Raw genomic sequence first — 57,671 nt, forward strand, 5'->3', positions numbered from 1 at the left:
ATTACCAATTACCAATTACCAATTACCAATTACCAATCCCCAATTCCCTATTTCCTATTCGTAAAATATGGCAACTACTGAGCGCAAACCACTTCTGTTGGATTTTGAAAAACCTTTGGCAGAATTAGCAAACCGGATTGAGCAGATCCGTCAACTTGCGGAAGAAAATGGCGTCGATGTTTCTAGTCAAATTCGTCAACTAGAAGCTCGTGCTATGCAATTACGTGAGGAAATTTTTACTAGTCTATCACCATCACAGCGATTACAAGTCGCTCGTCACCCTCGTCGTCCTAGTACTCTTGATTACATTCAGGCTATTACTGACGAATGGATGGAGTTGCATGGCGATCGCTGTGGTTCTGATGATCCAGCTTTAATTGGTGGTGTTGCTCGTTTGGGAGGACAACCTGTGGTAATGTTGGGTCATCAAAAAGGGCGTGACACAAAAGATAATATTGCCCGGAATTTTGGTATGGCTACTCCTGGCGGCTATCGTAAGGCAATGCGGTTAATGAAACACGCCAATAAGTTCGGAATGCCTATTTTAACTTTTATTGATACGCCGGGGGCCTTGCCCACTGTGGTAGCTGAACGACAAGGGGCAGGAGAAGCGATCGCTTATAACTTGCGGGAGATGTTTAGCTTGGATGTGCCAATCATCTGCACGGTGATTGGTGAAGGTGGTTCTGGCGGTGCGCTGGGTATTGGTGTAGGCGATCGCCTCCTCATGTTTGAACACTCGGTTTATACGGTGATCACCCCAGAAGCTTGCGCTGCTATTCTCTGGAAAGATGCTAGCAAGGCTCCCCAAGCAGCAGCAGTTCTCAAAATGACTTCTCAGGATCTCAAAAACTTAGGAATTATTGACCAAATCCTGCCAGAACCTGTAGGTGGCGCTCATTCTGACCCCATCAAGACTGCTCAAACTCTCAAAGGTGCTTTGTTGGACAATTTAGATGAATTGGGTCGTCTCACTGCTGCTGAACGTCGTCAACTACGTTATGAAAAATTCCGCAAAATTGGTGTTTTTACTGAAGTTTCCCACTGAGGATACTGAAATTCTTGATTAGCATAAGAGCAATGCTATAATTGCCTATGGTTCTTAAAGATTTTTAACAATCTTTTTAACCATAGGCATTGGCGTTATTGGCAAATTAACTCGCCTGGAGGAATGATTTGTATATTTGTTCTGTGCCAATAACAAAACCAAAAGGGTACTACCTTGCCTCCAAGGCAAACATCTCAGTTTTGTCTGGGAAAATTAACTAAAGTATATGCCCGTACTGGCAATGAATATTAGCATTTGTCAAGCATGACTAGTCGAATCTTTAGATTTACTTAATCTCAGCAGTAAATTTAAGAATTTTAATAAAGTGAGTGGCAATGCAATTTTATCTGCCAAAGAATTTGGAATTCACAGCATGAGTTTTGAGCAAAAACAACGCGCTCTGATTACCGGGGCAAGTAGCGGTATTGGTAAAGCAACTGCTTTGGCTTTTGCAAAAGCAGGAGTTGATGTTGCCTTAGTAAGCCGTTCTGTTGAGAAGTTAGCAGTAGTAGCACAAGCAGCTCAGCATGTAGGAGTCAATGCGAAAGCATATTCTGTGGATTTGGCTTGTGTAGAGCAAGTACAAAAACAAATACAGGCGATCGCTTATGACTTTGGTGACATAGATATTTTGGTCAACAATGCTGGCATAGGTTATGTTGCTAGTCTAAGCGAAACTTCCCTATCTGACTGGCAAAAGGTACTAAATTTAAATCTTACCAGTGTGTTTCAGTGTATTATGGGAATTTTGCCGGGAATGCGCGATCGCAAGAAAGGCACAATCATCAACGTTGTATCAATTGCCGGCAAACAAGCATTTCCCAATTGGGGAGCATACTGCGCCAGCAAAGCTGGTCTTCTGGCTCTTTCTCAAACTTTGGCACAAGAAGAGCGCCCCCACGGCATCCGTGTTAGTGCTATATGTCCTGGTGCAGTCAATACCGAACTCTGGGATGCAGTCGGTGCTGACTTTGACCGCTCAAAAATGCTATCTCCAGAAATTGTTGCTCAGTCGATTCTACACACTGCATTGTTACCACAGCAGGCAGTGATTGATGAGTTGACCCTGATGCCTAGTGTTGGCGTCCTTTAACAGTTATCAGTTATCAGTAAATACTGATGATTATTCGCTGTTAACTGTTTTCATCGCTCAGTCATCTATAAATTCCAAAACTATTCAAGACTCATACCATGACTATTGTTAGCTCCAACGGTTCCAATCGTTTTCAGTCTCCTTTGGTTCCCGATTTGACAGAAGCCATCACCACTAGACCTGATCGCAATACTCACGACGGGCGAAAACCCGACTTACACCCACCACAAGAAGAACAAATAGATGAGATGGTGGAAGCCGTGCGGACTCTACTGTTGGGTATAGGAGAAGATCCAGAACGTGAAGGACTACTGAAAACTCCTAAGCGGGTAGCAGAAGCCTTGCGGTTTTTAACCAGTGGTTACAACCAGTCCTTAGAAGAACTGGTGAATGGAGCGATTTTTGATGAGGGACATAGCGAGATGGTGCTAGTCCGAGATATTAATGTTTTTAGCTTATGTGAACACCATATGTTGCCATTTATGGGCAAAGCTCACGTCGCTTATATCCCCAATCAAAAAGTCGTAGGATTGAGTAAGCTTGCTCGTATTGTGGAGATGTATTCTCGTCGCTTGCAGGTACAAGAAAGATTAACTCGCCAAATAGCCGAAGCAGTCCAGACAATCTTAGAACCCCAAGGTGTGGCTGTTGTCATTGAAGCCACCCATATGTGCATGGTGATGCGGGGTGTGCAAAAACCAGGTTCGTGGACCGTCACCAGTGCAATGGTTGGCGTATTTCAGGAAGAACACAAAACCCGCGAAGAATTCTTTAATTTGATTCGTCACCAGGCAGCGATATTTTAAGAAATTGTTGATAGTTGGTAGTTGATTGTTGATTGTTATTCCAAACAACAATCAACAAGCAACAATTAACGACTATCTATTTCCTAACTTTTCAAACAACTGAGCTACTTTCTGTAAATCTTTATCCCCAGGCGCACGTTCTACTCCACTAGATAAGTCAATGCCTGTGGGTTTTACTTGACTTAAAGCTTCTAAAATGTTATCGGGTGTAAGTCCTCCAGCTAAAAACCAAGGGCGACTGGGCTGGAAATTTTGTAGTAGTTGCCAATCTAAAGTTTTACCAGTACCACCTAACTGCTGCGGATGATAGGCATCAAGTAACAGTGTATCTACAAAGAGATTATAGACAGCTGCTTTGTCAAAATCTGTGGCTGTGCGTATTCTCAACGCTTTAATAATTTCTACCTCAGGCAGAGACTCACGCAACTGCTGACAAAATTCTGGTGATTCATCTCCATGCAACTGCACTCCGGTTAAACCACCATCAACAACAGCCTGCTTGATTTTTTCAGGAGGCGTGTTAGCAAATACACCTATGCTGTCAACTTTGCTGGGCAGTTTTTCTACTACAGCCTGAATTTGTTTGATAGTAACATAACGCGGGGAAGTAGTAACACAAATAAATCCCAATGCTGTTGCACCCAAATCAGCGATCGCTTTTCCCTGTTGTGGTTGCGTGATACCGCAAATTTTAATCCGCATAAAAATTTTCGAGATTTTTCCTAATACAAAAAGTTAATTTTTCCCTAGCAATCTTATAATTTGTGTGGTCTACACCAAAATTTTTCTATAGGAGACAAAAGCCTGATGTCATCAATCTTACTAGCAGCCGCAGCCACAGTTCCTCCTACACCCGAGTGGAGTCCCAAAGTGGCGCTGATTATTAGCATCAGCTGTTTGGTGGCTGTTTTGCTAAGTTTCAGGATTGAAAAGCCCAAAGTCGGTCCAAAAATGCCTGGACTACCTTTAAGCATTCCTACCTTTGTCGCTGCGATGGCTTTTGGTCATGTCATTGGCGTTGCCATTGTTTTGGGATTGACAAATATCGGTAAGATTTAGCTAGATCTAAATTCGGAATTTCCAATTCCAAATACACAATTGTTTCGGTCATCCTAACCAAGGAAAGAGGATTTAACCTCTCCAGGGAAAGAGGATACCCCACTTAATTGGATAGAGCATGGACATGGCTGTAGAGATGCGGGGTTTCATAGGGGATTTCGCCTTTCTACAGCTAAATAATTTATTCATGTAGGAGAAACAATTGTGATGTCATCAATTTTATTTGCAGTTCAAAGCACTGTTCCCAATACCTACACTTCATGGGGCTTGTCGGAATTTTTGTACATTACTGGTGCTTGTCTGTTGTGTCTTTTGATTATTCCCCGCGTTGTTTGGTATCCTCACGTCGGTCCAGAAATGCCCTTACCTTTCCCTTCAGTTTTCAATAATCCTAGTGTTGCTACATTCCTGGCTGCGATGGCTGCTGGTCACATCCTTGGTGTTGGTGCAGTTTTGGGGTTGACTAACTTGGGTATCCTGTAGGTTTTGGTTATACTACAAGCAATACATCAAGCAGCAGATGTTTGAGCTTTGGGAAAGGCTTTGTCTGCTGTTTTTGTTTGTGTGTTTATGTGCTTGACTGGAATTGTCTATTCTAGAAATTGGGTAAGTCAATAACATAGATGTATTTTCGTGGTGGCTGTTAGTCGATAGTGGTTAGTAGTCAGTGGTATGAAAGGGAACAGGGAACAGAAGGTTTGGGATGGGGTTTTAAATCCCTATAGAAGAAAGATAACCAACAACTAAAAACTAACAACTAACCAATGTACAGACGTGCCATGGCACGTCTGTACAACTACTAACAAATCTTAATAATCTAGGAAATAAAAATGCAAACAAATACAAATTGGCGAATAGGATCTTTATTCGGGATTCCTTTATTTTTAGACCCCTTGTGGTTTTTGATTCTAGGGTTGGCAACCCTGAACTTTGGTGTAGCTTATCAGGAATTAGGAACAGTTTGGGCTTGGAGTGCAGGAGTAGTCATGGCACTACTGTTATTTACTTCGGTATTGTTACACGAGTTGGGCCACAGCTTGGTGGCGCGATCGCAAGGCATTAAAGTAAATTCCATTACTTTGTTTTTATTTGGCGGGATTGCTGCTATTGAAGAAGAATCTAAAACACCTGGTAAAGCCTTTCAAGTAGCGATCGCTGGGCCAGCAGTTAGCATTGCCTTATTTGTGCTGCTACATCTAGGGACTGATGTATTACCTGAAACAAGTGCGCTACGAATGATGATAGGAGATTTAGCGAGAATAAATTTAGTATTAGCCTTATTTAATCTGATTCCTGGCTTACCTTTAGATGGAGGACAGGTGTTAAAAGCAGCTGTATGGAAAGCTACAGGCGATCGCTTTCAAGCTGTACATTGGGCAGCAAAAACAGGACAAATTTTAGGTTATGCTGCGATCGCCCTGGGCTTGGCAGTAGACTATTTTACAGGCGAGTTAGTTACAGGTTTATGGATCGCCCTGTTGGGTTGGTTTGGTATCCGCAACGCCACTACTTATGATCGGGTCACCATTTTGCAAGAAACCTTGCTGAAGTTGAAAGCAACTGATGCTATGACTCGTGATTTTCGCATAGTCGATGCGAACCAAACCTTACGTTCCTTTGCCGACTTATACTTATTAGAAACGAATCCTACACAGATTTATTTTGCTGAGTCTGATGGACGTTATCGGGGTATGGTAGCCATTGATGACTTGCGAACAGTAGAAAGAAGCGAGTGGGAAACCAGGACTGTTGATGCGATCGTGCATCCCTTGACAGAAATTCCTAGTGTTGAGGAATCAACTAGTATCGCTGAAATCATTAACAAACTGGAAAAGGAACAGTTACCCTGCGTTACCGTGCTTTCGCCTGCGGGTGCTGTTGCGGGTATCATTGATCGAGGGGATATTGTCCGAACAGTAGCGCAAAATCTGGGTTTGCGGATCACTGATGCTGAAATTAAGCGAATTAAAGACGAAGGAAGTTATCCCCAGGGGTTGCAATTGCAGCTGATAGCCAAGTCAACGATAAATTAATGGTGATCAGTGATCAGTTAGATAACTATTTACGCTTAATGTGAATTAAAATTTTGATAATCGAACACAGATGAACACCGATGAACACAGATATATTATCGGTATGCATCGTTGAACCCCTGCCTTAAGCCGCCCTTGGAGGCGTCTGCGTTAATTAAATCAAACTCTGGACAATTACCAAAAAACCTTGCTTGTTTCCTCTTAACAATTAGCCGCTTTTTGAGTTAGCCACTCATACCAATTTTCTAGCCCAGTTCCGGTCAATGCTGAAACTTGAAAAATCTGAATTTGAGGATTGACCTGCTGGGCATATTCTATACATTTTTGCACATCAAATTGGATGTAAGGCAGCAAGTCAATTTTAGTGAGAAGCATAACTTCACTAGCGCGGAACATGTGAGGATATTTGATAGGTTTGTCTTCTCCTTCTGTGATAGAGAGAATTACGACTTTGAGGTTTTCTCCTAAATCAAATAATGCTGGACAAACTAAATTACCAACATTCTCAATCATCACAACTGAATTTAGTGGTGGATTGAGTTGTTGTAATCCCTTTTCGATCATGGCTGCATCAAGATGACAGCCTGTACCTGTGTTAATTTGGATAACTTTGCAGCCTGTAGCTTGAATTTTTTTGGCATCGTTGACAGTTTCTTGATCGCCTTCTATAACGCTAATATTTAACTGTTTTTTTAAATCATTGATAGTACGAGTTAAGAGGGTGGTTTTCCCCGCACCTGGAGAACTCATGAGATTTAATGCAAGAATGTTTCTGCCTTTAAACCAGCCGCGATTTTGGGCTGCTATTAAGTTATTTTTAGCTAAAATATCTTGTTCTAAAGATATTGTTGTGCCATGTATTTTAGCATGAATATGAGATGTGGTTTCGTGAGTATGGTCGTGACTGTGAGAATGAGTGATGACAGTACCATCTGCTAAAGTGTGGGTGTGAGTATGATGACTATGCCCATTAGTATCTATTGCCATAACTTGACTTGTTTCTAAATTAGAGATTTTGGCTTCATTATCATTGGAACAACCGCAATTTACACACATATTTCCTCTATTTCTATTTCTTTAATTTTCAATTCTTGACCAGCAATTAAGTGTATTTGCTGACTACCACATTGACACTGGCCAAAGGGTTGTGTGAGAGGAATTTCTGAACCACATTGGCAGCATTTTCCCAAACCTGATATTTCTAAAATTTCTAATTTCGCTCCTTCTAAAACTGTTCCTTGAGAACAAATATCAAAACAAAATCGGATTGCATCGGGCATGATGGCTGAAAGCTGACCTATTTCTAATAGTACCCGTTGCACTTTTAAACCGTGGGCATGTTCGACTATAATTGCTACGATATTTTGGGTAATGCTAAGTTCATGCATAAATTTTTTAATTTATTAATTAGCCCAAAGTTTCAATTTTTCGACCACCGTGCAAGGCGATGCACACAGATAATTTATCTGTGTTTATCTGTGTTCATCTGTGTTCGTTTTTTAAAATGTCTATATAACATAGCATTATTAACAAATGCGTGGTAATTGATCGCCAACAAGCATATCTACAATCCGTTCTGTACCAAAAATAGTTTTTAATAAAACGATACCTGGGGGGGAAGGAATAACTTCCCCGATAATGCAAGCATTTTTTCCAGCAGGGTGGGATTTCATTGCTGATAAAACTGTATCAGCATGTTCGTGTTTTACTACTACGACGAGTTTACCTTCATTAGCTAAATACAGCGGATCTAAACCTAAAATTTCGCAAACCCCTTGCACTTCTTCCCGAATTGGAATTGATTGTTCATGAAGGCGAATTGCAACATTAGAACTGAGGGCAAATTCATTTAATACGGTAGCTAAACCACCCCGTGTTGCATCCCGCATAGCATGAATTTCGGGACAAACATCAAGAATATTTTGGACTAAATCATGTAATGGTTGACAATCACTTTCTATATTCGTTTCTAATGCTAATTCTCCACGGGCGATGAGAATAGCTGTACCATGATTGCCTAATTCACCATTAATAATGATTACATCTCCGGGTTGAATATAATGGGCAGAAATAGAAACACCTGCACGAATGACGCCAATACCAGTTGTGTTAATAAACAGCTTATCGGCTGCACCACGATGTACAACTTTTGTGTCACCAGTGACAATTTGTACACCAGCTTGATTGGCTGCAATTTGCATACTGGTAACAACACGCCTTAATGTTTCTATTGATAAACCTTCTTCTAAAATAACGCTACAACTAAGATATAAAGGCTTAGCACCACTCACAGCCAAATCATTTATCGTACCATTAACAGCTAATTCTCCAATATCACCACCAGGAAAAAATAAAGGATCTACAACATAAGAATCAGTTGTAAAAGCCAGTCTATCTCCTTGTTGGAGAAGACTCGCTAAATCAAAAGTTGCTTGGTCTTCTAATTCTGCAAGAATTGGATTATCAAACCTACTAACAAAAACATCATCAATTAAATCGCGCATAGCTTTACCACCGCTACCATGGGCGAGAGTGATGTTTTGATCATGTATTTTTCCTCTGTGACGGCGGATTTTTTCAATTTTTTGAAACAGAGAAATTTGGGAGGAATTAGCAGACGAAAAATTCATATAATTAGTTGTGAGTTGGTGGTTGGTTTTTGGTTGTTAGTGGTCACTTATCTTCACCTTCAAGCAGCAGTGTATCCACCATCAAAAAATAAAATAGCACCAGTAACATAAAAACCTGCATCAGAAGCTAAAAAAACCAATGGACTAATTAATTCCTCTGGCTTACCACAACGTGCCATTGGTGTAAAATTGACAATTTGTTTTTGCTTTGTCAAAATTGCGATCGCCAACAATCACCTTCACACCAAGATCAGCCAAACCCACAGACAGCCCTATTTTCCCTTCCTTCTTTGTGTACTTCGCGTCTTCGCGGTTCGTCCAAAAAAGATATTCTGCAATTCGCTAAACCCCCACCCCCTCTCTCCCAACCATAGAAAAACGACCATATTTGTAATAAGCTGCACACGCACCCTCCGAAGACACCATACAAGTACCAATTGGTGTTTCCGGCGTACAAGCAGTACCAAACACCTTGCACTCCCAAGGCTTCATCACACCCTTGAGAATTTCTCCACACTTACAAGCCTTATGATCTGCTACTTTCAAATTAGGAATAATAAACTTTAACTCAGCATCAAACTGAGCATATTCAGAACGAATTTTTAACCCAGAATAAGGTATATCACCCAAGCCACGCCACTCAAAAAATTCTCTTATTTCAAACACCGTATTCATAGCAGTTAATGCCAATTGATTACCCCGATTTTCTACCAATCGGCGATATTGATTTTCAACTTCGCAGCGCTTTTCTACTAACTGTCGTAATAGCATCCAAACTGATTGGAGAATATCTAAAGGTTCAAACCCGGAAATGACGACTGGCTTGTGATATTGTTGAGAAATAAATTGATAAGGTTCAGTACCAATTACCATACTGACATGTCCAGGCCCGACAAATCCATCGAGTTGTAGATCAGGATTATCTAACAGTGCTTGTAAAGCAGGAATCACAAGAACGTGATTACAAAATAAGCTGAAGTTGTGAATATTTTCTGCGGATGCTTGGAGGATGGTAAAAGCAGTGCTAGGGGCTGTAGTTTCAAAACCTAAGGCAAAAAATACAACTTCTTTGTTAGGGTTTTCTTTGGCAATTTTTAGGCTATCTAAGGGCGAGTAAACCATGCGGATATCTGCACCTGTTGCTTTCGCTTGCAGCAGACTCGTTTGAGAACCAGGAACCCGCATTGCGTCACCAAAGGTAGCAAAGATGACACTAGGATGTTGGGCGATCGCGATCGCATCATCTAACCTACCCTTGGGCATAACGCACACCGGACAACCAGGCCCATGAATCAATTCTATTGACTTGGGTAGGACTGCTTCGATGCCATACTTAAATATAGAATGGGTATGACCGCCGCATACTTCCATAATTTTAATTTGTTTACCTAACTGGCAAGATAATTTTTCTATTTGCCAAGCTAGTGCTTTAGCTTTATTAGAATCACGAAACTCATCTACATATTTCATATGAATATTGGTTGGTGGATGGTAGTTGTTTGTTGGTTGTTCCAAACAACAACCAACAATCAACAATCAACAATTTGCGATTTCTTGCAGCATCTGCAAGGTTTCTAATGCTTCTTTTTCATTAATCCGATTCATAGCAAAGCCAACATGAACTAATACCCAGTCACCAATGCAAGATTCGGGAGGATGTTGTTCATCAACTATACAAGCAATGTTAATTTGGCGTTTGACACCAACGATGTTGACTATGGCTAGTTTATGATTTTGGTCTGTGATTTCGATGATTTGACCGGGAATGCCTAAGCACATTGTTGATTTTCCTGTTTAATGAACCGCGAAGAACGCAAAGAACGCAAAGAAGAAAGAGTAAGATGATATAATATAGTTATTTGTTAACAGTTTTAGCGGCTACAATTATTGCTTGCCCTAGTGATAATCCGCCGTCATTGCAGGGAGTTAGGCTGTGAGTTAGTGTGTTGATGCCTGAATTTTTGAGATATTTAGTCAGTTGTTCTAATAAGATAAGATTTTGGAATACTCCTCCGCTTAAGACGACTGTTTTAATGTGACGATGTTGACACAATGAAGTAGCTAATTTCCCAATGGCTTGAGCTAAACCGATGTGAAACTTTGCAGCTATGACTCCTGGAGAAGTTTGCTGCTGTAAGTCCTTTAATAAGGCTTGCCACATCGGTTTTGGGTCTATACAGTAAATATTATCTAAAATGTTAATTTCAAAAGGATAGTTTTGTTTTTCTTTATATTTATTTAAGATATTCTTATCAACTAAAGCTTCCATTTCCATTGCTGCTTGTCCTTCATAGTTACATTCTTCTCGGCATATACGGATGCTAGCAGCTACAGCATCAAATAAACGTCCTGCGGAGGAAGCTAAGGGGGAATTGATTTTTTTTGATATTAGTTGATTGAGGAGTGTGAGTGGTTTATGGTTGAGAAATTTAATTATTTCTAAATTACCATATTTTCTTATGATTTCTTCCCAAGAAAATGCTGATATTAATTGAGCATAAGTGTTACGCCAAGGTTGGTAAATAGCTTGTTCTCCACCAATCATGGCTACTGGTTTAAATGTTGCTAATCGCTGAAACTGGTGATAATCTGCTAAGAGAAATTCACCTCCCCAAATTGTGTTATCTTCACCATAACCTAAACCATCTAAGGCGATACCTAATACAGGTGGTGAATCTAGAGGAAGATGATTTTCGGCCATGCAAGCGGCAATATGGGCGTGATGATGTTGGGTAGAATAAATAGGAATTTGATGAGTAAATCCTAGTTCTTGACCGAGTTTTGTAGATAGATATTCAGGATGTTTGTCAATGGCGATCGCTTCTGGTTGATGCTCGAACAAGTTTAAGTATAAATTGAGGGTGTTTTGATAGGCTGTAAAGGTGGCTGCATTTTCTAAATCTCCCAAATGTTGAGATAAAATTGCTTGTCCATCCTTTAATAAACAAAAGGTATTTTTTAACTCGCCACCCATTGCTAAAATTGCAGGAGAATGCTCAAATCCAGGTGGTAATTTAATCGGTGCTGGTGCGTAGCCTCTGGCGCGACGAATGGTTTGTAATTGCTCACCAACTAAGCGCACTACTGAATCATCTACGCGGTTAACAATCTCTCGGTTATGTAACAGGAAATAATCAGCTATTTGGCTTAGTTTCTCTCGCGCTTCATCATTATCAATACATTGTGGTTCATCAGAAATATTGCCACTTGTTAAAACAATTGGGCGGTTCATGCGCTTGAGAATTAAGTGATGTAAAGGCGTGTAAGGTAGCATGAAGCCAAGGGTATTTTGTCCTAGGGCGACGTAGGGGGAGATGGGGGTGTGGGGGGAGTGTGAGGTATGAGGAGTATGAGGAGTATGAGGAGTGTTTGGTTCTTTTTTCTGCAACAAGACAATCGGTGCGGCGGAACTTTGTAATAATTCTCTTTCTTTGTCGCTGACAATGCAGTATTTCTCTATGATTTCTAAATCCCGCGCCATTAAAGCGAAGGGTTTGTGATATCGTTGTTTACGCTGGCGGAGTTTTTGCACAGCTGTTTCATTTGTAGCATCGCAAGCTAGATGAATTCCACCGATACCTTTGATGGCGACAATTTCGCCTCTCTGCAATAAAGTACACACAGCATCGACATCATCCAACATGGAAAACATTGAAGCTGTAATTGGTTTACCATCAGCACGTTCTAATGTTGCTTTTGGGCCACAGACATGACAAGCTACAGGTTGGGCATGAAAGCGACGGTTTTCGACATCGTTATATTCTTTCATACACTCTGCACACATGGCGAAAGTTGCCATGCTGGTATTAATGCGATCATAAGGAATAGCACGAATAATACTCAACCGGGGACCGCAATAAGTACAATTTGTGAAGGGATAGCGATACCAGCGACTATAAAAATCAAATATTTCTGATCGACATTGGGAACAAGTAGCAGCATCAGGGGAAATTTCCGTTTTGACAGCACTACTGATACTATGAGCAATCACAAAATCATGGAAGAAAAATTCTTTTTCATAACGCTTGCGTGTGAGTTGATTAATTCTTGCTAATGGTGGGCATTCTTGCTGTAATCTTTTGATAAATTCTTCTATAGATTCATCAGTTCCAGAAGCACGAATTAAAACACCTTCACCATCATTACAAACATCACCACGCAACCCACAAGCCTTTGCGAGTCGATATACAGTCGGGCGAAATCCTACCCCTTGAACAGTACCGCGAACCCTAATTTCTTCAGTAGTCATTTTGCATAATTCAAAGATATAGATAAACACAGATGCACACGATAAATCATCTGTGTTTATCTGTGTGCATCCGTGTTCGTTGTTGTAAAGGTAGTGTTGGTGATTTTACTAGTTCATGATAAAGCAATACCCCGTAAACCACTTCATCTTGAACAGCATTACGCAAAGCTGATAATGACTCTTGTTTAACACTTTTAATTAAACGAGTTAAAGCTTCTTTATGTAAATCTTCAATAGCACGTTTTAAGCCTATAGCTACGCACCTTTGACTCTCTTCCCACTCAGATATTATTGCTTCAAAACGGCTAATTTCTTCTACTAACTCTTCTAGTGAAATCATTATACATTGGTTAATTATTGATTGTTAGCTAGAGTGCAATACAGTTTAGTGAAGCAATATTCCCTTCTCCTTCTTCTTTCTCTGTGTCCTCTGCACCTGGTGCAGTTCATTAGAAAAAATAACTTTGACAAAGAGTGCTAGCCTTAACCGAACTGTATTGATTTATAGTGCATGATAGCAAAGCCGTAACTTGGTGACTTTGTGCCTTGGTGGTAAAAAATCTTAAACCACCAAGACACCAAGACACAAAGAGTTTCTATATGTTCTGGTGTACGCAGTTCATGTTAGCTACTCACAATCAAAAACTCATTTCATTTTGAAATCTTGCAGCAAGAAAGGCATAATAGTACCCGTCGTGACGCTAGATAATATTACTGTTAGCCATAAGGGAAAATGCAAGAATAACGGTATTATTAGTAACAATAAACCTATGGCAGCACCAATAGCCGTTTGCTGCCAAAAATACCGCGGATCACGTATGAGTTTACCCTTGAGAAATAATTTAGCAGAAAACCAGCCGATCTCTAACATAAAACCTCCTAAAACTTAGGACAAAAATTCAAAAGTAACAATCCTAATACCATAGCTGGAATGACACCCGCAGGGGCAAATAATCCACCGATGGTAGCAGCAAATTTATAACCTAATTCTTCTCCGGCTAAAAGTATGCCACCAATTGCACCACCTACTACAGATAATCCAGTTGCTGTGATTAACCAGATCAATCCTGTAAGTAGGTTAATATCACCTGATGCTAAGGTTGTAAGTAAATTTGTCATAGTTTATTCTCCTGATAATTCATAGTTCTGCCAATACTTGGGCTACTGCTTGTGCTTTCTCTATTTGTCCATACTGAGTAAAAATTTCCCAAGCTTGTTGATAGTAATTACGCGCTTGTCTGAAGTTTTGTCGATTACCTGTTTCTGGTTTACTCAAGTCGTCGGGTAAATTAAGTAAAGCGTTGGCTTTGTTAGCAATGGTGTTAGCGTATTCTATTGGTGTATCTTGGAGATTACGCACTTTTAATGCTTGATCATAAGCTGCGATCGCTCGCACTAAATTATCCAAGGGATGAGATGATGGTAAGTATTGCAGGGCATTGCCTAAATTATTCTGCAACATCCCATATTCCCTGGGATGATCAATGATATTAATGTGTTTGAGTGCAGCCTCAAAAGTTTGTACCGCTAAGCCTTCAAATAAATATTGTTGCTGCAAACCTCCTGACATCGAAAGGTAGGCGATCGCAATATTGTTATGTAAAATTGCATATTCCTGTGGATAATTTTCCCAGGTGAATACTCCCAAAGCCGCTTGATATACCTGGATGCTATCTTCGATTTTTGCCATGTTGAATGGTACTAAAGATTGTAGCACTAAGCCGTAATTCATTTGGGCTTCTGCCACTTCTTCAGATGAGGCAAATTCTTGTAAAATTGGTAATGCTTCCGTGTATAATACTTGTGCTTGTAATAACAATTCTTCTGTGTCTTGGGGTATTGACTGTAACGCCCCAGCCCTTCCTACTTTTGCCCGCGCTTTTAGTAAAAAGTAATCTTCACCACATAAATTTTCTGCTTCTTGATATAGGGCGATCGCATTCCACAAATCTTGAGCAGTTTTTGTTTTTTTGACAAAACCATGTGCCATCTGAATTAGCATCTCAATTTTATCTTTTGTTGATGCTGACTCAGAAGCAATAGCAGCGATCGCTGCTTTGGTGGCAGTATCTGTAATAGTTTGTTTCATGGCAGATGTAAAGTTGGCAAAAGCAAGAAAACTCTTTTATCCTTGCGTCTTTGTGCTTTGGTGGTTCAAGATGATTTTTAACCACTAAGACACTAAGACACTAAGTGTTTTCATGTTAGCTAGGTGCAATCAATAATAATGATCAAAGTTTTTGATTGTTGATAACTTGTTTATGGACATCGCATTTGGGTTAAAATATCCGACTTGATGGAAAAATCTCTTGGTTAATGCTTTGTCCCTACTATTAATTGTTTAATTTTTTTTGATTTTGTCAAGTGCAAAATTTATAAAATAGACTTGCTGTCTATACGTAAATATTATGTTAGTTTTACTGCTTATCTAAAGCTTAAGATGTTATTAATATGATAATTTAATCACTGATTTGAGTATCCCTCTTCAGTTATAATCTCTTGTTTGTAATTATAAAATTTAGAGTTTGGCATTTTTAATATAGTGAATTTTACTGAATTAAATGATATTTAAAGCAACTGGATATTCTGTATTTTTTCTTACTAAAGAGCTAGATTATAAGTTCTAATTGGTTTTGTTTAATACTTTAATTTTTTTTAAATATAATATTATTGGAAAGAAAAGTATTTGATATTGGAAGATAAACGAGATTTCACAGGTAAAACTCTACAAATCTCGCTATAGCCTTTTGGATAGGGGAAAGGTTAAGGAATTAATAGGTAAAAGTTCTTCTGTTCCTGATTCCTCAACTTCTGCAACAAGTCTATTGTCAACAATACAAACACGCGGCCAATGACTAACGTATTATGGCTACAAGGTGGCGCCTGTTCAGGTAACACCATGTCATTTTTAAATGCAGAAGAACCAACTGTCTGCGATTTAATTTCTGACTTTGGTATCAACCTACTGTGGCATCCTTCTTTGGGGCTAGAATTAGGAGAAAATTTGCAAGGGATGTTGTGGAATTGTGTGTTAGGTAAAATCCCTGTAGATATTTTGGTATTTGAAGGTACGGTAGTTAATGCCCCTAATGGTACGGGAGAATGGAACCGCTTTGCCCATCGTCCGATGAAAAATTGGGTTAGTGATTTAGCAAAAGTAGCTAAGTATGTGGTTGCAGTCGGCGACTGTGCTACTTGGGGAGGAATTCCTGCTATGGACCCTAATCCTAGCCAATCCCAAGGTTTACAATTTCTCAAACGGCAAAAGGGTGGGTTTTTAGGGGTAGATTACCGTTCCAAAGCTGGATTACCTGTAATTAATATACCTGGATGTCCTGCTCATCCCGACTGGATAACGCAGATATTAGTTGCGATCGCCACAGGTCGCATTGGCGATATTACCCTTGACGAATTCCATCGTCCCCAAACTTTCTTCAAAACCTTTACCCAAACTGGTTGTACTCGCAACATTCATTTTGCCTATAAAGCTACAACTGCCGAATTTGGTCAACGTAAAGGTTGTCTATTCTACGACTTGGGTTGTCGTGGTCCGATGACTCATTCTTCCTGTAACCGGATTTTGTGGAACCGCGTTTCTTCCAAAACTCGTGCTGGAATGCCTTGTTTGGGTTGCACCGAACCAGAATTTCCCTTCTTTGACCTTAAACCGGGAACGGTATTTAAAACCCAAACTGTTATGGGAGTTCCCAAAGAACTACCGCCAGGGGTGAAGCAGAAAGACTATGCCTTACTCACCGTAGTGGCAAAAGACACCGCCCCAACTTGGGCAGATGAAGACTTTTTCTTAGTTTAGGTAATGGGTAATGGGTAATAGGTAATGGGAAAGAAAACCATCAATTACCCTTACGGGTTCGCCAGTCGCTCATGGGGAAGTGGGGATTGGGGGCTAGGGGTCCCCTTTGGGGTTGGGGGAGGAAGCCCCTGTTCTGCGCGCTGACTCACCAATTACCAATTACCGATTAGCAATTACCAAAAGGATAAATTATGGGAACTCAAACATTAGACATCTCACCCGTCGGGAGGGTCGAAGGCGATTTAGATGTGCGGGTGGAAATCGAAGATGGTTATGTAGTCAACGCTTGGACTCATGCCGAACTTTTTCGAGGCTTTGAAGTGATTCTACGCGGTAAAGACCCCCAAGCTGGCTTAATTGTTACACCTCGTATCTGTGGAATATGCGGTGGTTCTCACCTCACTTGTGCATCTTGGGCATTGGATACGGCCTGGGAAACCGAAGTGCCGCGCAATGCAATTTTAGCTAGAAACCTCGGTCAAATCGTCGAAACAATTCAAAGTATACCCCGCTATTTTTACGGTCTATTTGCCATTGACCTCACTAACAAAAAATACCAAAATAGCCGCTACTATAACGAAGCTGTCCGCCGCTTTGCTGCCTTTACTGGCAAGCATTACGAAATTGGCGTGACTATTTCTGCCAAACCTGTAGAAATTTATGCCCTTTTGGGTGGTCAATGGCCCCATTCTAGTTACATGGTTCCTGGTGGCGTCATGTGCGCCCCCACCCTCACAGATATTACCCGCGCCTGGTCAATCCTAGAATACTTCCGCACTAATTGGTTAGAACCTGTGTGGTTAGGCTGTTCTTTAGAACGCTACGAAGAAATCCAGACCTATGATGACTTTATGGCTTGGTTGCATGAAAACCGTAACCATCGTCAGTCAGACTTGGGTTTCTACTGGCGCATGGGTTTAGATATTGGTTTAGATAAATTTGGTGGTGGTGTAGGTAAATACGTCACTTGGGGGTATCTACCCCATGAAGATAAATACCAAAAACCAACTATTGAAAACCGCAACGCTGCCATGATCATGAAGAGTGGGGTGTACGACAGTTACAGCGACACTCACACTTTGATGGATCATACCTTTACTCGAGAGAATACTACTCACGCCTGGTACGACGAAGGTACGGCAGATGTTCATCCCTTCGACCGCACCACCAACCCCACCACCAAAAATCACAAAGACTTCAACGGTGCTTATTCCTGGTCAAGTGCAGTACGCCACATCGAATATGGACGTTTAGAAGCTGGCCCCTTAGCACGACAATTGGTCGCAGGTGGCACACATGGCGAATCTTGGCAACATTATGATGGATTTATCCTTGATGTTTTCAAGCGTATGGGCGGCCCCAGCGTCCATGTCCGTCAGTTAGCACGGGTTCATGAAATTGTCAAGTTGTATCGTCAAGCCGAACGCTGTCTGCGGGAGTTTAAATTAAATGAACCTTGGTATATCAAACCCAAACAAAAAGATGGGCGCGGTTGGGGTGCAACAGAAGCAGCGCGCGGTTCCCTGTGTCACTGGGTAGAACTAGAAGATGGCAAAATCAAGAACTACCAGGTTATTGCACCGACAACATGGAACGTCGGGCCCCGGGACGCCGAACAAAAGCGTGGCCCCATTGAAGAAGCCTTGGTGGGTATACCCGTTGCTGATCCAGCTGACCCTATAGAAGTAGGTCATGTCGCCCGATCCTTTGATTCTTGCTTGGTGTGTACAGTTCACGCCCACGATGCCAAAACAGGTGAAGAGTTGGCGCGCTTCCGCACTGCTTAGAGAGGGTATGAGGGGTGTCAGGGGTATGAGGGGTATGAGAAGTATGAGGAGTATGAGAAGAAAAGACTTTTTATATTTCTCACACTCCCCACCTCCCCACCTCCCCATCACCCCACCTCCCTCCCACTCCCTACATCTATACAAAAGGAAAATTAGTGTCTAATTCAGAATTACATAATTATCTTCCTGGTCTTCCCGAGGCAGCGCTGCAAGAGTTCACACAATGGTGTGTGCTCGAACAAGCAACAGCAGCAGGATACGAATTCACCCCAGATCTAGTGAAGTTAGAAAACCTGGAAAGTGTAGATTATATTCAAGAATTGGTTGGTCAATTTGCTGATGCTACCAGGAAATCAATTGAAGGAAGTATGGCTATCTTAGTGGCAGGAAAACAAGCTGATACTCATGCTTTGCCTGGTATAGCAGCGATCGTTGATTTTATTTCTCTGTATGTCAAGTACTTAGTTCCGAAAGGTTCAAAAAATGAATTGCCACCTGATGAGAAGCTAGATTTAGCATCAAAAGAACAGTTTGAGCAGCTGTGTCAAATTGCCAAAAAATATAGTGTAGAAATCTAGGGAATACCAACAAATAAAAATCAATAGATCTCTTGCGAAAGTCTAATTAACCTCTCAGTCTCCCCGCTTCAATTACGGTGTACACACAAGTCTGAAATAGCTTATGAATGGTGGTTTTAGCCACTTTAACACTCCCCAATCTTGACTACGGTGTACACACAAGTGATTGAATTACTGCCAAATCCAGTACTGTAGAGTGTGTTGTTGCACAGCGCAGCGCACCATTTAGTGGTTTTCGGTGCGTGAGGACGTTCTGTCCATAACGCACCTTTCTATCTTATACCGTTTCACAAAAATCTTGATACAAATCCTCCACGCCAGGTGACGCCACGTGCAAAATACCTCTCAAACTCTCATTTCTTTATGATCTCCGTGTCTTTGTGGTTCGATGTTTGAGAACTGGTGCTTAAGTTCAACAGCAAAATCTTCTTAACCCGAACTGAGGTTAACCAACAAAAAGCTCTAAAGGTTCGATTTCAACCGCATATTCCTAAACCCGTAGAACCGGATGCGCTAGTGAACGCGATCGCCACTCTGGTAAATCACCAAGTGAGGCAGCACTTTTCGGAAGAAGCTAGCAAGAGTTTTCTTTGCTATAGGGTGAGTAATGCCCGGTGTGTTACACTCTTGTTTATTTACGTGAGCCGATTTTTTCTGCCTATTACCTATATCACCGCTAGAGGCGAAGCCTCGTAGTGTCGTGTACCCAAACTTTAACCAAGTTACAAAACAACAACTATCAACCAACAAATAAAAAAAGGGATAGGCGGTGTGCCTACCCCAAGGCAATAGCCTTAGAAAACCTAGCTATAGCTTAAGCTTTTCTTTGATGACTTTTGGTAAATTATCGGTAAAGATTAGGTTCCAGAAGTCCAAGAATTGATGTACTCGATTTGTTCTGGTGTTAGGGTGTCGATTTTAATTCCCATTGCCTGTAATTTCAACCGGGCAATTTCTTGGTCTACTTCGGTAGGAATGGCGTGAATACCGGGTTCTAGCTTGCCTTTATTCTTCACCAGGTATTCGCAACCAAGAGCTTGGTTAGCAAAACTCATGTCCATTACTGCACTGGGATGTCCTTCGGCAGCAGCAAGGTTAATCAAGCGTCCTTCACCCAAAACTACAACTGACTTGCCGTTTTGTAAGCGATATTCTTCGGTGAAAGGGCGGACTGTCTTGATTTCTGTGGCTTTAGCGCCCAAAGCTTTCAGGTCAATTTCAATATCAAAGTGACCAGAGTTACAGACGATCGCACCATCTTTCATTACGTCGAAATGTTCGCCGCGAATCACGTGCTTGTTACCAGTAACGGTAATAAACAAGTCGCCTAGCGGTGCTGCTTCTGCCATTGGCAGGACACGGAAACCATCCATTACAGCTTCAATCGCTTTGATGGGGTCAATTTCAGTGACAATTACGTTTGCACCAAGTCCCCGGGCGCGTAGGGCTGTACCTTTCCCACACCAGCCGTAACCAGCAACAACCAAAGTTTTACCAGCTAGCAGGATGTTTGTAGCGCGGATGATCCCATCCAGGGTTGATTGTCCTGTGCCGTAGCGGTTGTCAAAGAAGTGCTTGGTGTCGGCGTCGTTCACATTCACAGCTGGAAAACTGAGAACGCCATCTTTGAACATAGCACGCAACCGCACAATGCCTGTGGTGGTTTCTTCTGTTGTACCAATGATGTCTGCCAGTTGCTCTTGGCGTTCTTTTACGAGAGTGGCAACCACATCACAACCGTCATCAATAATAATGTTGGGACGGTGGTCTAAAGCGATTTGAACGTGGCGATTATAAGTTTCGTTGTCTTCGCCTTTAATAGCAAAGACGGGAATTTCGTAATCAGTGACGAGACAAGCAGCTACGTCATCTTGGGTGGAGAGGGGGTTGCTGGCAATCAACACAGCATCTGCACCACCAGCTTTCAGGGCAATTGCCAAATTTGCTGTCTCAGTTGTGACATGGCAGCAAGCTACAAGGCGAATGCCTGCAAAGGGCTTTTCTTGAGCAAAGCGATCGCGAATCTGCCGTAAAACTGGCATCTCACGTCCTGCCCATTCAATGCGCTGTCTTCCCAAGGGAGCGAGGGCGAGGTCTTTAACCTCGTGCTTTAATCGGGGAGATGTTGCGGTCATCAAATAGTTCCTCTATTCAAAGTAATAAAGTTACGTAAATTTTTACGCACTCTACTAGATTATTCCAAGACTACCGAATTCAACCAGAATTTTTGTGAAAATAGGCAACAGCGATGGGGAGGTGGGGAGTGGCGTGGAGTGTGTAGACGGGCTTTGCGCGGCTTAAGGTAAGGGTGGAGTGTGAGGAGAATAATATAGTAACTAGTAACTAATTCCCTTTGTCCTCATTACCTTTCCCTGTTCCTTTTCAGCCGTTGAGCTTGCGTAGAACAAAAATAATTTTGAAAAAAGAATAAACTTCCTCTAAAGTAAATAGGGGTAAATACTCAACTGTAGACAGGTATAATCACTGAAATAGATTTGGCAGTATGGATTTAATCAGTGATCAGTTATCAGCTATCAGTTATCAGTTATCAAATTAAATTACTCACTGATTACTGATTACTGTTTACTGTACCCTACGGGAAGCCTATGAGCGCGTCTACACTGTTCACTGTTTACTGATAAAGGAGGTATCCATTGCGCTCTCGATTCGTAGCGACGATCGCTTTCTCTTCAATAGTCGTTACTGTTGGAGTAATGCCACAAGCTACAGCGCAGATTCCCTTTATACCCAACCTGCAACCCCCGAATTTGCGGACTAGTGAATCGGATAGCAGAACAGTTACAGGCTGGGTTTATTTGGATGGTAAGCGTTTATTTCAGATCACTGCACCAAGAGCGAACTTTACGGAGCGTTTAGAGAATATCCAGGAAAATATCAATCAAATTAGTCAAGAATACTTTCAAAATCCACATGCAAAACTGGATGTGCAAGTTAAGACCGAAAACGGATTGCCAGTAATTTATGTCAACAACCGACAGTTAATGACTATTACTGACCAAGATGCAAGACTACGACAAGTAGATGCTTGGACATTAGCAAATCAAATCTCCCAAAGCTTACGAGAACAACTAGAACAGGCAAAACAAGAGCGAGAACCAGAGTTTTTAGTCCGTCAGGGTGCAATTGCTGTTGGATGTGGACTAAGTATCCTTGCCATTAGTTGGGGACTGACTCGTTGGAAAAACCGCTCACAAAGGACTTTTATCCAACAGCAACTAGCTTCTACCGCTTCACCAACAGCTAGACCAATTACAACACAGCTAAATCAACAGCAACAACGCCATATCCAAGAAGTCACAAAACGGTTGTATCAGATCGGCCAAGTAGGTATTTGGGCAGGCGGAGCATTATTTATCCTGGGTTTGTTTCCCCATACGCGATCGCTCCAGTTAGGAATTTTCCTCGGTTTACAGTTTCCTGTGATCTTAGGTGCTGTAGCAATTGGAACTTATGTATCGGTGCGTTTGAGCTATTTACTTATTGATCGTTTCACCTCTGCTTTTGTTAGTAGTAGTGCTTTACTGACTCCAGAAACTTCTGAACGTCTACAACTACGAGTTTCTACGATTTCTGGTGTAACAAAAAGTATAGTTACTATTGTCTGCGTGGGGGTGGGTATTCTATGTGCGCTGCTGGCTTTAGGTATAGACGTTGTTCCTTTGTTAGCCGGTGCTGGTTTAGTTGGTGTGGCTGTATCTCTTGCTTCCCAAAACTTGATTAAAGATGCGATTAACGGCTTTTTGATCATCCTAGAAGACCAGTACGCTTTAGGTGATGTCATTTCTGTGGGGACTGTAGGAGGTTTAGTAGAAAATCTGAATCTGCGGATGACTCAAGTTCGAGATGCAGAAGGACGCTTGATCACCATTCCTAACAGTGAAATTAAAATCGTCGCTAACCTCTCGAGTCGTTGGTCACGCGCTGATTTAACTGTTCCGGTTGACTACAAAACTGATATTGATGAGGCTTTGAATTTAATTAAGAAAGTCGCCATAGAAATGGATGAAGACCCCAAATGGCAACATCAAATTGTCGAAACACCCCAGGTTTTGGGGATAGATAACTTTGGCGATCGCGGTTTATTAATTCGTGTCTGGATCAAAACTCAGCCACTCAAGCAATGGGATGTCGCGCGAGAGTTTCGCCGCCGTCTCAAAATCGCCTTTGATCATGCCGGAATTTTTATTCCTGTCCCCCAACAAGCCATCTGGGTAAATGATGCTCAACTGTTAGTTAGTCCAGATTCAAGAGTCAGAGATCAACAGTCAAAAGTCAATGGTCATCAGTAGTAGTGGTTGATTGTTGGTTGTTGGTGGTTGGTTGCTAATGGTTAGAAATCATTTAACAGTGAGTCATAGAATTTGATAACTGATAACCAATTTATAGTACTTATGTACTATAATAGAAAAGGATTCACTCAGTCAAATGTGGAAAGGACAAAGGGGGAAGGATTTTAAATCCCCTTACCTTTTCCCTTTCCCGTTTTCTCCAACTAGACAGACTTCTGGAGATGGATCAAGGATTTGCCATATGATTAAGCACTATATTCTCAGCCTCAATCCAACAGCTAAACATGACTGGGATCGATGTATTCTACGTGATCCACTGACAGCCAAGCGTCCAGATCTTGCCAAACTAGTGGCTGAAGCTGTTGGCGCTGACACAGGTAGCTATTTGGTGAGTGTAAATATCGAAGTAAAAGTTTTAGAACAAGCTACTGTAGTTCAGACCGAACAATTATCCTTGAATGTTTCAGACGTCAACGAAAAGCCACAACTAAGGGAAGTAGCATAGTCATAATTGAACTACACTACCTATACTTAACTTATACTGTCCCGTAGCCTGGTAATGGGTAATGGGTAATTAAGATACTGATAATTTTCCAATGCCGGATGATCAACAGCGAAGCATAATATTGTAAGCAATTAGCCGAATTTGATATTACTTGAGCTCAATACTCTGGAAATTTATTTGTTGGTGGAGGAAAAAGTAGGTGCAAGATCTAAGTATGCTGAGAGTTAGGTAGGGATTGTATCTAGAATACTAAGGATACGAGGATTTTCTTGTTACTGTGAGCAGCCTGCTTTTGAGTTTTTCGGCTTATGACTCTGGGCAGGTTCAATATCAAGCAAGTATTGTTAATATATATAAAATAATTAAAATTTATCGTTTCATTTAAAATGCCGACTGCTTTAATTACAGGAGCCTCCAGTGGTATTGGCAGAGCCTTTGCTGAGGAGTTAGCCGCACAAAATCATAATCTTGTTCTTGTTGCTCGTTCAGAAGATAAATTAAACGAACTAGCCAACCAATTAAACCAAAAATATCAAATTCAAGTTGATGTAATAGCTAAAGATCTGACAGAACCAGGTGCTACTAATACTGTCTTTGAGTTTACCAAAGAAAAAGCATTGACAATTGATTTACTAATTAACAATGCCGGTTTTGGAGATTACGGAGACTTTGCCGAAACAGATGAAGAACGGCAAATTAAAATGGTAGAATTAAATGTTTTGACATTAGTAGATTTAACCCATAAATTTTTACCACTGATGCGACAACGACGTTCAGGTAGCATCATTAATATTTCTTCTATAGCTGCATTTCAACCGATACCATATCTTTCTGTTTATTCTGCTAGTAAAGCTTTTGTGCGTCATTTTAGTGAAGCATTGTGGGCAGAAAATCGTCAATATGGCATTCGCATTTTAGTTTGTTGTCCAGGCCCGACGGAAACAAACTTTTTTACAGAAGCAAAATTTCCGCCAGCAATTGTAAGTAAAAATACTCAATTATCAAGTTCAGAAGAAGTGGTAAAGGAAACTCTTAAGGCTTTGGAAAAAGGAGATTCTACTGTTGTAATTGGCGGATTTTCGACTCACTTGATTACCAAAGTAGCTAGTGTAGTTCCACGTGAGACTTTGCTAAATATTTTGGAAAAGCAGTTTAAAGCTTAAAAGTTTAAAAGTGTTGGTAGTTGATTGTTGATTCTTCCAAACAACAACCAACTACAAACCAACAACTACATATAACGAGTCAATTGCACGCGATATCTGTCTTTTTTTGTAACAGCAATGTCTCCAACTTCTAAACGTCCTTTACCGCGAATGGCAATTAAATCCCCTGTTTTGACTTGAGAATTAGCTTGAGTGATTTCTTTCCAATTGACGCGTACATCACCACCATCAATTAACTCCACCATTTTACTGCGGGACATGCCAAACCCAGCTGAGGCGATCGCATCTAATCTTAAAGAAGCTTCGACAGTAGTTAATTCTTTTTTCTTCGGTTCTCGTACTTTTAACTCGCTTAAATCAATGCGTTGAGTTTTGACAGGAACTGAACGTACCTGCTTGAGGTTCATTTCCAAAAATTCTACCAATTCCGGTACAACAATCGCCTGCGCTCCCCGTTCACCTAAAACAATAATATCCCCCGTCTTTTCGCGGATAATACCAGTTCCCAACATTGCGCCTAAAAAGTCGCGGTGAGTCGCAGTATCAAACAGAAAATTTCCAGCAATATCTAACGCTGCGATCGCAACTTGAGATAAATCTAAAGGAAATTCCGAGCGTGCGATCGCCATTCTTTGACGTTCTGCTTGCGGGTATCCTCCCCACGCTAATAACTGCACCTCAGTTAACCGACTAAATAACCGTTGAATTTCTGCCAACTCTGGGGGAGAAAGAAAATCAGTCAAAACTACTTCCCAAGTTTTAATCGCTTGCTCAGCTTGATCAATTACACGAGCAACAGTATCTCTATTTTCAATACCTTTTAAAAGTTCTTCCCTTGGTAGCATTATTTCATTCTTTTGGTGGTTGGTCGTTGGTGGTTGATAGTTGGTAGTTGATAGTTGGTTATTTTTCTAAACAACAAACAACTAAAACTACTCTTTATAACCTTGAATATTTTCAGGCTCAAACTGACGTAAAATCCCAGTTGCTTGACGGTGAACACTATCTGAACCTTGCACCACTATCAAGTATTTACCTTCATTCAAGCGATTGCGGTAAGGTAAAGCGTCGCCACTACCAGCAATTAGACCTATTCCTCCACCAACAAATACACTCCCTAAAGCCCCACTCGCAGCTCCCAGCAACCCTGCAACAACATGATTGCCGATTTCACCCGCCCAGGCAAAGGTATCTAACCCTGTAATAATGTTAAAAGTAGCTCCTGCAAAAAATCCAAAAGGTATTAGCCAAAAAGCCATCAGTCTTGCTTGCTTTTGAGCAACTTCTTTGGGGTCAATTAAGCCAAATTCATCGGCGCTTTTGTAACCCTTACCGAGAATAGTACCTTTTATGCCTTCTTTTTCTAAGGCTAAGTAAGCTGCTTCGGCTTGAATACGGTCTGCTAATACGGCAATCAGGTAATTCATTGATATAACAACAGTTGTCTCAAGTAAAATTTGCCCTAATTAACAGGGTATCAGTACTGATTAGTTAGTGCTTAGCAGTCGGTGGTTGATTGGAACAAACAACAAATAACAAACAACAATGACCCTTACTCTAACACTTCATCTAGTGGTTCACAAAAAGTATTAACACCTTGTTTGAGGACATACATCAAAACTGGTGTTGCTAAAATTTGCGGAAACGTGGATATTGTTTTTAACTGTGTCATCATCCCTTGGACTGAACCTTGAAGCAAGTCCTCACGAAATTCTTGTTCGCAAATTACAGCACGCCACTTTTTCGCCAAAGCGTCCAACCACTCTGAGTTACCTGTTTCTGGCTGTTGTCCGGCTCGAATGGCTAGTGTCATTGTTGCATCTTCCAAATCACCATCACAATCCTCAATGACATCTAATGCTTCCATCACCGTGGAGTTTTCTGCTAACTGAGAGCGAAACTGTGCTATTTCTTGCGCTGTGACTTTTGTCATAATTATACTTTGTTCTTAGCCGAGGGACTGAACGACCACTCAGTTATGTCATACTGCTAGCACCATCTATTCCTAAAACATAAACTCATATTATTTTGAATCTGAGATTGTAAAACAATATGGAACGAAGAATGCGATCGCTTCCCACACCTAAAATACTATACTATTTTTTCTTCCTTTGAATAAATAAATAGCACAGAAATCATACCAGGAACAGTTAATACTACAGATTAACACCCAACCGGACACCAATAGGCGATATTATCTGTAATTTCTCCCTCAGAAACGCGCATTCCTAAACCACCAGCGATAAACTTGTCATAGCCATTGTTATATAACCAAGCACCCCAAACAGCAGTCATAGATTGTCCAACAATTTCTACCTTGGGAAACTCTAATAACTCTTGATAAACATAAGCTTGTTCCGTGTACCATGGATTATTACTGGTACTTTTTGCAGTTATTCTTCCAGAATTGACAGCAAATCCACCCTCACCTTCCCTACCTAAAATTGGTTTAGCAAAATAGGAATCCCTGATATCATTTTTATTCAATGACGTCTTAGGGAAATATTCAAAAATTGTCTCTGCATCTTTACCACTAAAAAAATCCAATCCCAAATCATAAATTAAAGCAAATACACTCTTTGGTTGCAGTGCAAAAGCCGAACCAAAATTCACAATCACAACCTTTCTTTCCAAAATCAACTTTTCCAAAGCCGGCCATAATCTTTCGCCATTTTCATCAGTATCATGGATTGCCCATTCTAGCGGATACCACATAAATAATATATCTATAGATTTGCCAGTTCTTTGGTCAAATAAACATTTACCATCTTGAATCCGCAAAAATTCCAGCGGCATAATAGTACTTCGATGCACATGGCTACTTAACCATTGCATCGTTCCTAAATCCTCCGCATTATTTAAAGTAGTAAAAACAACTTCACATTCCTCCAACGGTTTATCTAAAAATACTGCTGCCCTTTTTATATGCTGATTGAGTGTAAACTTGAGCGTATCGTGAGCATTTACATCAGGCGATCGCAAGCCAAAATGTTCCGCAACTCTATGATTCCCCACCGTACATTCAAACCAGAAACTCGGCGTTTGGGGATTAGTTTCCACAACCTTCTTCACACCAGTTTGTTCATTCCAGCACCAATCAAGACGCATACAAAAAGGTGCAAGCGCATCATACTTCACCAACCTGATACTTTCTTGGGGAAAACCATAATAAAGTAACGCTTCCTCATCAAGATTGCGAATCACCGACCAAGCTTGCATCAGTACACAACCAACAACTTCCGAAGCTTGCTTAATTTCCCTAATAGTTTGCGGCGAAACTTGCTGACAATGGTAAAGAGCATAAGGACTTGCTTGCTCAGTCAACAGCATACCTGTTGTTTCATCAATTGGGCAAACATTATACCAACCCATTTTCATCGAGCCAAACAAGCGATCGCGTTGGGGACAATCAAAAATATTCATCGCACTACTCACTTTATCCACTCACCCGACTACCACTACCGAAACTACCAAAACCACCACGCCCTACTTTAGAACTGCTAGAATTGCTCTTTCTCGTGGAAGTACCAGACTTACTTCTGTAAGTGCTAGAACGATGGCGACTGCTGCTATAGCCACCAGAGTCATCATCACAGTCATCAGCTTGCTGTGCAGATTGTTGCGGATTGTTGCAGTATGACTGATTTGTATTTGAGCTTGTGGTACAGGAAGCCAGTAGTGATACCGTCATTAAGACAATGATGAGTTGGAATAAGCTAGGTTTCAGTTTCATGGTCTGAATAGAAATTGATCAATAAATAAATACAAGGGTTGGGGGTAGATTTCGCTTTATGGTGTTATTTTTTAATGAACCGCGAAGGCGCAAAGTGCGCGAAGGAAGAGTTAAGAAGAAATGATGATGCGTTTTATACCTTCTTTCAGGAGGGGAACGTTAAAGTTGATGAGTAGACCGAGAGGGTGTTTAGTCATTTTTAAGTAAGAGATGACTTGTGCTTCGTGAATGGGGGCTAACCTTTCCACAGCTTTCAGTTCAACGATGAGGAGATCACCAACGAGAAAATCTAATTCGCCCTCGCCAACTTGATGATTTTTATATTTAACTGCTACAGGGTGCTTAAACTTGTGAGGTATCCCCCGCATCTCAAACTCAAACCTTAAAGCTTGGTGATACACCGACTCCAAAAACCCCGGTCCTAATAACCGATGCACCTCAATCGCTGCACCAATTACTGCATAAGCTAAACGTTCTATCTCATCACCCAACTCCTTCATCCTTCTTTCTTCTTCCTTCGCGTACTTCGCGCCTTCGCGGTTCATTTCCATAAAACACACTCCAACCCTGTGGCAAAATTTATTAAAGTCGTTCCGCACTTAGTTTTCCCAGCATGACCGCAACAATTACTAATCTCCCTGATCGATACGATCCCTTTACCACCGAAGCCAAATGGCAAAAATTTTGGGAAGAAAATCAAACCTACAAAGCCGATCCCCACGCAGGCGGTGAACCTTACTGCATCGTCATCCCACCGCCCAACGTCACCGGTAGCCTGCATATGGGTCACGCTTTTGACAATAGTTTGATTGATACCCTCGTGCGCTATCACCGCATGAAAGGAGATAATGCTCTCTATCTGCCCGGAACTGACCACGCTAGTATCGCCGTCCATACAATGCTGGAAAAGCAACTCAAGGTAGAGGGCAAAACTCGCTATGAATTAGGACGCGAGCAGTTTCTAGAACGGGCTTGGCAGTGGAAGAGGCAATCTGGGGGGACAATTGTCAACCAACTGCGACGTTTGGGTGTATCTGTAGATTGGTCGCGGGAACGCTTTACCCTGGATGCAGGTTTAACCAAAGCTGTTTTGGAAGCTTTTAACCGTCTCTACGAAGAAGGGCTTATTTATCGTGGTAAGTATTTAGTTAACTGGTGTCCAGAGTCACAATCAGCTGTTTCTGATTTGGAAGTAGATGCGAAAGAGGTTGATGGTCATCTTTGGCACTTGCGTTATCCGTTGAGTGATGGTTCTGGTTATGTGGAGGTGGCGACGACTCGACCAGAAACCATGCTGGGTGATACGGCGGTGGCGGTGAATCCCAATGATGAACGTTATCAGCATTTGATTGGGAAGACTATCACGCTGCCAATTATGAATCGGGAAATTCCGATTATTGGCGATGAGTTGGTTGACCCGACTTTCGGAACTGGTTGTGTGAAGGTGACTCCTGCCCATGATCCGAATGATTTTGAAATGGGCAAGCGTCACAGTCTGCCGTTTATCAATATTATGAATAAGGACGGCTCTCTGAATGAGAATGCCGGCGAGTTTCAAGGACAAGACCGCTTTGTTGCCAGAAAGAATGTGGTTGCTCGTCTAGAAGCAGATGGTTTTCTGGTGAAGGTGGAAGATTATAAGCATTCGGTTCCTTATAGTGAGCGTGGTAAAGTGCCTGTGGAACCTTTGCTGTCAACCCAGTGGTTTGTCAAAATTCGCCCACTGGCAGACCGGGCGCTGGAATTCCTGGATGAGAAAAATTCCCCCCGGTTTGTACCTCAACGCTGGACGAAGGTTTATCGTGATTGGTTGGTGAAGTTGAAGGATTGGTGTATTTCACGGCAATTGTGGTGGGGACACCAAATTCCGGCTTGGTACGCTGTGAGTGAAACGGGCGGTGAGATTACTGAGAACACGCCGTTTGTGGTGGCACGGAATGAGGCAGAAGCACGGGAAAATTTATTAGCACAATTTGGAGAGGATGTCAAGATAGAACAGGATCCAGATGTACTGGATACTTGGTTTTCTTCTGGACTTTGGCCGTTTTCCACTTTGGGATGGCCGGAACAAACACCGGATTTAGCGACTTATTACCCTACTAGTACTTTGGTGACCGGCTTCGACATTATCTTTTTCTGGGTTGCCAGAATGACGATGATGGCAGGACATTTTACTGGGCAAATGCCGTTTAAGGATGTTTACATCCACGGGTTGGTGTTGGATGAAAATGGTCAAAAGCAGTCTAAGACTAAGGGTAATGGTATTGACCCGTTGATTTTGATTGAGAAGTACGGTACGGATGCCCTGCGCTACACGCTGATTAAGGAAGTAGCTGGCGCGGGTCAAGATATCCGCATGGACTACAACCGTAAGACCGATGAGTCGCCGTCGGTGGAAGCGTCCCGCAATTTTGCCAATAAGCTGTGGAACGCGGCGCGGTTTGTGATGATGAATTTGGATGGACAGACGCCGCAGCAGTTAGGAGAACCAAATCCCACAGAGTTAAGCGATCGCTGGATTCTTTCGCGTTACCATCGTGTTGTGCAGCAAACCCGCAATTATCTGGATAATTACGGGCTGGGTGAAGCTGCTAAGAGTTTGTATGAGTTCATCTGGGGTGATTTTTGCGACTGGTATATTGAACTCGTCAAATCTCGCCTGCAAAAGAATGCTGATGCGATATCACGACGGGTAGCACAACAAACTTTGGCATACGTGCTGGAAGGGATTTTGAAACTGCTTAGTCCTTTTATGCCTCATATTACAGAAGAAATTTGGCACACTCTCACTCAACAAGGAGCAGAGACTAAGCAAAGTTTATCTCGGCAATTGTATCCAGAAGCACAGACAATTTTCATTGATTCTGAATTAGAAGAACAGTTTGAACTGTTGATTGCTACAATCCGCACAATCCGCAACTTGCGCGCCGAAGCAGATGTAAAACCAGGAGCAAGGGTAAATGTCAACTTGCAAACTGACAGTAAGAAGGAAAGGCAAATTCTCACCGCCGGACAATCTTATATTCAAGATTTGGCGAAGGTTGAGAATTTAACAATTACTGGTGGTGAAAGTCAGCAACCAACAGAAAAACCCCGGATTGGTTGGGAGAATATTGCTGTAACTATTGCGTTAATCTACTTTTTCCGACTTGGTTTAGCGATCGCTGATGCAGTTGATGATATTCCTTTGCTGGGAAGTTTGTTTGAAGTGATAGGTTTTGGTTATGCTACGTGGTTTGTTGGCCAAAATATACTATCTGCTGAGGCTCGACAAAAGTTCTGGCAACAATTGTTCAAACCAAGTGCTGAGCAAATGGCATCATCGGAAGTATCACCACAACCACAAGCACCAGAAAAAGCGATCGCAGGTGTGGTTGGTACGGTACAAGTTCTACTACCCCTCGCTGGCGTGGTAGATATAGATGCTTATGTCGCCAAACTGCAAAAGCGCCTAACAAAGTTGGAAGGAGAGATTAAATCCCTCAGTGGTAGATTAAGTAATCCTAAGTTTGTAGAACAAGCCCCGCCAAATGTGGTAAGGGAAACACGAGACGCCTTAGCAGAAGCCCAAAAACAAGCTGAAATTTTGCGCGATCGCTTGCGTCAGCTAGCATAACAATAAAGAATTATGAATTATAAATTATGAAATTTCTGATCATTCATAATTCATAATTCATAATTCATAATTTTTCTAAAGTCATGTTATATCTAGCCCAAGTACACAAAAACGAATTTTTAGACCAGTTCCAGTTACATTTATTAGCACGTCAGGAAGCTCAAAATATATGGGTGAGAATCCCAGAAGAAGCTTTTATTCTCCTGGGAAAGGGAAAAACTCTGACGGAAAAATTGCTGGTTTTAGTTGAGCTTTCCCCCACAGGCGATATAGAAAGAATAGAAGAAGCTACTAACTGGGTACTGGATTTGATAGGTACTTACCTCACCACTGGTATTACTCCAGATTTCTTGCGCCAAGAAGCAGAACGCGCTGAACAGTGGCGACAAAGTCTTACTTTGCAAAACCAAGACTTAGCACGGCGTACTCTAGAATTAGAAGCACGTCGAGAACAAATTCAAGCCCTCGAAGAAAGTCTCAAACGAGAAAAAAACCTGGTCAACAAAGGTGATAATCCAGGAGAATAGGGATTGGGGATGGGAGATGGGGGGAGTAGGGGAAGTGTGGGGAGTGGGGGGAGTAAGGAATAACCACTAACTACTAAAAAATGACAATTGACAATTGACCATTGACAAATGACTACAGAATTTGAAAAAACAAGTTTAGGTTGGCAGAGTTCTCAATTTCAGCAACAAATTGGAGAGTGGCTGGAATACCAGTGGTCTCGTCTTCATCCTACACTACCAGAATTGCCTTCTGGTTGGTCGATAGATTCTTGGTTTATCTCGTTATTAAAGTTTTTGTTGTGGTTGGGAGTCGGTGTATTTGTGGTTTGGCTAGTTTGGTGGTTGTGGCGAGAATTTAGTCCTTACTTATATTCGAGACTAGCTGGGGTTAAAGGTTCTGACTCTGCTTCCCAAACAGCAAATATTGAATTGTCAGCAGCAAAATTATTGATGCGATCGCAGGAATTTTACCGTCAGGGTAACTATCGTGACGCTTGTCGCTATCTTTACTTAGCGATGTTACAGCACTTGCACGAAAAAGGTATTCTACCCCATAAAAAAAGCCGTACCGATGGCGAGTATTTACAACTTTTGCGCTTGTCATGTCCCCAAATCCAGCCCTATGAAACTCTCATTACCACTCATGAGCAGTTATGCTTTAGTGATGCTGAGATGCTTGCTGAAAATTACGAGCATTGTCAGCAAGCATATCGGGAAATCTTTCAAGAATAGTATTAGATGAAACCTTCAAATCGCCTAATCTGGCTGGGTACGATCGCTATTGCAGTATTAATTTTACTAACCATCATTGCTGCTCCCAGTAATAGCAAAATTAACAGTGGCTCTACTTATGGTCTTGCTCCCGATGGCTACGGAGCCTGGTATGCTTTTATGCAAGACCGTGGAATCACAATCCAGCGCTGGCAAAAGCCTTTTGATGAATTAAAGAAAGAAAAACGTCCTGTAACACTGTTGCAAATTTACAGCCAACTAAACCACCCGGTTCTATTATCCCAAGAAAGAGAATGGGTGGAAGCTGGTAATACTCTAGTAGTTTTAGGTGTGCGCCAACGGGTAACAGCAGCCAACTTTAGCACCATGCAAAATTCGCCCTTTGGCGATATCAAAATTGAAACACGACGACGATTGGCATCTATATCTGATCAGGAAAAAATATCTTTAGGCGATCGCTTTGGTGCTGTTGTTTGGGAACAAAGGCGCGGTAAAGGCAAAATAATTTTTTCTACTACTCCCTATTTAGCCGCCAATGCCTACCAAGATTATCTCAGTAATTTCCAGTATTTAGCAAGCTTAGTCAGTCAAAAAAACAACTTATTGTTTGTGGATGAGTATATTCACGGTTATAAAGATCCCGAAGTTAGAAAAAGTCAAGGGGAAGGGGATTTGTTTAGTTATTTAGCTAAAACCCCATTACTGGCAGCATTTATTCAGGTATGTATCTTATTATTCGTGTTAATTTGGGCGCAAAATCGCCGCTTTGGTAAGCCTGTAGCTTTGGAGACACCAGAACTAGATAATAGCGAAGCTTATATTCAAGCACTAGCAGGAGTACTGCATAAGACTCAATCCACCGATTTTTTGGTACAAATGATCGGCAAAGAAGAGCAGTTACAACTGCAAAAAAATTTAGGTTTAGGCTCAGAGATACTCGATAGACAAACTTTAGTCAAGACTTGGCAGCAACAAATCGGTACTGCAACGACGGAACTTGATGCTGCTTTGCAAAAATCTCAAAAGCGTCGCATGAGTGAACGAGAGTTGATTAGTTGGTTAGGAAAGTGGCAAACCCTAAGGAGAGTTAAAAACAATACTTAATTATGAATTACGTCTGATGAATTAATCGTTAGTTTCTAGAGCAGCGATACAAATAATCTATCGGTGTTCATCTGTGTTCATCTGTGTTCGTTAATCAAATCAAACTCTGGACAATTGCCAAACAACCTTAATGTTGCTTCTTCAATTCACATTAGAAGTAAATTGAGGTTTAGAGACATCGAACACCGATGCACACGGATGCAGACGCCCCCAAGGGCGGCTTCCCGTAGGGTACACAGATAGACACTGATAGATTACCCGTAGGTATTTATGTTATGTGTTGGTCTTTGTTTGCTTAACAATAGGGTATACTGCTTGATCGGTGTGTATCTGTGTGCATCGGTGGTCGCTTTTCCCACCTAATTGCAAACCGCTATATAATTTGTTGCTTAAATTCGATAACTGTGGATTAACTAAAAAAATGACTATAAAGGTTGGTTAATAGTTTTGGTTGGTAGTTGGTTAGTCTATATTACCACTAACCAATGTAGAGACGTACCATGACGTGTCTAGTACAACCACTAACTACTAACCACTAACAACTAACAATTCAAAAAATGAGCGAAACCCATTCTGTATTTCATCGCCTAAGTCAAGCTTTAAACCGAGTTATTGTCGGACAATCTAGTATTGTACAACAGCTACTCATCGCACTGCTAGCAGGTGGACACGTAATTTTGGAAGGTGTACCAGGAACTGGTAAAACACTTGTGGTAAAAGTTTTAGCACAGATCATCCAAGCAGAGTTCCGTCGTATCCAACTGACGCCGGATGTTTTACCCGCAGATATTACTGGTACTAATATTTTTGACTTAAATAGTCGCAGTTTTACCCTGAAAAAGGGACCAGTATTTACTGAAGTGCTGTTAGCAGACGAAATTAACCGCACTCCCCCCAAAACCCAGGCGGCGCTACTAGAAGCAATGGAAGAAATGCAGGTAACGCTGGATGGTGAAAGTTTACCACTCCCAGATTTATTTTGGGTAATTGCTACACAAAACCCTTTGGAGTTTGAGGGTACGTATCCTTTACCAGAAGCACAACTAGACAGATTTTTATTCAAGCTGGTAGTAGATTACCCTGATGAAGTAGCAGAAAAACAAATTTTACTAAATCGACAGGCGGGGTTTGCAGCACGACGCTTGGATATTGCTAGCCTCAAACCAGTGGCGAATGTGGCAGAAATTTTACAGGCGCGACAAGAAGTCAAACAAGTGCAAGTGTCTGAGGCAATCATAGATTATCTCTTAGCAGTGGTAAGAACCTCGCGACAGCACCCAGATTTAGCTTTGGGTGCATCACCCCGCGCTGCTACTTCTTGGTTTGTGACAGCACAAGCAACGGCGTATTTAGCAGGTAGGGATTTTGTTACTCCCGATGATGTCAAAACGGTTGCAACTCCACTGTTGCGTCATCGTTTGCTTTTGAAACCAGAAGCACTATTAGATGGTTTGCAAATTGATGCTGCGATCGCTTCAATTTTAAATAAAGTACCAGTACCAAGATGAAGGATGAAGAAAAATTTCACCCTTCATCCTTCATCCTTCACCCTTGAAAATATGATTCCCTCAAAACGAGTTTATTTACTTTTAATTTTAGGAATTGCGATCGCTTCTAGTTTAGCGATCTTTTTTGGTATTCGTGCCAGCATCACCATAACTTTGCTATATGATGCCGTAGTTTTGGCATCTATGGTTGTGGATGGTTTGTTAGTTCGTCGTCAGCGAGTGCAGGTGTCACGGGAATTACTACCGCGCTTGTCTGTAGGACGGGATAATTTGGTAGTATTGCGAGTTACTTCGGGAAAAGCTAAAGCAATCATTCAAATTCGCGACTATTACCCAAGTGAGTTTGGCGTATCTACACCAACATTGCAGGCTGCGATTCCGAGTCAAACTACTGAGGAATTAACTTATACAGCCCACCCAACCCAACGCGGGGAATTTTCTTGGGGAGATATCCAAGTCAGACAACTCGGTGCTTGGGGTTTAGCCTGGGATGATCGCAAGATTCCCCAAAGTCTGAAAGTTTGGGTTTATCCAGATTTAGTCGGATTGCGATCGCTTTCTATTCGCTTGACATTGCAATCTTCTGGTGCTATGCGTCAGTTTCGCCAGTTGGGAATTGGCACGGAGTTTGCAGAATTGCGAAACTATCGTACGGGTGATGATTTGCGGTTGATTGACTGGAAAGCAACGGCGCGGCGGGTTGGTTATGGAAATACACCGCCATTAGTCAGGGTATTAGAACCAGAACAAGAGCAAACTTTGTTGATTTTGCTGGATCGGGGAAGATTGATGACAGCAAAAGTCCAGCGTTTGCGACGGTTTGACTGGGGTTTAAATGCGACTTTATCTTTAGCTTTAGCAGGATTACATCGAGGCGATCGCGTCGGAGTAGGTGTATTTGATCGCCAGATACATACATGGATTGCACCAGAGAGGGGACAAAATCATTTAGGAGCTCTCATTGATCGCTTGACTCCAATTCAACCAGTGCTACTAGAGTCAGATTACATGGGTGCGGTAACTCATGTTGTCCAACAACAAACTCGTAGAGCCTTAATTGTAGTCATCACCGATATAGTTGATAATACAGCCTCTGCGGAACTGTTGGCTGCCCTTTCCAGACTTACACCCCGCTATCTATCCTTTGCTGTCACTTTACGCGATCCCCAAGTAGATCGTCTGGCGCATATTTTCCCGACAGCAGACTTTGAAGGAGTAAAAAATGCTTACACCCGCGCAGTTGCTCTAGACTTATTAGCACAGCGCCAAGTAGCATTTGCCCAACTCAAGCAAAAAGGTGTGTTAGTACTCGACGCACCCGCCAATCAAATTACAGAACAACTAGTAGATAGATATTTGCAACTCAAAGCGCGGAATTTACTTTAAAACCCGATTTAATTTGCCACTGCTATAACCTTCTAAATCTAGAGTTACGTAAATAAAACCAAACTCTTGAAATTTGGTGACAACTGTGTTTAAATCTGTGCTTAAGACAAAATCTTTGATTTTTTCTGGCGGTAATTCAATCCTAGCAGTATCGCCTTCCGAACGAACGCGTAAATTCTGCCATCCTAACTTACGCAGAAAAATTTCTGCCCTACCTACACGTTGTAATTTCGCTACAGTAATTTCTTCGCCATAAGGAAAACGAGAACTTAAACAAGGTTGGGCGGGTTTATCCCACCAAGGTAAACCAAGTTGTTGGGAAATTTGCCGCACTTCGGCTTTGGTAATCCCAACTTCTGCTAGAGGCGATCGCGCACCTCTCTCTTTAGCCGCCTGAATTCCTGGGCGATAATCATGCAAATCATCAGCATTCACCCCATCTACTACGTAGGAATAACCCATTTCTCCAGCTAAAGGTTTGAGGGTATCATGCAATTCACTTTTGCAGAAATAACAACGGTTAACTGGGTTAGAAGTGTAATTAGGATTTTCCATCTCGTGTGTAGCGATGATTTGATGGGGAATCCCAATCGTTGCTGCTTGAATTTTAGCATCTTCCAATTCTTCAGGTAACAGACTCGGCGAAACAGCTGTCACTGCCAAAGCGCGATCGCCCAAGACATCATAAGCAACCTTAGCAACCAAAGTACTATCAACACCACCAGAGTAAGCAATTAACGCTTGGTTCATCTGGGCGAATATAGCTTTAAGTTGCTCAAGTTTTTCCACCAGCATCATTTTCTAACCTAGCCAAAACCCCATAATTTACATTGTAGTTAGTGGATAGTGGTTATTGGTTAGTGGTTAATTACCCATTAGCCATTACCCATTCCATTACCAACCCCAAAATAAAATATCCCCACAACTGGTTGGTAACTTGACAGAGATTTCGCCAGAGCCACTAGCAAGTGTGGGGAGTATGATGGTATTAAGAAATAATGATCAATTTCAAGTGCTATTTTGCACTTAGACAAGCTCAAGTGAAACTACACCTTGAGACAGTGTGGGTACTGACTTATGATTAAGACATCGCTTGAATGATGTAATCAAAGTAAGGTGCTGCTTCAGCAGAATCGTCTGCATTGAGTAAATCAAGGGACGCTTTTTTCAAGCAGTTGATGGCTTCTACCATTCCAGGTACAGGAACACCCAAAGAATTGTACATTTCTCGCACACCAATCAAACCAATTTTTTCGATTGGTTCTTTGTCGCCAGCAAGTACGCCATAAGTAATTAGGCGTAAATACCAGCCAAAATCACGGATACATAAAGCACGTTGACGTTCTCCGTAGGCATTACCTCCTGGCGAGATAAAATCAGGACGCTTTTGCCAAAGCTGTTTGGTAGCTTCCTGAACAATCTTTTTTTCATTTTCAGCTAGGGTACTAGCAATGCGTACCCGCTGTTCGCCAGTTTGCAAAAACTCTTTGATACTTTTGAGTTCACCACTGCTGGGATAACGCAGTTCGTCGTCGGCTTTGAGAATAACTTGGCTTACTACAGTCATGATATTGAATCACGAGATTTATTATTTGCTAGTTTAACGAGTCTTGTGGACACAAGTGAAGGGGGACTGGGAGATGGGGGGAGTATGAGGAGTATGAGGAGTATGAGGAGTATGAGGAGTATGAGGAGTATGAGGAGTAGAGGAATTACCACTAACTACTAACTACTAACTACTAAACTACTAACTACCAACAATCAACAACTTATTGACAAATGACAAATTCTTTTTGGAAACAAGGTGAATTAATAGAAGTTCAGATCACAGACACAACTGATACAGGCTATGGTGTAGGACGATCGCATGAACGGGTGGTGTTTGTACCAGATACTGTACCAGGCGATCGCGCTATTGTCCGTCTAGTACACGTCAAGCCTAATTATGCTCACGCCAAGCTTAAACAAGTATTACAACCCTCAACTCACCGCATTCGACCAAGCTGCATAGTTGCTGATAAATGTGGTGGTTGTCAGTGGCAACATATAGATTATGAATATCAACTAGAAGCGAAACGCAATCAAGTTCTTCAAGCTTTAGAACGTATTGGTGGTTTTGTCCAACCACCTGTAGATTTGGTTTTAAGGGCTGCTTCACCTCTAGGTTATCGCAATAAAGCCACTTATCCTATGGGTGTATCTGCAACTGGAAATGTCCAAGCAGGCTACTACCAAAAAGGTAGCCATCAATTAATTAATTTAAATCAATGTCCAGTCCAAGATCCACGATTAAATTCTTTATTGGCAGAAATTAAACAAGATATTCAAAAGCGAAATTGGGCAATTTATAACGAAAAAGACCACACAGGAACAATACGTCATCTTGGGTTACGCATCGGTCGGCGGACAGGAGAAATATTATTGACTTTAGTTGTGAAAGATTGGAATTTACCAGGCATAAAAGAGCAAGCACAGGAATGGTTAAATCGCTATCCTACTTTAGTAGGAGTTTGTTTAAACTATAACCCTAAACGCACAAATACTATTTTTGGCAGTGAAACTCTTTGTATCGTTGGTGCTGATTATCTGCGAGAAGAATTTGCTGGGTTAGAATTTCAGGTGCGTCCAGACACATTTTTCCAGGTTTCCACGGAGACAACGGAGACATTGTTACAGGTTATTCAATCAGAACTGGATTTAAGAGGAACAGAGGTGCTACTTGATGCCTATTGCGGTATCGGTACGTTAACCTTACCCCTAGCAAAACAAGTTCACCAAGCGATTGGGTTGGAAATACAACCAGAGGCAGTAGAACAGGCGATTTGCAATGCTCAAAACAATCAAATTCATAATGTGACTTTTATGACGGGTGCAGTGGAAAAATTACTGCCCCAACTGGAAATTAAACCGGATATTGTTTTGCTAGATCCACCGCGCAAAGGATGCGATCGCCAAGTAATCGAAACTCTATTAACATTTCAACCAGAACGTATCGTTTATGTCAGCTGTAAAGTAGCAACTCTGGCACGCGATTTGAAACTACTTTGCGAAAAAGGTGTATACACTCTTACACGTGTACAACCAGCAGATTTTTTCCCTCAAACTGCCCATGTAGAAGCAGCAGCCTTTCTTGTGCGATCACAGTTGCGTTAAACAAAAATATATGGTTCTTTTAAAAAACTCAAATTGAAAATTTGTAGTCTAACTGATAGTAAAAATGCTAAACTTGAATTAAGCTAAAAATATAATTCTAATTGTGCAAAAAATAGAAGTTGCATGGGCTACTCTCAGATATGAATTGGGTCGTCTAAACTAAAATTCGGTAAATAAAAGAGTATGTTTATACTCTATTTGTGAAAGCAAAGCTTTTTTTTGAATTGCTATTTGCTTGGGTAAGTTTACATCAGCCGTTTTATGTGAGAACAGCCCAAAATCATTAGGAGAGCCAATGCTCCCTAGCATTTTCAAAATTTAGTTCCAAAGACGTTAGGTTTGAAGGCAACACGACCACCTCACAAATAATCAGGGTGCCTGTGACAGCAAACTGATGTCTAGCTAACTCTGAAGCTGCGGGGTTTCTCTTGTGATCACCATTTCACTTCGTCCAGTTGGACGTAGTTGGGGTACTATTAGTTTCGCCTCAACTTTATATCTCTGTCCAATATTAGATTTGCTTCTGGCAGAAATTCCAACGCCCATGCAAGCCGAATTACGACTAGGGCTTCAAGAAGCTTTAGTCAACGCAGCTAAACATGGCAACAATCTTGACCCTAGTAAGAAGGTAATAGTACGTTATTCCTTAATAGATAATAAATATTGGTGGATCATCTCAGACCAAGGCGGAGGCTTCACTCCTGCTTGTGATTGTGATACAGATCCAACCGAGTACCTGCCACCGGATGAGTCAGAATGCGGTCGTGGTTTATCGATTTTGCATCTTGTTTTTGACGAAGTAGAGTGGAATACTAAAGGTACAGAATTAAGACTGTGTAAGCAATTGGAGCAAGCTCGACCGCGCATACCATTGCTGCGCTAGAGATGGGGAGCTTAGGAGATGGGGAAAAAAAAGCACCCCATCACCCCATCACCCCATCACCCCATATTGCTTCCGTGTGTCGGACAAGGTGGTGCAGAAATAGAGTGATCTAACCAACCTGTTGCTTGTTCTAACCTCGCGAGAGCTTCTTGTGGTTCTTCCTTGAGGAGGAAGACAAGAGCTGCTGCTGCTTGCTCACCAGCGCGAGCTTTACGATTAGATTTGAGACGATGCCAATCATTAGGAGAAATACTCAACCTCTCCATGAGGGCTTGAGCTAATTCTAAAGTAGTAAATTCATTCAGTTGACTGTTTTTAAGTGGCTGTGTAGATTGAGACATACACTCCAAGGTATTGTCGCATTTACTTTTACTCTACTACTTTAATGAAGCAGCCTCAAAAACCGTCAGAACCACCAGAAGAGCATAATCAAGAACTTGATTTTGAACAAGAACTCTTAGAAGTCGAGCGATCGCTTGCAGCTTTAAGAGAACGCCACCAACAGGTGCAGCGTGATCTTCGTCAACAAAAACAACTGCAATACAAACTTTATAAACTCAGTCAAGATAAAAAACCCACACCAGAAATAAAAGCTGAGTTACGGCAAATTCAACAGCAATTAGAAGTATTAGAAGTCTGCTTAGAGAGTCAACTGTTTTCCTGGCGCAGTATCAAAGAACCTTTTTGGCAAGCCATACGCTTTGGCGGAATGGGCGTTATCATAGGTTGGATATTAAAGTCTTGTGCTGGGTAGGGATCGCAGATAGGCAATTTATTTAAGATTTAATTCTTTTAAATTGAAATTTAGAGTCTACAATTCTAAAAATGTCAAACTCTAAATTTTATGCTCTGATACAAACATGCTAAATCAAAGAATTGTCGAAATTTTACGAAATGGTAAGCCTGATGAGTCACTAAAAGTTAAAGGCTGGGTGCGTACTAAACGCGAATTAAAAGGTTTTGCTTTTATAGAAATAAATGATGGCTCATCTCTGGCTAACCTACAAGTAGTAATTAATCAAGATTTGCCAGATTATGAAAATATCTTGAAAAAGTTAAATACAGGCGCTTCTGTGGAAGTATCTGGGATTTTAGTTGCTTCTCCTGCCAAAGGACAGCGTATAGAATTAAAAGCAGATAGCGTCAAAGTTTATGGAGAAGCTGATCCCGAAACTTATCCTCTACAAAAGAAACGTCATTCCTTTGAGTTTCTGCGGACTATTGGACATTTGCGATCGCGCACTAATTCCTTTGGTGCGGTTTTCCGTGTCCGTAATGCTTGTGCTACCGCCATCCACCAGTTCTTTCAAGAACGCGGTTTTATGTGGGTACATACTCCTATTATTACCGCCAGTGACTGTGAAGGTGCAGGAGAACTTTTTAGCGTCACTAGTTTAGATTTAAAAAATATTCCCCGCACAGAAAATCAAGCAGTAGACTATAGTAAAGACTTCTTTGCCAGACCAACATATTTAACAGTTAGCGGTCAACTAGAAGCCGAAATCATGGCGATGGCATTTAGCAACGTCTACACATTTGGTCCTACCTTCCGCGCCGAAAACTCCAATACTTCCCGTCACCTCGCAGAATTTTGGATGGTTGAGCCAGAAATGGCTTTTTGTGATCTCCACGGGGATATGGATTTAGCAGAGGAATTTCTCAAATATATTTTTAAATATGTACTGGAAAAATGCCCAGAAGACATGGAGTTTTTTAACCAGCGCATTGATAACACTGTGTTAGCAACCGCAGATAATATAATTAACAATCAGTTTGAACGTATCACCTATACAGAAGCCATCAAACTTTTAGAAAAAGCCGATGTGCAGTTTGATTATCCTGTTAGTTGGGGCTTAGATTTACAATCAGAACACGAACGTTATCTTTGTGAACAATTATTCAAAAAAACAGTAATTGTGACTGATTATCCAGCCCAAATCAAAGCTTTTTATATGCGCTTAAACGACGATGAAAAAACCGTCGCAGCGATGGATATTCTTGCACCAAAAATTGGCGAAATAATTGGTGGTTCCCAACGGGAAGAACGTTTAGAAGTGTTAGAAAAGCGGGTACTAGCACAAGGAATGAAACTAGAAGACTTGTGGTGGTATCTAGATTTGCGCCGTTACGGTACTGTTCCCCACGCTGGTTTTGGATTGGGCTTTGAAAGACTCGTGCAGTTCATGACAGGAATGGGGAATATTCGTGATGTGATTCCTTTCCCACGTACACCAGAGAGTGCGGAGTTTTAGTTTGAGAATTAAAAAACTAGGCGATTAGAATCCTACCTAATACTGCTTGGATAAAATAAATCGATTGACATTTAAAACCTGTAGAGACGTTGCACTGCAACGTCTCTACTCTACAGCAACGTCTCTACTCTACAGCAACGTCTCTACTCTACAGCAACGTTTCTACTCTACAGCAACGTCTCTACAGCAACGTCTCTAAGTGCCCAAAATTATGACAACAAATCCTTAACCAAGCAGCATTGGAATCCTGCTCATACCATTTCACGTTAATCACGATACACATAAATTTGTACCAGAGGCGAAATTTCGCGTCTCTACACCATCTGTATTTGTACTGAGGGGGCGACATGAAAGCTAAAACGTCGATAAAACAAGCTTCATAGACTTAATATAAAAACTTTCTCACCAGACAGCTAGAATAAACAAGGAATTGAGCTATGAGTTTGAAATCGTAACAAATCAACTCATAACTCAACACTCACAAATTAGAGCTTGATCTATGCCATTTGATTTTCAATCGCCCACCGTGCTAACTCAGTACGATTGTGGAGATTGGTTTTGCCCAACATGTTGGACACATGGCTTTCAACTGTACGCTGACTAACATTTAGTTCTTCAGCAATTTCGCGGTTAGCTAAACCCCTAGCGACAAACTGAACTACTTTCAGTTCGGTTGGGGTTAACTGCACATCAAAGGGAACTTGAATACGTGAACCGTTGTCTCCTCCTTTGGCTTGGTGTTCTTTCCAACGAATGGTTTGCTTGAGAGACGATTCTACTTGCGCCACCAACTCTTCTGGTTCAAAGGGCTTGACCATGTATACATCAGCACCTTTATTCAGTCCTTTAACCCGGTCTGCGCTTTGTCCTTTTGCGGATAGAAATAGAACAGGAATCCAACTAGTGCGTTCGTTTTGCCGGACTTGTTCAACAAAAGTATATCCGTCCATTTCCGGCATCATCACGTCGCAGATGATCATATCTGGAACATCCTGCTCTAAAATTTCCAAAGCTTCTCGACCATTTTCTGCGGTGATGACTTCATATCCCCGGAATTCCAAGTAATCCTTCACCAGCAAGATGAGGTTAGGGTCATCATCAATGAGTAGAAGTCGTTTGTATTCTTTCATGCTGGGTTCTTTCATAGCAGTGGCACTTGTCGCGCGTAGATCCATAGGGGCCTTGTATAGCGATCCTTTTTGGTGGATGATTGTGATGTTGTGCTTTTTCCCACTTAACTTGCCTATGTTGAGTAAATGTTTCAAAATTGAAATTTACTTTCCCTGAAACTACTCTATCAACGGCAAAAGTCCAGTAAGGATACGTAGAGCAGTAGTATTTATAATGCGTTATTATATATCGCTTTGAAAGGAGCGAGCAAAAAACTTCAATAGAATAATAATCCTTATAGATTATCAAACTTCACTAGTTCTAAGATGCTCCTGGTAAACACTTAACCCGCACTTGTGTGACTCACCGCTTCACCATATCCCTTGGATGTTAAGCTCCTATTGTGCTGCTCCTCAGTAACCACAGAGGTTTCTGACAGAGGATGAACTAAAAAAGCATATTCTTCCACAATCTTATTTTCGATTAAATGTTCCTGGATAATCCGCTCAATGACTTCCGGGGCTGCTTGGCGATACCAGACACCATCCGGGTAAACCACCATTATCGGCCCAGAGCAACAAACTCGCAAGCAATTAGCTTTGGTTCTGAATATGCAGCTAGGTCGCTCTTGTTGAGGAACATCTAACCTTAATTCCTTCAGACGTTTTTTTAAATACTCCCATGCTTCTAGACTTGCTTGCTTTGAACAACATTTAGGCAATGTTTGATCAGCACAGATAAAAACATGTCGCTGAATTTTTGTCAGTCCTAAAGTTTCTATAGAGTAATTTAGGGCTTGATTTCCTGGTGGTGGAGTTGCTTTCTCTATTTTGTGGCTGGACTGGATCACTATTTTGTTACCCATCTCGCGCTTTCTGATTTCTGTTCTATAACAATTTCTAAACTTTGCAAATAAAGTTGACCATATATAACTATTCGTTACTTATATAAAAAAACCTGAAATCTTGAAATAATTGAGTATTTTTACTTGAATTGGTTAGTGGTTAGTGGTTAGTGGTTAGTGGTTATTAGTGGTTAGTAGTTTTACTCCTCACACCCCTCACGCCCCATCACCTCTCCCAAAGTTCGGGAACCCGTACAAACCCAAATATTGCCATTGCATCCAGTGGTTCGCTAAATTAGCACTCAGGAGTTGAGAGTGCTAACTCTGGAGAAATTCGTATGGCAGCTGTATCTCTTAGCGTTTCTACTGTAAAACCTTTAGGCGATCGCGTGTTTGTAAAAGTGAGCGCCTCTGAAGAAAAGACCGCTGGTGGTCTATATTTACCCGACACCGCCAAAGAAAAGCCCCAAGTTGGCGAAGTTGTTGCGGTTGGTGAAGGCAAAATCAAAGATGATGGTTCTCGTCAGCCAATGGATGTCAAAGTAGGAGATAAAGTTCTCTACTCTAAATATGCTGGTACTGATATCAAGCTAGGAACCGACGAATACGTATTGCTTTCTGAAAAAGACATTTTAGCAATTGTTTCTTAGTGATTGGTCATTGGTCATTAGTCATTGGTTTATTGCAAATGACAAATGACAAAAGACAAAAAATAAATGACAAATAACGTAATGACAAAGGACAACTAAGAAATTATGGCAAAGCGCATTATCTACAACGAAAACGCTCGTCGCGCCCTAGAAAGGGGCATGGATATCCTGGCTGAGGCTGTGGCTGTTACCCTCGGTCCCAAAGGTCGTAACGTAGTACTAGAGAAAAAATTTGGCGCACCCCAAATCATCAATGATGGTGTGACCATTGCTAAAGAAATTGAATTAGAAGACCACGTTGAAAACACAGGCGTTTCTTTGATCCGCCAAGCTGCTTCCAAAACCAACGATGCTGCTGGTGACGGAACCACCACCGCTACTGTTTTGGCACACGCAATGGTTAAAGAAGGCTTGCGGAACGTTGCAGCTGGTGCAAATGCCATTCAGTTGAAGCGTGGTATTGATAAAGCTACCAACTTCTTAGTAGAAAAAATTAAAGAACACGCTCGTCCTGTTGAAGATTCCAAAGCGATCGCTCAAGTTGGTGCAATCTCTGCTGGTAACGACGAAGAAGTCGGTCAGATGATTGCCGAAGCAATGGACAAAGTCGGTAAGGAAGGCGTAATTTCCCTAGAAGAAGGGAAATCTATGACCACCGAATTGGAAATCACCGAAGGGATGCGCTTTGACAAAGGCTACATCTCTCCCTACTTCGCCACCGACGCTGAGCGGATGGAAGCAGTATTTGACGATCCTTACTTACTGCTGACCGATAAGAAAATAGCTTTGGTACAAGATTTAGTCCCTGTTCTGGAGCAAGTGGCACGTCAAGGCAAACCCTTAGTAATTATTGCCGAAGATATTGAAAAAGAAGCTTTGGCAACCTTGGTAGTTAACCGTCTGCGGGGTGTGCTGAACGTAGCTGCTGTCAAAGCTCCTGGATTTGGCGATCGCCGCAAAGCAATGCTGGAAGACATCGCCATTCTCACTGGTGGTCAAGTGATTACCGAAGATGCTGGTTTGAAGCTAGAAAACACCAAGCTGGATAGTTTGGGTAAAGCCCGTCGCATCACCATCACCAAAGACAACACCACCATCGTTGCTGAAGGTAACGAGCAAGCTGTGAAAGCTCGTTGCGAACAGATTCGTCGTCAAATGGACGAAACCGAATCTTCCTACGACAAAGAGAAATTGCAAGAGCGTTTAGCTAAGTTGTCCGGCGGTGTAGCAGTAATTAAAGTTGGTGCTGCTACCGAAACCGAAATGAAAGACAAGAAACTGCGCCTTGAAGACGCGATCAACGCTACCAAAGCTGCGGTAGAAGAAGGTATCGTTCCTGGTGGTGGTACAACTCTCGCTCACCTAGCTCCTCAACTAGAAGAGTGGGCAAATAGTAACCTCAAAGATGAAGAGTTGACTGGTGCGCTAATTGTTGCTCGCGCCTTGTCTGCTCCCCTGAAGCGGATTGCTGAAAACGCTGGTCAGAATGGTGCTGTCATCGCTGAACGCGTGAAAGAGAAGGAATTCAACGTTGGCTTTAACGCAGCCACCAATGAGTTCGTCGATTTGTTGGCTGCTGGTATCGTTGACCCCGCCAAAGTCACCCGTTCTGCACTCCAAAACGCAGCTTCCATCGCTGGTATGGTATTGACTACAGAATGTATCGTTGTTGACAAGCCAGAGCCTAAGGATAATGCACCTGCTGGTGCTGGCGCTGGTATGGGCGGCGACTTCGATTACTAAAATATTGCAAAGGGTGAGTAAGATACTCATCTCTATAAAAAAGCAGCTATTTCCTGTCGGAAGTGGCTGCTTTTTTATGAACCGATACAGCAATTTAGAGACGTGCCATGGTACGTCTCTCAACCACTGAACCGTATTGTTTTATGAACAGTTCTTTCCCAGTGTTTGACATTTTGTCTTTTGATAATTTAGTATTTATGTACTACTAAATATAAATACAAATATAAATGCAGCTATTGAACAATTATTATGAACTGCGTACACCAGAATGAAACAAATCTAACAACTTCGTGCCTCCGACTACAATATTTGAACTGCGCCCACAAGGAGCGCAATAATTTATCCTTGTTCTGTATTTGATTGGTTAGCAGCATGAAATTGATCAATCAATGCTTGGATAATCATTTGCGGATCTTCCGTATCAACTCCCAATTGTTGAGCAATCATCTGGCGTAGATTTTCATCCTGCTGCATGATCACCAGTAATTCGTCTAAAGTTACAGTTTGGAATTCTCCTTCTGGGAGACTTCCTACGTCATCTGTTGCTTGGAAAACTTGACTGGATGGGAAATTTTCTACATCAATGTCTTCTGTAGAACCAAAAGTTGCAATTTGAGCATCTGGACCTTCATACTCCCATACAGGTTCTCCTTGATTGCGTGTCAGTAATTGCATCCCAATATCATGGGCAACATCTCCCACTTCTCCAACTTCCAATTCCCCTAGTTGCACCATCCGAGCGGCTAATTCATTATTGGGAGTAGGTGATGCCAGTAGTTTTTCACCAAAGCCATGCAACCACTCTATCCAACGTTCTGTTGGGACACGATGCTCTATATTATGTAGCCACTTCAGCGCCCATTGTTGTCCTCGAGCTTGATGTACTCCTTCTAACAGTTCGGTGAACAAAAATTCTAAATCTGTGTCAGTTAAAGGTGGAGGTGGTTCTTTGGGATGATTACCCGCAAATGTTGTTGGCACTTTTTGGTTGCCAAATAAGCGTTGAAAAAACCTTTTTAGCCATAAAATGAGCCGTTTGAGCATTCTCTGGCACCCGCCGAGTTTTGTTTACCCTAAGATTGTAGCGATGTCTACGACTAGTCGCTACGCGTTTGAATGGGGAAGTGGGGCAATGGGGAACTCGGGACCCCTGGTGGGGATTAGGGGCAGTGGGGAGTGTGGATTGGAAAAATGATCAATATTCTAATTATCATCCCCCGTTCCCCGTTTCCTGTTCCCTGTTCTTGAAAATTCCCCTCTTTAGCTAAAATGATTGAATCCCAAACTCGACTGGGTGCGACTCATAAAGATTGAAAAGGCATTGCCATCCATGTCTTACGAACCCCTGCACCATAAGTACCGCCCAAAGAGTTTTGCTGAACTGGTGGGACAAGAAGCGATCGCTACCACCCTGACTAATGCTATCCGGGCATCCAAAATCGCACCGGCCTATTTATTCACAGGGCCAAGAGGCACAGGCAAAACCTCCAGCGCCCGCATTTTAGCTAAATCACTCAATTGTCTTAAAAGTGACAAACCTACAGCTGAACCTTGTGGTGTGTGTGATGTTTGTCAAGGAATCACCAAAGGCTACTCCTTGGATGTAATTGAAATTGACGCAGCCAGCAACACAGGCGTAGACAACATCAGAGAGATTATCGAAAGAGCGCAATTTGCCCCTGTTCAGTGTCGTTATAAAGTGTATGTAGTCGATGAATGTCACATGCTCAGTACAGCGGCATTTAATGCACTACTTAAAACACTAGAAGAACCACCTAAACATGTAGTTTTTGTCCTGGCAACAACTGACCCCCAAAGAGTATTACCTACAATTATTTCCCGGTGTCAACGGTTCGATTTTCGCCGCATCCCTCTAGAAGCAATGGTGCAGCATTTGAGTACTATTGCTACAAAAGAAAACATTAATATTAATCCTGAAGCAATTACCCTTGTAGCTCAAATTGCTCAGGGGGGATTGCGGGATGCTGAAAGTTTACTTGACCAATTAAGTTTATTATCAGGGGAAGTCACACCAGACCAAGTGTGGGATTTGGTGGGTTCAGTCAGCGAACGGGACTTACTCACCCTTTTAGGGGCGATCGCCACAGACAACCCTGAAGCTGTTCTTGATTGTACTCGTCAAATCCTAGATCGTGGTCGAGAACCTCTGATTATTCTCCAAAATTTTGCCGCTCTATACCGCGATTTACTCATAGCTAAAACTGCACCCAGTCGTCAAAACTTAGTTGCTTGCACTCCCCAAACTTGGCAAGCACTGGTTAGTTTTGCTCAACAGTTAGATATCAGCACAATTTTACAGGGACAACAACACCTGAGAACTGCTGAATTACAACTAAAAAATACCACCCAACCCCGTTTGTGGTTAGAAGTAACCTTGCTGGGATTGTTACCTTCAGCAACTATTAGCACTCAGACATCAACAACAAACCGTGTCACTTCCCCAGTATCACCAAATCCTTCTATCCCACCTTCCCCAGTTTCTAACGGCAAGGTGACACAGGTACAACGTGACGCTGGGAATCAACAAAACACAACGACACAGCAACACAGCAACAACGAAAAATCTTCCCTCTCTCCCCCCACTCCCCCACCTTCTGAACAAAAGGAACTAAACTCTTCCACTCAAGAATCATTGGAAGCAACTTGGCAAAAAATAGTAGAATCTTTGCCTATACCTGCCAAAGCATTATTAAATCAACACGGACGCTTATTAAGTATTGGTGATAATGCCGCTGTTGTGGGTGTACCACCAAAGCTAATCAAATTGGCTCAAGGCAAATTAGCCGATGTGGAAGCTGCTTTTGTGAAAGTTTTTCAGCAAAAATATAAAGTGAGCTTGGTTGCAAATCAGGGAAAAACTGCACCTAGTAATGAAAAAAAAGATATTCCTAAAAATAATACTCCTCAAGCTCATCAGCCGCCTCCACCTAGTTACAATCAACAACCACCTGTAGTTGATAATCATCAACCAGTAAAACCAGTCATCACAAAAACAGAATCAGTAACAAATGCTGCTGTGGCGCAAATGCTCCCACCACAGCCTCAGATGCCATCAGCCAATTGGGAGAGTGATGAAGCAGCGATCGCAGCCCAACGTCTGGCACAATTTTTTGATGGCGAAATTATCCGCTTTGCTGATGATGTAGTGGAATTCACTGACTCTAGCACGACTTCAGAGTGGGAAAACGAAGGAGAAACAGATGATGACTTTTAAAAAGTGAAGGTAGTACGGAGTACACCAACGGTTGTTGTATCGTTTCTGTTGTCGCCTTCGGGGTTAAACAGCACAAACGCCCCAGGGGTAATGCTCACATTATCACTTAGTTTCAAGCGGTAATACGCTTCTAAATGATAAGGAGTAGCCCGATCTACACCTGTTGGAGCAAGTTCAGCATCTCCATCAGCAGAAGTGCGATATAGTGGCTGTCCAAACAGAATGCCTGCGTTATTTCCCTGTTTGAACAAATCGTTGAAGTGAAGCCCCACCATCCAACTAGTGAAGGTAGTAGAAGCGTCAACATCACCTGAAGAATCATCTACGAATATTGCTGCACCGTAGCCAGATAAAGCAATTTTTGGGGAGAAACGCCAAGTGAGTGTGCCACCAACAGAATTAAGTTTGACAGGTGTTCCCAGTGAAACATTAGCCAAAGCACCAATATCACTACTAGTTAATCCTGTACCCAAGATATTGATTTCGTGATAACTATTGGCATAGTTGAGACCAATATCTATAGAACTAGTTGGTCTAAAGGTTAATTGTGCGGCTATAACGCTACTACCACCAAAAAAACCAGATCCTAAAGGTGTACCAGAAACTCCTGGTTGGATGTCTGGCGCATTTTCAGGAATGTTAGCATTAACGCTACCGTATAAAGCTCTTAGGTCTAACTGGTCGGAAATATTAAAAATAAACCCTACAGCAGAAGCCAAGCCAGAACCAGAAGTACCACCGGAGACACGTACTACAGGATTCAAATTCCCAAAGCGAGAAATTGACTCTTGTCCTTCACCATAGAAAGGTGTGATCGCAGGAAAAGCATCCGATGTTTCCGCCGCAGTCCCGGCAAACAAAGTTAATTTATCAGCAACTGGAAAGATATAAAGCAATTTGTAAAGCTCAACATCATTAGCACTGACATCTGATAAAGTCTTAACGTCAATACCAGGAAACTGAGGTTCAAAACTAGTACGAGCGCTACTGGCGCTGAGTATGGGCGAAGCTAATCCCAAAGATTCTTGTAGGCTACCGCTACCATCCAAACCGCCCAAAAAGTTATGAGATTGCAAACCAGTAATTAGTAAGTCTTTACCTGTAAAACTGGTGTTGAGATTTAAGCGCACTCTATTTGTCAGGATGATATTAGGCTCATCCGTATCTGGAGAACCTCCTGTAGCACCAATAGCTGCAATAATTACCTCACCATTCAGTTTGGTAGTTGTGGAAAACTGATTTGCTTCCAGTTCCGCGGTGCGGGCTTCCAGCGCATCTACCCGACCCCGCAGTGTCGCCAATTCCGCAGCAAACTCTTCTTGCAATCTCTGCAAAGTGGCTAAATCTTCTTTTGTTACCAAATTAGTAGTCGCCGTAGCAATTAGTTCGCTGACTCGATCAAGACAGGCATTTAAGCCAGCAGCAAATTCATAGCGAGTCATCGGACGATTGCCGCGATATGTACCATTGGGATACCCGGCAATACAACCATAGCGCTCAACCAAAGATTGTAATGCACCGAAAGCCCAGTCTGTTGGTTGCACATCAGATAGTTGCGATACAGATGTGACTTGTGCGATTTTGTCTGATGTTTGAGGTGAATTTGTAGATTGTGAGGAAGTTGGTAGTGAAGAATTAGCAGCTGAAGTTAGCTCTAAATTTTTGTCTTCTTGCTTCTGATTTAAAACAGATGAATTTTGTTCATCCTCACTAGCTATAATTATTTTGTTTGGAGAATTATTAGGTTTCACTCCGTCATTAATATTTATTTTTTCAGGGGTGTTACCAACGTGAGAAATTGCTATTTTTTCAGAATTATTTCGTACTTGCTTGTTATCTGCAATCTCAAAATTAGTCAGGGCTTGTACTGGTAACAATCCCATAATTAAATACAATAAACTTGCTCCACAAGCAGAGGCTAGCAGATACCTTATCATGATCACTCCTCACAGATATATAGAAGATATGGAAAATTTGACTACGATATTTAACACCAATAAACAAGTAGATGTAAACCGTATTTTGCAAAGGAATATTGCCTGCTTTACATTTTTAACCCAGGAAATTATTTCACTGAGATTTACTAGGCTACTGTGTGAATTTTTTCGTAAGTATTAAATTCTAGTAAATACTATTTTTATGATCAGTTAACACTATTTATGATTTATAGTTTTTATAGTTACCATATAATAATTAAAATAATAGAAACCTAGCTCATTAACCTAAGTTCGATAGATTTGATAAGCCCAAATCTCGTCCTGAAATAAATTTGGGACTGACAGCCTTCAATCCAGCATAACTGGGTTGACGGAGTGAGCAGGGCATAATTTTAAAAACTTTGTATTTAACTGGGATTCGGGTGTCTAAGTTGTGCAGGTTGCATTGAAAAGATGCGATCGCTTCTGGTGGGGGCACTGGGCAGATTTTTATAGCAAGGGTGGACGCACTGAGTCCACGTTCCCCAGTAGCTATGGCTTTAGAGAATGCCATAAATGTTTCAGCACACGGAAAAAGCTTATTTTGGTTGTACCAATAAAACTCTAGTTAGTGGTTTTAGTTGGCGGTTTGAATTCGGAATTTTAGATTTGCGATCAAATTTTTCTCAGACACAATACCTTTCCCTTAATAACGATAGTTATAAACTTTCTAAACTACCGTTTTCTTTGGATCTAAAACCAGATGTTAAATTTTCTTATATAAAGCAAGATTAGGAATATTCATTGCTGAACAGTTCGATCAGCCTGGTTTCACGATCAAACAAGGTCTATCTGCGGTTGGCTCAATTCCAAAAATAATTTTTGCGATTCCAACAGTAGAAGATAGGACTTACGCAAAAGTTGCCAAAAAGCTTAATTGATCGTAGACGCGCAGCGGCTTCCCGCAGGGTACCGCCATAGACGCGCTCATAGGCTTCCCGCAGGGTAGACGCCAAGAACACCAAGAATTCTTCGTAGAGTGTGCGCAAGTCCTGGAAGAATTGAAATTTGCTTTCAAAGTGACAAAAAGCATTAGTGAGAAGTTGAGGAAATAGAGCAATAGTCGGTGAAACCTGGATAAAAACATTAAATTATGAGGTATTTACTATGAGATATTTTCTAGATAAGAGAAAGACTGCTATTGGTGATGAAATTGGCAGCAAAATCACTCATACCTATATTGAAATTGAGTTTCCTGTGGATGACGATTCTTCTTATGTCATCTATGTCATTCCCAGGAATCAAAATTCAGCTTTCGTTGCTACTTGCTGGGATCACACTTTTGATAAATTAGTTAGCAATCTAGATGAAGATACCTTTGAGATGATCGCTGAAACTTGGCCGACACTTGCAGCACTACTCTACAACGGAGTAAAACAGCTTTATAGGCAGGGTGCTTTGATCGTGCTTGAGGATCTTGACGATGGAGAGAATAAATGGTTCGTTGCCTCAATTGCTGGCAATATCTCTTTCAGTAGTTTTAAAGATTTGTTCAATGAACGAATGCAAGAAGTGACACAGCTGGTTTTAGCCAGAACCATCCAACTCTCCCGTGCTCTCCCGTGAATTGAACGAGAATCAACCGAATATGCTTAATGCAATCAGCAACGGTTTTATGAAAGGAGTTGGAACAGCCGTATTAGCTGGTGTAGCTTCCTTTTTAGGCATAGACCCAAGCGATGCTTAATCTTGAAACCATTCCCAGACAAGAGTTCTAATTATTTAATTGGACACATCAGGAGCGATCTGGCTCAAACAGACAACAAATCCAAAACTGAAGGTTTTTAAACTATAGCTCTGGGAATTTTACCCAAGGAGTGAAATGGTTGTGTTATCTATATCTAAAATCAGGCAGTCATTAATATTTCCTGGTAGCGAGACACAGGGAAGACAGATAAAAATACCTCCAGAATTCCAAGACTCTCTTGAGGGTCCGATTGACACCGACAATGGTAATAGAATCTTCCTCCTTTCTGGGGAAGCACTATCAAATGATAAACAACCATCACAAACCTGGCTGCTTTACTTTTACGGTAATGCCATGTGTTTGAGTGACGCAAATTTTGATTTAAATTACTTCCGTCAGTTTGGTTTGAACGTCGTCATTCCTGAATACATCGGCTTTGGGATGAGTAGCGGAACTGCAAGCGAATCAGGCTGCTACGAGACAGCCAGAGCAGCTTATCAATATCTTACTCAGACTAAAGGAGTTCAGCCTGACCAAATTATTGTAGCCGGATGGTCGCTGGGAGCAGCAGTAGCTACGTACCTGGCAGAAATTCAACCAGTAGCTGCTCTGATTCTATTGAGTGCTTTTACAAATATTCCTGATGAAGCAGTAGAAATTTTTCCTAATGTACTTAAGTGGTTGATTCCCAAATGGTTAATTGAATTGTTGATTCCTGAACGTTTTAACAACTTAAAGAGGATAGCTAAAGTCAAATGTCCTATTTTCATTAGTCATGGAACTGAGGACGAGATTGTCCCTTTTGCTATGGCAAAAGCTCTGAGAGCTAAGGCAAAAGCTAAGGGGATAGCTGTGAGTTTTTTGCCTATTCCGAGAGCTAAACACAATGAGTTTTTTGAGGTTGGAGGCGAGCAACTTCGGGAAGGTGTTACTAATTTCATTGCGAATTTACCTCATTCATACTAAGTGAGCAGCATGATAGTGGAAATTATTCGTACCGAAGCTATAGCCTTACAGAATCAGCAGGTAGATTATCTCTTAGTACCGAATGCGATTCTGTTACTTCTTCAAGATGGTACAGCCAGACTACTGAATTTGGATGGTGAATTCTACGCTATCTCTGCCACTGGCGCTTTGATTCTCAAAGAAACGCTCAAAGGAGGTTCGACAACAGCGGTAAATAGACTCGTAGCTGAATATGAGTTAGATACTACACAAGCCCTGAATGACGTTTTGGTATTTCTTCAAGGGTTGGAAAACAAAGGTGTCATTTACCATCCCAAAGACTCCTCGCCTCAAGTCAAAGGCATAAGATTTGATTTGTCATTACTTACTTTACCGTTGCTCTGGTTAATCAGCTCTTTGCCTGCATCCTTGCAGATTAGGACATGGTTAGCTTTAGCGCTAGCGTATTTCTCCATTCGACTATTTGGTTTGCCTGGAACAATAAAAGCTTGGCAAACTCCCAAGCGTCAAGCTTCGTTAATTGCTGACAACCAAGAGATGACTTTCTTGATGAAGTCAGTTGATTTAGCTGTTAGTGAGGCGACAGCCTGCCATCTCCTTAAAGTTGAATGTAAAGAACGCGCTCTCTGTAGCTGGTGGCTGGCTCGTTTCGCTGGAATTCCGGCTCAGATCAAGCTGGGTGTTTACCTCTTCCCGTTTGCGACTCACTGCTGGTGCGAAGTTAGTTCGGAAGTAATTGGAGACGATAAGGAAAGGTGCGAACACTTTACATCAGTACTTACTTACGAATGAACTGTTCACAGCGCCCAAGCTTTAGAGGTTACCCTCAGTCTATAAGACTGGGGCTATTGCATTCAATGCACGCCTGTGCGGGCTAACAAGAGTGCAGTTTGATGGCAAAATGATATGACTAATCAACTATTTTCTTAATATATTTGGCATGACCAGACACAGTATAAGGTGTCCAGGTGATCAACATATTAAATGGCTCCCCAAAAGTGTCCTGAAAAGCGTCTGGCAAATTCTTAAATCGACGCTTCACACGCCTAAAATACAGCTTAAAATTACTAAATTCGCTCCAATAATAACCCTGAGTTAGAGCCTTACCAGCAATTCGGCAGCAATTGCGAAATAGATCGTGAAATTCTTTGTCACGAACGGAATCCCAATATTTTTCCATTGTCTTTTCATTAAGATGATTAATCTCTATAATTTCGTCAGCTTCTCGACCGCATAAATCCACATCTTCTTCATAACACATGGTGTAACCATAAGGAGTTTCTGGTCTTTTGGGCCACTTGCTGATATAAGAACCATCCACAATTTCTATAGCAGCGTGACCAAATTCAAAAGTGGGAATAGCTACGGAACTGTGATTTTGTTGAGGTTTTCCTACTTTGGGTAACCAAATAACAGTCCTAATCATTTTCTACTTATTGATTAAATCACATCAATAAAATATTAGAAAAATAGGAAGTTAAAATCTATAAATAGTAGTTGTAAACCGTCGTT

56 protein-coding genes and 1 pseudogene are annotated in these 57,671 nt (G+C 41.6%); 29 read left to right on the plus strand and 28 right to left on the minus strand.

Annotated elements, in window-relative coordinates:
• The first annotated feature begins 67 nt into the window (after window positions 1-67).
• The 3 genes from NIES592_RS06060 (at window position 68) to folE (ending at window position 2,947) form a co-directional block, all read left to right on the plus strand.
• Window positions 68-1,048 carry an acetyl-CoA carboxylase carboxyltransferase subunit alpha gene (locus NIES592_RS06060; protein ID WP_062243598.1) on the plus strand — a complete coding sequence of 327 codons (981 nt, stop codon included), beginning with the start codon at window positions 68-70 and terminating at the stop codon, window positions 1,046-1,048.
• A gap of 373 nt (window positions 1,049-1,421) precedes the next feature.
• Window positions 1,422-2,141 (plus strand): SDR family oxidoreductase, encoded by a 720-nt coding sequence (locus tag NIES592_RS06065; protein WP_073555325.1) that lies wholly within the window; start codon window positions 1,422-1,424, stop codon window positions 2,139-2,141.
• A gap of 98 nt (window positions 2,142-2,239) precedes the next feature.
• Complete coding sequence (gene folE / locus NIES592_RS06070) at window positions 2,240-2,947, plus strand: GTP cyclohydrolase I FolE (RefSeq protein WP_009457430.1); 708 nt, start codon at window positions 2,240-2,242, stop codon at window positions 2,945-2,947.
• A 72-nt stretch (window positions 2,948-3,019) separates the two neighbouring features.
• Here folE and NIES592_RS06075 read toward each other — a convergent pair whose 3' ends face one another.
• On the minus strand, window positions 3,020-3,649 hold the full coding sequence (locus NIES592_RS06075) for a phosphoribosylanthranilate isomerase (protein ID WP_073555199.1): 630 nt from the start codon (window positions 3,647-3,649) through the stop codon (window positions 3,020-3,022).
• Between the two features lie 105 nt (window positions 3,650-3,754).
• On the opposite strand from NIES592_RS06075, the gene psaK reads away from it, so the two are divergent.
• From psaK to NIES592_RS06090, 3 genes are all read left to right on the plus strand, one after another.
• The gene (gene psaK / locus NIES592_RS06080) at window positions 3,755-4,006 is read left to right on the plus strand and encodes a photosystem I reaction center subunit PsaK (protein WP_062243603.1); all 252 of its coding nucleotides are present in this window, start codon (window positions 3,755-3,757) and stop codon (window positions 4,004-4,006) included.
• Between the two features lie 204 nt (window positions 4,007-4,210).
• Window positions 4,211-4,489, plus strand: a complete 279-nt coding sequence (locus NIES592_RS06085; RefSeq protein WP_062243605.1) for a photosystem I reaction center subunit PsaK — start codon at window positions 4,211-4,213, stop codon at window positions 4,487-4,489.
• Between the two features lie 347 nt (window positions 4,490-4,836).
• A complete protein-coding gene (locus NIES592_RS06090; RefSeq protein ID WP_073555200.1) occupies window positions 4,837-6,039 on the plus strand; it encodes a site-2 protease family protein in 1,203 nt (400 codons plus the stop codon).
• Window positions 6,040-6,240: 201 nt separating this feature from the next.
• Here the strand turns inward: NIES592_RS06090 and hypB are convergent, their stop codons facing one another.
• The 11 genes and pseudogenes from hypB to NIES592_RS06145 form a co-directional block, all read right to left on the minus strand.
• Window positions 6,241-7,095, minus strand: a complete 855-nt coding sequence (gene hypB, locus NIES592_RS06095) for a hydrogenase nickel incorporation protein HypB (protein WP_062243611.1) — start codon at window positions 7,093-7,095, stop codon at window positions 6,241-6,243.
• Window positions 7,086-7,427, minus strand: coding sequence for a hydrogenase maturation nickel metallochaperone HypA (gene hypA, locus NIES592_RS06100; protein ID WP_073555201.1), 342 nt, complete (start codon window positions 7,425-7,427; stop codon window positions 7,086-7,088). The genes hypB and hypA overlap by 10 nt, the downstream gene beginning before the upstream one ends.
• 138 nt (window positions 7,428-7,565) lie before the next feature.
• Window positions 7,566-8,669 carry a hydrogenase expression/formation protein HypE gene (gene hypE / locus NIES592_RS06105; protein ID WP_062243616.1) on the minus strand — a complete coding sequence of 368 codons (1,104 nt, stop codon included), beginning with the start codon at window positions 8,667-8,669 and terminating at the stop codon, window positions 7,566-7,568.
• A 59-nt stretch (window positions 8,670-8,728) separates the two neighbouring features.
• On the minus strand, window positions 8,729-8,884 hold the full coding sequence (locus NIES592_RS06110; RefSeq protein ID WP_231936342.1) for an SDR family oxidoreductase: 156 nt from the start codon (window positions 8,882-8,884) through the stop codon (window positions 8,729-8,731).
• Between the two features lie 127 nt (window positions 8,885-9,011).
• Window positions 9,012-10,139 carry a hydrogenase formation protein HypD gene (gene hypD, locus NIES592_RS06115; RefSeq protein ID WP_073555326.1) on the minus strand — a complete coding sequence of 376 codons (1,128 nt, stop codon included), beginning with the start codon at window positions 10,137-10,139 and terminating at the stop codon, window positions 9,012-9,014.
• 66 nt (window positions 10,140-10,205) lie between these two features.
• Window positions 10,206-10,448: a HypC/HybG/HupF family hydrogenase formation chaperone gene (locus NIES592_RS06120; RefSeq protein ID WP_073555202.1), complete on the minus strand. Its 243-nt coding sequence runs from the start codon at window positions 10,446-10,448 to the stop codon at window positions 10,206-10,208.
• A gap of 76 nt (window positions 10,449-10,524) precedes the next feature.
• Window positions 10,525-12,918 (minus strand): carbamoyltransferase HypF, encoded by a 2,394-nt coding sequence (hypF, locus tag NIES592_RS06125; protein WP_073555203.1) that lies wholly within the window; start codon window positions 12,916-12,918, stop codon window positions 10,525-10,527.
• Window positions 12,919-12,967: 49 nt separating this feature from the next.
• Window positions 12,968-13,258 (minus strand): annotated as a pseudogene (locus NIES592_RS06130) (NifU family protein); the annotation flags it as partial.
• Window positions 13,259-13,564: 306 nt separating this feature from the next.
• Complete coding sequence (locus NIES592_RS06135; RefSeq protein WP_062243627.1) at window positions 13,565-13,789, minus strand: hypothetical protein; 225 nt, start codon at window positions 13,787-13,789, stop codon at window positions 13,565-13,567.
• An 8-nt stretch (window positions 13,790-13,797) separates the two neighbouring features.
• The gene (locus tag NIES592_RS06140) at window positions 13,798-14,037 is read right to left on the minus strand and encodes a hypothetical protein (RefSeq protein WP_073555204.1); all 240 of its coding nucleotides are present in this window, start codon (window positions 14,035-14,037) and stop codon (window positions 13,798-13,800) included.
• Between the two features lie 19 nt (window positions 14,038-14,056).
• Window positions 14,057-15,007, minus strand: coding sequence for a hypothetical protein (locus tag NIES592_RS06145; protein ID WP_073555205.1), 951 nt, complete (start codon window positions 15,005-15,007; stop codon window positions 14,057-14,059).
• Between the two features lie 762 nt (window positions 15,008-15,769).
• Here NIES592_RS06145 and NIES592_RS06150 point away from each other — a divergent pair.
• The 4 genes from NIES592_RS06150 to NIES592_RS24385 all read left to right on the plus strand — a co-directional run bounded on the left by NIES592_RS06150 (window position 15,770) and on the right by NIES592_RS24385 (window position 19,793).
• Complete coding sequence (locus NIES592_RS06150; RefSeq protein WP_062243635.1) at window positions 15,770-16,732, plus strand: hydrogenase small subunit; 963 nt, start codon at window positions 15,770-15,772, stop codon at window positions 16,730-16,732.
• Window positions 16,733-16,923: 191 nt separating this feature from the next.
• Window positions 16,924-18,519 carry a nickel-dependent hydrogenase large subunit gene (locus tag NIES592_RS06155; RefSeq protein WP_073555206.1) on the plus strand — a complete coding sequence of 532 codons (1,596 nt, stop codon included), beginning with the start codon at window positions 16,924-16,926 and terminating at the stop codon, window positions 18,517-18,519.
• A gap of 155 nt (window positions 18,520-18,674) precedes the next feature.
• Complete coding sequence (locus NIES592_RS06160; RefSeq protein ID WP_073555207.1) at window positions 18,675-19,097, plus strand: hypothetical protein; 423 nt, start codon at window positions 18,675-18,677, stop codon at window positions 19,095-19,097.
• Window positions 19,098-19,499: 402 nt separating this feature from the next.
• Window positions 19,500-19,793 carry a hypothetical protein gene (locus NIES592_RS24385; RefSeq protein WP_143168343.1) on the plus strand — a complete coding sequence of 98 codons (294 nt, stop codon included), beginning with the start codon at window positions 19,500-19,502 and terminating at the stop codon, window positions 19,791-19,793.
• A gap of 161 nt (window positions 19,794-19,954) precedes the next feature.
• Here NIES592_RS24385 and ahcY read toward each other — a convergent pair whose 3' ends face one another.
• Entirely contained in the window at window positions 19,955-21,232 is a 1,278-nt protein-coding gene (ahcY, locus tag NIES592_RS06165) for an adenosylhomocysteinase (protein ID WP_073555208.1), read from the minus strand.
• A 579-nt stretch (window positions 21,233-21,811) separates the two neighbouring features.
• Here ahcY and NIES592_RS06170 point away from each other — a divergent pair.
• The 3 genes from NIES592_RS06170 (at window position 21,812) to NIES592_RS06180 (ending at window position 25,075) form a co-directional block, all read left to right on the plus strand.
• Window positions 21,812-23,407 carry a mechanosensitive ion channel family protein gene (locus tag NIES592_RS06170; RefSeq protein ID WP_062243650.1) on the plus strand — a complete coding sequence of 532 codons (1,596 nt, stop codon included), beginning with the start codon at window positions 21,812-21,814 and terminating at the stop codon, window positions 23,405-23,407.
• Between the two features lie 241 nt (window positions 23,408-23,648).
• A complete protein-coding gene (locus tag NIES592_RS06175) occupies window positions 23,649-23,912 on the plus strand; it encodes a hypothetical protein (RefSeq protein WP_062243652.1) in 264 nt (87 codons plus the stop codon).
• A 386-nt stretch (window positions 23,913-24,298) separates the two neighbouring features.
• The gene (locus NIES592_RS06180) at window positions 24,299-25,075 is read left to right on the plus strand and encodes an SDR family NAD(P)-dependent oxidoreductase (RefSeq protein ID WP_062243655.1); all 777 of its coding nucleotides are present in this window, start codon (window positions 24,299-24,301) and stop codon (window positions 25,073-25,075) included.
• 65 nt (window positions 25,076-25,140) lie between these two features.
• Here NIES592_RS06180 and NIES592_RS06185 read toward each other — a convergent pair whose 3' ends face one another.
• The 6 genes from NIES592_RS06185 to NIES592_RS06210 all read right to left on the minus strand — a co-directional run bounded on the left by NIES592_RS06185 (window position 25,141) and on the right by NIES592_RS06210 (window position 29,359).
• The gene (locus NIES592_RS06185) at window positions 25,141-25,920 is read right to left on the minus strand and encodes a photosystem II S4 domain protein (protein ID WP_073555209.1); all 780 of its coding nucleotides are present in this window, start codon (window positions 25,918-25,920) and stop codon (window positions 25,141-25,143) included.
• A gap of 87 nt (window positions 25,921-26,007) precedes the next feature.
• The gene (locus tag NIES592_RS06190; RefSeq protein ID WP_073555210.1) at window positions 26,008-26,502 is read right to left on the minus strand and encodes a hypothetical protein; all 495 of its coding nucleotides are present in this window, start codon (window positions 26,500-26,502) and stop codon (window positions 26,008-26,010) included.
• A 125-nt stretch (window positions 26,503-26,627) separates the two neighbouring features.
• Window positions 26,628-27,008 carry a hypothetical protein gene (locus NIES592_RS06195; RefSeq protein WP_009457465.1) on the minus strand — a complete coding sequence of 127 codons (381 nt, stop codon included), beginning with the start codon at window positions 27,006-27,008 and terminating at the stop codon, window positions 26,628-26,630.
• Window positions 27,009-27,238: 230 nt separating this feature from the next.
• Complete coding sequence (locus NIES592_RS06200; protein ID WP_062250405.1) at window positions 27,239-28,498, minus strand: glutathionylspermidine synthase family protein; 1,260 nt, start codon at window positions 28,496-28,498, stop codon at window positions 27,239-27,241.
• Window positions 28,499-28,511: 13 nt separating this feature from the next.
• Window positions 28,512-28,808 carry a hypothetical protein gene (locus NIES592_RS06205; RefSeq protein ID WP_062243664.1) on the minus strand — a complete coding sequence of 99 codons (297 nt, stop codon included), beginning with the start codon at window positions 28,806-28,808 and terminating at the stop codon, window positions 28,512-28,514.
• A gap of 110 nt (window positions 28,809-28,918) precedes the next feature.
• Window positions 28,919-29,359, minus strand: a complete 441-nt coding sequence (locus tag NIES592_RS06210) for a GxxExxY protein (protein ID WP_073555211.1) — start codon at window positions 29,357-29,359, stop codon at window positions 28,919-28,921.
• 62 nt (window positions 29,360-29,421) lie between these two features.
• On the opposite strand from NIES592_RS06210, the gene NIES592_RS06215 reads away from it, so the two are divergent.
• The 6 genes from NIES592_RS06215 (at window position 29,422) to NIES592_RS06240 (ending at window position 37,660) form a co-directional block, all read left to right on the plus strand.
• Window positions 29,422-32,424: a valine--tRNA ligase gene (locus NIES592_RS06215; RefSeq protein ID WP_073555212.1), complete on the plus strand. Its 3,003-nt coding sequence runs from the start codon at window positions 29,422-29,424 to the stop codon at window positions 32,422-32,424.
• An 83-nt stretch (window positions 32,425-32,507) separates the two neighbouring features.
• Window positions 32,508-32,951, plus strand: coding sequence for a hypothetical protein (locus tag NIES592_RS06220; RefSeq protein WP_016869059.1), 444 nt, complete (start codon window positions 32,508-32,510; stop codon window positions 32,949-32,951).
• A gap of 108 nt (window positions 32,952-33,059) precedes the next feature.
• Window positions 33,060-33,662, plus strand: coding sequence for a DUF4129 domain-containing protein (locus NIES592_RS06225; protein WP_073555213.1), 603 nt, complete (start codon window positions 33,060-33,062; stop codon window positions 33,660-33,662).
• Between the two features lie 6 nt (window positions 33,663-33,668).
• Window positions 33,669-34,766 (plus strand): DUF4350 domain-containing protein, encoded by a 1,098-nt coding sequence (locus tag NIES592_RS06230; protein WP_073555214.1) that lies wholly within the window; start codon window positions 33,669-33,671, stop codon window positions 34,764-34,766.
• Between the two features lie 557 nt (window positions 34,767-35,323).
• Window positions 35,324-36,274, plus strand: a complete 951-nt coding sequence (locus NIES592_RS06235) for an AAA family ATPase (protein WP_073555215.1) — start codon at window positions 35,324-35,326, stop codon at window positions 36,272-36,274.
• 51 nt (window positions 36,275-36,325) lie between these two features.
• A complete protein-coding gene (locus tag NIES592_RS06240) occupies window positions 36,326-37,660 on the plus strand; it encodes a DUF58 domain-containing protein (RefSeq protein ID WP_073555216.1) in 1,335 nt (444 codons plus the stop codon).
• On the opposite strand, the gene larE is transcribed toward NIES592_RS06240, so the two are convergent.
• Together larE and NIES592_RS06250 are read right to left on the minus strand one after the other, a co-directional pair.
• Complete coding sequence (gene larE, locus NIES592_RS06245; protein WP_073555217.1) at window positions 37,652-38,458, minus strand: ATP-dependent sacrificial sulfur transferase LarE; 807 nt, start codon at window positions 38,456-38,458, stop codon at window positions 37,652-37,654. The genes NIES592_RS06240 and larE overlap by 9 nt on opposite strands.
• A 283-nt stretch (window positions 38,459-38,741) precedes the next feature.
• Entirely contained in the window at window positions 38,742-39,227 is a 486-nt protein-coding gene (locus tag NIES592_RS06250; protein WP_009457489.1) for an allophycocyanin subunit alpha-B, read from the minus strand.
• Window positions 39,228-39,439: 212 nt separating this feature from the next.
• Between NIES592_RS06250 and rlmD the strand changes: the two genes are divergently transcribed.
• Together rlmD and NIES592_RS06260 are read left to right on the plus strand one after the other, a co-directional pair.
• Window positions 39,440-40,813, plus strand: a complete 1,374-nt coding sequence (rlmD, locus tag NIES592_RS06255; protein WP_073555218.1) for a 23S rRNA (uracil(1939)-C(5))-methyltransferase RlmD — start codon at window positions 39,440-39,442, stop codon at window positions 40,811-40,813.
• A gap of 430 nt (window positions 40,814-41,243) precedes the next feature.
• Complete coding sequence (locus NIES592_RS06260; protein WP_073555219.1) at window positions 41,244-41,696, plus strand: ATP-binding protein; 453 nt, start codon at window positions 41,244-41,246, stop codon at window positions 41,694-41,696.
• A gap of 56 nt (window positions 41,697-41,752) precedes the next feature.
• Here NIES592_RS06260 and NIES592_RS06265 read toward each other — a convergent pair whose 3' ends face one another.
• Window positions 41,753-42,037, minus strand: coding sequence for a DUF6439 family protein (locus tag NIES592_RS06265; RefSeq protein ID WP_073555220.1), 285 nt, complete (start codon window positions 42,035-42,037; stop codon window positions 41,753-41,755).
• 44 nt (window positions 42,038-42,081) lie between these two features.
• On the opposite strand from NIES592_RS06265, the gene NIES592_RS06270 reads away from it, so the two are divergent.
• Both NIES592_RS06270 and asnS read left to right on the plus strand, forming a co-directional pair.
• Window positions 42,082-42,450, plus strand: a complete 369-nt coding sequence (locus NIES592_RS06270) for a hypothetical protein (RefSeq protein ID WP_062243690.1) — start codon at window positions 42,082-42,084, stop codon at window positions 42,448-42,450.
• A gap of 106 nt (window positions 42,451-42,556) precedes the next feature.
• Entirely contained in the window at window positions 42,557-43,948 is a 1,392-nt protein-coding gene (asnS, locus tag NIES592_RS06275) for an asparagine--tRNA ligase (protein WP_062243693.1), read from the plus strand.
• A 497-nt stretch (window positions 43,949-44,445) separates the two neighbouring features.
• Here the strand turns inward: asnS and NIES592_RS06280 are convergent, their stop codons facing one another.
• Both NIES592_RS06280 and NIES592_RS06285 read right to left on the minus strand, forming a co-directional pair.
• The gene (locus NIES592_RS06280; protein WP_009457500.1) at window positions 44,446-45,123 is read right to left on the minus strand and encodes a response regulator transcription factor; all 678 of its coding nucleotides are present in this window, start codon (window positions 45,121-45,123) and stop codon (window positions 44,446-44,448) included.
• A gap of 278 nt (window positions 45,124-45,401) precedes the next feature.
• The gene (locus NIES592_RS06285; protein WP_073555221.1) at window positions 45,402-45,923 is read right to left on the minus strand and encodes a (2Fe-2S) ferredoxin domain-containing protein; all 522 of its coding nucleotides are present in this window, start codon (window positions 45,921-45,923) and stop codon (window positions 45,402-45,404) included.
• Window positions 45,924-46,240: 317 nt separating this feature from the next.
• On the opposite strand from NIES592_RS06285, the gene groES reads away from it, so the two are divergent.
• Together groES and groL are read left to right on the plus strand one after the other, a co-directional pair.
• Window positions 46,241-46,552, plus strand: a complete 312-nt coding sequence (groES, locus tag NIES592_RS06290) for a co-chaperone GroES (protein ID WP_009457502.1) — start codon at window positions 46,241-46,243, stop codon at window positions 46,550-46,552.
• A 105-nt stretch (window positions 46,553-46,657) separates the two neighbouring features.
• Complete coding sequence (groL, locus tag NIES592_RS06295; protein ID WP_062243699.1) at window positions 46,658-48,295, plus strand: chaperonin GroEL; 1,638 nt, start codon at window positions 46,658-46,660, stop codon at window positions 48,293-48,295.
• Window positions 48,296-48,634: 339 nt separating this feature from the next.
• Here the strand turns inward: groL and NIES592_RS06300 are convergent, their stop codons facing one another.
• A complete protein-coding gene (locus NIES592_RS06300) occupies window positions 48,635-49,339 on the minus strand; it encodes a hypothetical protein (RefSeq protein ID WP_062243702.1) in 705 nt (234 codons plus the stop codon).
• A 286-nt stretch (window positions 49,340-49,625) separates the two neighbouring features.
• On the opposite strand from NIES592_RS06300, the gene NIES592_RS06305 reads away from it, so the two are divergent.
• Complete coding sequence (locus NIES592_RS06305) at window positions 49,626-51,530, plus strand: DNA polymerase III subunit gamma/tau (RefSeq protein ID WP_073555222.1); 1,905 nt, start codon at window positions 49,626-49,628, stop codon at window positions 51,528-51,530.
• Here NIES592_RS06305 and NIES592_RS06310 read toward each other — a convergent pair.
• Both NIES592_RS06310 and NIES592_RS06315 read right to left on the minus strand, forming a co-directional pair.
• A complete protein-coding gene (locus NIES592_RS06310) occupies window positions 51,527-53,467 on the minus strand; it encodes an iron uptake porin (RefSeq protein ID WP_062243708.1) in 1,941 nt (646 codons plus the stop codon). The genes NIES592_RS06305 and NIES592_RS06310 overlap by 4 nt on opposite strands.
• A 280-nt stretch (window positions 53,468-53,747) precedes the next feature.
• Window positions 53,748-54,020, minus strand: coding sequence for a hypothetical protein (locus NIES592_RS06315; RefSeq protein ID WP_073555223.1), 273 nt, complete (start codon window positions 54,018-54,020; stop codon window positions 53,748-53,750).
• A 593-nt stretch (window positions 54,021-54,613) separates the two neighbouring features.
• On the opposite strand from NIES592_RS06315, the gene NIES592_RS06325 reads away from it, so the two are divergent.
• The 3 genes from NIES592_RS06325 to NIES592_RS06335 all read left to right on the plus strand — a co-directional run bounded on the left by NIES592_RS06325 (window position 54,614) and on the right by NIES592_RS06335 (window position 56,951).
• The gene (locus tag NIES592_RS06325) at window positions 54,614-55,072 is read left to right on the plus strand and encodes a hypothetical protein (protein ID WP_073555224.1); all 459 of its coding nucleotides are present in this window, start codon (window positions 54,614-54,616) and stop codon (window positions 55,070-55,072) included.
• Window positions 55,073-55,328: 256 nt separating this feature from the next.
• Window positions 55,329-56,159 carry an alpha/beta hydrolase gene (locus NIES592_RS06330; RefSeq protein ID WP_256678067.1) on the plus strand — a complete coding sequence of 277 codons (831 nt, stop codon included), beginning with the start codon at window positions 55,329-55,331 and terminating at the stop codon, window positions 56,157-56,159.
• 9 nt (window positions 56,160-56,168) lie between these two features.
• Window positions 56,169-56,951, plus strand: coding sequence for a lasso peptide biosynthesis B2 protein (locus NIES592_RS06335; RefSeq protein WP_073555225.1), 783 nt, complete (start codon window positions 56,169-56,171; stop codon window positions 56,949-56,951).
• 118 nt (window positions 56,952-57,069) lie between these two features.
• Here NIES592_RS06335 and NIES592_RS06340 read toward each other — a convergent pair whose 3' ends face one another.
• Entirely contained in the window at window positions 57,070-57,585 is a 516-nt protein-coding gene (locus NIES592_RS06340) for a hypothetical protein (protein ID WP_016867676.1), read from the minus strand.
• Between the last annotated feature and the right edge of the window lie 86 nt (window positions 57,586-57,671).

The organism is Fischerella major NIES-592 (genome assembly GCF_001904645.1).
In the GTDB taxonomy this organism is placed as follows: Bacteria; Cyanobacteriota; Cyanobacteriia; order Cyanobacteriales; family Nostocaceae; genus Fischerella; species Fischerella thermalis.

What these genes read in the sequence shown, in the direction of transcription:
- NIES592_RS06060 (WP_062243598.1), top strand. Translation starts at nt 68, where the DNA reads ATGGCAACTACTGAGCGCAAACCACTTCTGTTGGATTTTGAAAAACCT.
- NIES592_RS06065 (WP_073555325.1), top strand. Translation starts at nt 1,422, where the DNA reads ATGAGTTTTGAGCAAAAACAACGCGCTCTGATTACCGGGGCAAGTAGC.
- folE (WP_009457430.1), top strand. Translation starts at nt 2,240, where the DNA reads ATGACTATTGTTAGCTCCAACGGTTCCAATCGTTTTCAGTCTCCTTTG.
- NIES592_RS06075 (WP_073555199.1), bottom strand. Translation starts at nt 3,649, where the DNA reads ATGCGGATTAAAATTTGCGGTATCACGCAACCACAACAGGGAAAAGCG.
- psaK (WP_062243603.1), top strand. Translation starts at nt 3,755, where the DNA reads ATGTCATCAATCTTACTAGCAGCCGCAGCCACAGTTCCTCCTACACCC.
- NIES592_RS06090 (WP_073555200.1), top strand. Translation starts at nt 4,837, where the DNA reads ATGCAAACAAATACAAATTGGCGAATAGGATCTTTATTCGGGATTCCT.
- hypB (WP_062243611.1), bottom strand. Translation starts at nt 7,095, where the DNA reads ATGTGTGTAAATTGCGGTTGTTCCAATGATAATGAAGCCAAAATCTCT.
- hypA (WP_073555201.1), bottom strand. Translation starts at nt 7,427, where the DNA reads ATGCATGAACTTAGCATTACCCAAAATATCGTAGCAATTATAGTCGAA.
- hypE (WP_062243616.1), bottom strand. Translation starts at nt 8,669, where the DNA reads ATGAATTTTTCGTCTGCTAATTCCTCCCAAATTTCTCTGTTTCAAAAA.
- hypD (WP_073555326.1), bottom strand. Translation starts at nt 10,139, where the DNA reads ATGAAATATGTAGATGAGTTTCGTGATTCTAATAAAGCTAAAGCACTA.
- NIES592_RS06120 (WP_073555202.1), bottom strand. Translation starts at nt 10,448, where the DNA reads ATGTGCTTAGGCATTCCCGGTCAAATCATCGAAATCACAGACCAAAAT.
- hypF (WP_073555203.1), bottom strand. Translation starts at nt 12,918, where the DNA reads ATGACTACTGAAGAAATTAGGGTTCGCGGTACTGTTCAAGGGGTAGGA.
- NIES592_RS06135 (WP_062243627.1), bottom strand. Translation starts at nt 13,789, where the DNA reads ATGTTAGAGATCGGCTGGTTTTCTGCTAAATTATTTCTCAAGGGTAAA.
- NIES592_RS06140 (WP_073555204.1), bottom strand. Translation starts at nt 14,037, where the DNA reads ATGACAAATTTACTTACAACCTTAGCATCAGGTGATATTAACCTACTT.
- NIES592_RS06145 (WP_073555205.1), bottom strand. Translation starts at nt 15,007, where the DNA reads ATGAAACAAACTATTACAGATACTGCCACCAAAGCAGCGATCGCTGCT.
- NIES592_RS06150 (WP_062243635.1), top strand. Translation starts at nt 15,770, where the DNA reads ATGACTAACGTATTATGGCTACAAGGTGGCGCCTGTTCAGGTAACACC.
- NIES592_RS06155 (WP_073555206.1), top strand. Translation starts at nt 16,924, where the DNA reads ATGGGAACTCAAACATTAGACATCTCACCCGTCGGGAGGGTCGAAGGC.
- ahcY (WP_073555208.1), bottom strand. Translation starts at nt 21,232, where the DNA reads ATGACCGCAACATCTCCCCGATTAAAGCACGAGGTTAAAGACCTCGCC.
- NIES592_RS06170 (WP_062243650.1), top strand. Translation starts at nt 21,812, where the DNA reads ATGCCACAAGCTACAGCGCAGATTCCCTTTATACCCAACCTGCAACCC.
- NIES592_RS06175 (WP_062243652.1), top strand. Translation starts at nt 23,649, where the DNA reads ATGATTAAGCACTATATTCTCAGCCTCAATCCAACAGCTAAACATGAC.
- NIES592_RS06180 (WP_062243655.1), top strand. Translation starts at nt 24,299, where the DNA reads ATGCCGACTGCTTTAATTACAGGAGCCTCCAGTGGTATTGGCAGAGCC.
- NIES592_RS06185 (WP_073555209.1), bottom strand. Translation starts at nt 25,920, where the DNA reads ATGCTACCAAGGGAAGAACTTTTAAAAGGTATTGAAAATAGAGATACT.
- NIES592_RS06190 (WP_073555210.1), bottom strand. Translation starts at nt 26,502, where the DNA reads ATGAATTACCTGATTGCCGTATTAGCAGACCGTATTCAAGCCGAAGCA.
- NIES592_RS06195 (WP_009457465.1), bottom strand. Translation starts at nt 27,008, where the DNA reads ATGACAAAAGTCACAGCGCAAGAAATAGCACAGTTTCGCTCTCAGTTA.
- NIES592_RS06200 (WP_062250405.1), bottom strand. Translation starts at nt 28,498, where the DNA reads ATGAATATTTTTGATTGTCCCCAACGCGATCGCTTGTTTGGCTCGATG.
- NIES592_RS06205 (WP_062243664.1), bottom strand. Translation starts at nt 28,808, where the DNA reads ATGAAACTGAAACCTAGCTTATTCCAACTCATCATTGTCTTAATGACG.
- NIES592_RS06210 (WP_073555211.1), bottom strand. Translation starts at nt 29,359, where the DNA reads ATGGAAATGAACCGCGAAGGCGCGAAGTACGCGAAGGAAGAAGAAAGA.
- NIES592_RS06215 (WP_073555212.1), top strand. Translation starts at nt 29,422, where the DNA reads ATGACCGCAACAATTACTAATCTCCCTGATCGATACGATCCCTTTACC.
- NIES592_RS06220 (WP_016869059.1), top strand. Translation starts at nt 32,508, where the DNA reads ATGTTATATCTAGCCCAAGTACACAAAAACGAATTTTTAGACCAGTTC.
- NIES592_RS06225 (WP_073555213.1), top strand. Translation starts at nt 33,060, where the DNA reads ATGACTACAGAATTTGAAAAAACAAGTTTAGGTTGGCAGAGTTCTCAA.
- NIES592_RS06230 (WP_073555214.1), top strand. Translation starts at nt 33,669, where the DNA reads ATGAAACCTTCAAATCGCCTAATCTGGCTGGGTACGATCGCTATTGCA.
- NIES592_RS06235 (WP_073555215.1), top strand. Translation starts at nt 35,324, where the DNA reads ATGAGCGAAACCCATTCTGTATTTCATCGCCTAAGTCAAGCTTTAAAC.
- NIES592_RS06240 (WP_073555216.1), top strand. Translation starts at nt 36,326, where the DNA reads ATGATTCCCTCAAAACGAGTTTATTTACTTTTAATTTTAGGAATTGCG.
- larE (WP_073555217.1), bottom strand. Translation starts at nt 38,458, where the DNA reads ATGATGCTGGTGGAAAAACTTGAGCAACTTAAAGCTATATTCGCCCAG.
- NIES592_RS06250 (WP_009457489.1), bottom strand. Translation starts at nt 39,227, where the DNA reads ATGACTGTAGTAAGCCAAGTTATTCTCAAAGCCGACGACGAACTGCGT.
- rlmD (WP_073555218.1), top strand. Translation starts at nt 39,440, where the DNA reads ATGACAAATTCTTTTTGGAAACAAGGTGAATTAATAGAAGTTCAGATC.
- NIES592_RS06265 (WP_073555220.1), bottom strand. Translation starts at nt 42,037, where the DNA reads ATGTCTCAATCTACACAGCCACTTAAAAACAGTCAACTGAATGAATTT.
- NIES592_RS06270 (WP_062243690.1), top strand. Translation starts at nt 42,082, where the DNA reads ATGAAGCAGCCTCAAAAACCGTCAGAACCACCAGAAGAGCATAATCAA.
- asnS (WP_062243693.1), top strand. Translation starts at nt 42,557, where the DNA reads ATGCTAAATCAAAGAATTGTCGAAATTTTACGAAATGGTAAGCCTGAT.
- NIES592_RS06280 (WP_009457500.1), bottom strand. Translation starts at nt 45,123, where the DNA reads ATGGATCTACGCGCGACAAGTGCCACTGCTATGAAAGAACCCAGCATG.
- NIES592_RS06285 (WP_073555221.1), bottom strand. Translation starts at nt 45,923, where the DNA reads ATGGGTAACAAAATAGTGATCCAGTCCAGCCACAAAATAGAGAAAGCA.
- groES (WP_009457502.1), top strand. Translation starts at nt 46,241, where the DNA reads ATGGCAGCTGTATCTCTTAGCGTTTCTACTGTAAAACCTTTAGGCGAT.
- groL (WP_062243699.1), top strand. Translation starts at nt 46,658, where the DNA reads ATGGCAAAGCGCATTATCTACAACGAAAACGCTCGTCGCGCCCTAGAA.
- NIES592_RS06300 (WP_062243702.1), bottom strand. Translation starts at nt 49,339, where the DNA reads ATGCTCAAACGGCTCATTTTATGGCTAAAAAGGTTTTTTCAACGCTTA.
- NIES592_RS06305 (WP_073555222.1), top strand. Translation starts at nt 49,626, where the DNA reads ATGTCTTACGAACCCCTGCACCATAAGTACCGCCCAAAGAGTTTTGCT.
- NIES592_RS06310 (WP_062243708.1), bottom strand. Translation starts at nt 53,467, where the DNA reads ATGATAAGGTATCTGCTAGCCTCTGCTTGTGGAGCAAGTTTATTGTAT.
- NIES592_RS06315 (WP_073555223.1), bottom strand. Translation starts at nt 54,020, where the DNA reads ATGGCATTCTCTAAAGCCATAGCTACTGGGGAACGTGGACTCAGTGCG.
- NIES592_RS06325 (WP_073555224.1), top strand. Translation starts at nt 54,614, where the DNA reads ATGAGATATTTTCTAGATAAGAGAAAGACTGCTATTGGTGATGAAATT.
- NIES592_RS06330 (WP_256678067.1), top strand. Translation starts at nt 55,329, where the DNA reads ATGGTTGTGTTATCTATATCTAAAATCAGGCAGTCATTAATATTTCCT.
- NIES592_RS06335 (WP_073555225.1), top strand. Translation starts at nt 56,169, where the DNA reads ATGATAGTGGAAATTATTCGTACCGAAGCTATAGCCTTACAGAATCAG.
- NIES592_RS06340 (WP_016867676.1), bottom strand. Translation starts at nt 57,585, where the DNA reads ATGATTAGGACTGTTATTTGGTTACCCAAAGTAGGAAAACCTCAACAA.